The sequence below is a fragment of the Kineosporia sp. NBRC 101677 genome, from assembly GCF_030269265.1.
Taxonomy (GTDB): Bacteria; Actinomycetota; Actinomycetes; order Actinomycetales; family Kineosporiaceae; genus Kineosporia; species Kineosporia rhizophila.
Window position 1 is genome coordinate 1087947 of sequence record NZ_BSTA01000001.1, and the last position, 57157, is coordinate 1145103.

Consider the following 57157-nt stretch of genomic DNA (forward strand, 5'->3'; position numbering starts at 1 on the left):
ATGAACCTGATCAGTCGGTACGAGCGGGAGTGGGAGGAGAAGGACGCGGAGGAGGCCCGGGAGGCGGCCCAGGCGGCGGCCGAGGCCGAGGCCAAACGCGCGGCGGAGGCCCAGACCCGGCGGGCCGGTCAGAACACCTGACCCGCCGGGACCGAGAAGGGCCTAGCTCCCGGGCACCTCGCGCCGGATCTCCTCCAGCCAGATCCGGGCCGAGGCGTCGGAGGGGGCCCGCCAGTCGCCGCGCGGCGAGAGTGAGCCGCCCGCAGTGACTTTCGGGCCGTTCGGCATAGCCGAGCGCTTGAACTGACTGAACGCGAAGAACCGCTGGGCGAAGACCTCGAGCCAGTGCCGGATCACCGGCAGGTCGAACTCGACCCGGCTCTCCGGCGGGAAGTGCGGCGGCCAGCTGCCCTCGGTGGCGTCGACCCAGGCGTGCAGAGCCAGGAACCCGATCTTCGAGGGCCGGAATCCGTAGCGCAGCGTGTAGAACAGCGAGAAGTCCTGCAGCGAGTACGGGCCGACCTTGGCCTCGGTGCTCTGGGTGATCCCGTCCTCGCCGACCGGGACCAGTTCCGGGCTGATCTCACCGCCGACCACGTCCTGCAGCAGCTTGCCCACCCGCTCCTCGAACTGGCCGGACGAGATGACCCAGCGGATCAGGTGCTGCATCAGCGTTTTGGGCACGCCGCCGTTGACGTTGTAGTGCGACATCTGGTCGCCCACCCCGTAGGTGGACCAGCCCAGCGCCAGCTCGGAGAGGTCGCCGGTGCCCAGCACGATGCCGCCGCGCTGGTTGGCCAGCCGGAACAGGTAGTCGGTGCGCAGGCCGGCCTGGACGTTCTCGAAGGTGATGTCGTACACCGGTTCCCCGCCGGCGAACGGGTGTTTCAGGTCGGTGAGCAGCAGTTCGGCGGCCGGCTTCATGTCCAGCTCCTCGAACGTCACGCCGAGCGCCTCGGCCAGGCCGATCGCCTGGTTCTTGGTGCGGTCGCTGGTGGCGAAGCCGGGCAGGGTGAAGGCGAGAATGTCGGTGCGGGGCCGCTTCTCCTCGTCCATCGCCTTGGCCGCCACGATCAGGGCGTGGGTGGAGTCGAGGCCGCCGGAGACCCCGATCACGATCTTCGGCTGCCCGATCGCCCGCAGCCGCTGCCGCAGCCCCGCCACCTGGATGTTGTAGGCCTCGTAGCAGTCCAGCTCGAGCCGGGACTCGTCGGCCGGCACGAACGGGAAGCGCTCCACCTCGCGGCGCAGGCCGATGTCACCGGCCGGGGGCTTGAGCTCGAACTCGATGTGCTGGAACTCGTGCTCGCGGGCCTGCCGGTTGTCGTCGAACGAGCCCATCCGCAGGCGTTCCGAGCGGAGCAGGTCCAGGTCGACGTCGGCCACGGTGCGCCGGTCGCCGTTCGGGAACCGCTCCCCCTCGGCCAGCAGAACGCCGTTCTCGTAGACCATCGTCTGCCCGTCCCAGGACAGGTCGGTGGTGGACTCGCCCTCGCCCGCCGCGGCGTAGACGTACGCGGCCAGGCAGCGGGAGGAGGCCGAGCGGCACAGCAGCTTGCGGTCCTCGGCGCGGCCGATGGTGATCGGGCTGCCGGACAGGTTGACCAGCACGGTCGCCCCCTCGAGGGCGGCCCGGGCGCTGGGCGGAACCGGCACCCACATGTCCTCGCAGATCTCCACGTGCAGCACGAAGCCGGGCACGTCGAGCGCGCTGAACAGCAGGTCGTTGCCGAACGGCACCCGCTGACCGGCGACGGTGATGCTCTGGCCGCCGTCGATGTCGCGGCCGGCCGCCATCTGCCGGGCCTCGTAGAACTCGCGGTAGTTCGGCAGGTACGACTTGGGCGCCACCCCGAGCAGACGCCCGTCGTGGATCACCGCCGCACAGTTGTACAGGCGGTGCCGGTGGCGCAGGGGAAGCCCGACCACCAGCACCGGGGTGAGGCCGGCGGAGCCCTCGACCACCTTCAGCAGGGCCGCCTCGGCCTGGTCGAGCACGGTCTCGTTGAGCAGCAGGTCCTCGATCGAGTACCCGGTGAGGGTCAGCTCGGGAAAGACTGCCAGCCCGACCCCCTCGTCGTGGTTGTCCCGCGCGATCCGCAGCACCGACTCGGCGTTGGTGTCGGGATCGGCGATCGCCGTGCGCATGGTGCACGCGGCGACGCGCAGGAAGCCCTGGTGATAGGCGGAGTAGAAGTGCTGGCTCACGGGGCACAGTCTCTCAAACCAACGGACGTCCGCCTCTGCGGACGTCCGTAAGTCGAGTTTTTGGTGCCCAGACAACAAAGCCAACTTATGGACGTTCGTGGGCACGGACGTCCATAAGTTTCAGTCTCGGGTTGCTCCGGTGATCTCCTCGACCAGACGCAGCGACTCGCTGAGCGACTCCAGGTAGGCGTGAGACACGTCGTAGGGGGCCAGGCCGCTGGCCCGTACCCCCTCGTCGTCGTCCTGCTCGTGCGCCAGCACCGCGTGCAGCGCCGTGCCGGCGCCGCCCAGCCCGCTGACCAACGCGTCGCGCACTTCCTGGGTGACTCCGGCGGCCTCCGCAACGGTGTGCGGCGCAGCCCCCAGCAGTTCGGCCGCCCCGGAGAGCAGCCCGGCCGTGAAGGCCACGTCGGCGGCCGACTGGGGCGCCAGCGACCGGCAGGCGTGCGCCCGGGCCAGCACCTTCCACAGCCGGTCGGCGGGCGAGGTGGTGGACGGGCCCTCCAGCAGGATCAGCACCAGCCACGAGCGCAGGCGGCGCGGACCGATGATCACCAGCGCCTGCCGCAGCGACGAGATCTGACGGCTGGTTCCGGCGGCCGCCGAGTTCGCCGTGCGCAGCAACCGCAGGGCCAGGCCCGGGTCGCTGCCGATCGCCGGTTCGAGCCGGACGATGTCCAGGTCGGGATCCGCGAGCTGGCCCAGCAGGCGCACACAGACCAGCTGGGTCGGGCTGAGGGTGCGCCGTTGCAGCACCGTCGGCTTCTCCAGGTACGGCCCCTGCAGAAGGCCGAACCCGAGCCCGGCAACCCTTTTCAGGGTGTCCTCGTCCTCGATGCCGGCGCCGATCATCGCCCGGCCGTGCCCGGTCACCCGGGCGGCCAGCTCGGCCAACTCCAGGCCGGTGTGCGCGGGGACGTCGATGCGCACGTAGTCGACCAGGTCGAGCAGGGCCGAGCACTCCGGCTGCCCCCGGTAGTCGCACAGCGCGAGCCGGTAGCCGTCGGAACGCAACTGGTCGACCCCGGCCAGCAGTTCCGCGTCCACCATCATGGTCGCCGAGATCTCCACCACCACCCCGGCCGGCTCCACCGGGATCGGGATGATCCCGGTGAGGAAGGCCCGGGTGAAACCGATGAAGACCGGTCGCGCGCCGGCGATCCGGTCGACCCCGAACGTGCCGAAGGTGGAGGCGATCACCTGGGAGGTGGCGCGGTCACCGACCTCGGCCCCCGACTCACCCGAACTGCTCGAGTGGAAGAGCACTTCGTAGGCCACCAGCGACCGGCGAACGTCGTAGAGCCCCTGCCGGCCGACCTTGACATCGCGAACCGCATCGGCCGGGGCACGCGTCTGCGCCGGCACCCGCGCACCTGGCGCGGGTACCGGCGCACCGACTGTGACCTCGGACGAATCACCGGGATGGGCACCGGATTCCGACATCGCCACTCTCGAGCTCGCCCCTGTTTACTTGATGACGATCGAAAGGGTTCCGTCCCCGTACCCGGCGATCTTCAGCTTGACGTCCATCCGGTTGCCCACCGTGGCGGCCAGGGCCGCGACGTCCGCCGGGATCACCGAGTTCGGCGCGTACATCTCGTACAGCCGCACGTGCGGGTGGTTCGGCAGGTTGAAGATCGAGGCCATCACGTTGAGCACCTCGTAGCACATCTCCTCGAGGTCCTGCGGCAGCGTGCGGGTCTTGATCGCCTCGTCCACCACACCCTTCGGGATCATGCCCAGGGCCCCGCCGATCCGGGCCGCGCACTCCAGGTCCACCACCGCCAGGGCCGACGTCTTCAGCTGGTCGGTGACGTACACAGCAACCACGTTGGTCGACTTGGCCGGCGGGGCGACCCCGTCCGACAGGTCCACGTCGCGGCCGATCAGGCCCTCGATCGTGTTGCGCACCGAGTGCCGGCTCGGCATCGGCGACTGCTGCTCGGTCTGAACGCTCATCAGGAAACCACCGTTCCGAGTGTGTCTGAGAAGATTTCCGCGGTGAAGGGCTTGACGATCACTCCGATGGCGCCGGCCGAGTCGGCCATCTCACGCATCTCGTCCGAGCCCTCCGAGGTCACGAAGCAGAAGGGCGTGGTGCTGCCGCTGGCGCGCAGCGCCTTGAGGAACTCGATGCCGGTCATCTCCGGCATGTTCCAGTCCGAGAGGATCAGGTCGGGCTTCTCCGCCTGGGCCATCTCCAGGCCCATCCGCCCGTTCTCGGCCTCGATGATCTCGTGCTTTCCGAGGCCGGCCTGGCGTATGGTGCGGACGACGATCTTCCGCATGACGCTGCTGTCGTCGGTGACAAGGATCTTCATGGGGTCGGCTCCAGGGTTGCGTCGGAATTGTCCGGAGGCCAGAGCAGGTCTGCCACCGGGGCTTGGGGGTGGATGGCGAGCTGGACGACGTGGCCGAGCACGATGGCCCGGACGTAGGTGCTGCCGTCAGCCGGCTCGGCCTCGGCGAACTGCTCGTCCTCGACGATCTGCGCGGCCGGCAGCGAGAGCCGGGCGTGGGTGCACAGGAGCGTCTTGACGTTGCCGCCCGCGATGTTGCTGATCTCGGCGATCGAGTCGCTGAGGTCGTTCGGGCCCGGAGAGCTGACCGACATCATCCGGGCCGCCATGACCCTGGCCAGGCTCGCCCCGACGCGCACCTCGATCACCGCGAACTCACCTGCGGTGGTGTCGGTCTCGTCGGTGACGTCGGACCGGTCGTGGATGGCCAGCCGTGACATCACGGTCGGGCCGACCGGCAGCTGGTTGTTGGTGACGATCGCTTCTTCCTTGAGCACGGAGGAGAACACGTCGGTGAGGATCACCCCGAGTTCCTCCCGCACATCGTCGTCCAGGTCGGTGAAGACGCTCATGTCCCTCCTCCGTTTCGAAAGATCACTACCTTCTCGGTCTCCACCCGGGCGAAGTTCCCGTCCAGGCTGAGCGTGCTCTCGGCCCCGCCCAGCACCAGGAACCCCCCGGGCTTGAGGGCTTTGCGGACATTCGCCAGAACCTGGCGCTTGGTCGGCAGATCGAAGTAGATGAGCACGTTGCGCAGGAACACGATGTCGATCGGCGGCAGACCCACCGGCGGCATCGCCAGATTGCCCTGCCGGAAGCTGGTCAGGGCCCGTACCTCCGGCTTGACGATCCAGTCCCTGCCCACCTGATCGAAGTACTTGACCAGGTACTTGACCGGCATTCCGCGATTGATCTCGAGCTGACTGAACTTTCCGGCCGTGGCCCGGGCGACCATGGTCGGCGAGATGTCGGTCCCGTGGATCCGCGCGGTCTTCCCTGGGTTCATCGGCAGCCAGTCCAGCAGCAGAAGGGCCAGTGAGTAGGCTTCCTGCCCGCTGGAGGACGCCGCCGACCAGACGTTCACGGTCGGGCCGCCGTTGCGCTTGAGCTCGGGCAGCATCAGGTTGCTGAACGCGTCGAACGGGTGCTGGTCACGGAAGAACGAGGTCTCGTTGGTGGTCAGCGCGTCCACCACCGCGTCGCAGGCCTCGCGGTCGTTGCGGCGCAGCCGGTGCACGAGCGCGGTCAGGTCCTTGTCGCCGAACTTCCGCGCGACCGGGGCCAGCCGGGACTCCACCAGGTACTCCTTGCCCGGCTGCAGGTCGATCGAACTGCGCTGCCGGACCATTCCGGTGACGAAGGTGAAGTCGGTGTCGGCAAGCGTCATGCCCTCACTCCGCCCGGAACCGGGCCGTTGGCCTGACGCGTGGACCCGCCCTGACCGGCGCCCTGGTTGGCGCTGAGCGCCGAGGTCACCGTGCCGGCCATCTGCTCCAGCGGCAGGACCCGGTCGGCCTGCCCGGCCATCACCGTGGCCCCCGGCATGCCCCAGACCACACTGGTGGCCTCGTCCTGGGCGAACACCTCACCACCGGCCGCCCGGATCACCCCGGCGCCCAGGGCGCCGTCCTTACCCATGCCGGTCAGCACCACCGCGAGCACCCGGTTGCGGTACACCGCGGCCACCGAGCGGAACATCACGTCCACCGCGGGGCGGCAGAAGTTCTCCGGCGGCGCGTCGCTCAGGTGCACGAAAACCCCCGTACCCCGGGTCTTCAGCTCCATGTGCAGACCGCCGGGAGCGATCAGCACCTTGCCGCGCTCCACCGAATCACCCTCGGCCGCCTCGCTGATGCTCAGCTTGCAGGTCGAGTTCAGGCGCTGTGCCAGCATCTTGGTGAACACCGGCGGCATGTGCTGGGTGATCACCACCGGCACCGGGAGCTCTCCCGGCAGCGCACTGAGCACGGTGGCCAGGGCGTCCGGGCCCCCGGTCGAGCTACCGATCGCGAGCAGGCCGAAAGGCTGCGTACGACGAGTGGTTCCGGAGGCGCGCGACTGCCCGGCCGGAGGCTGCGGCGGCGGCATCGGGGCGCGAGCGACCCCGACCACCTTCCGGGCCCCGGTGAGCGCCACCAGCTTCGGCACCAGCTGCTCGGAGATGTTCTTGCGGCTCTCCATCACGCTGCCGACGTTGGCCGGCTTCGTGACGTAGTCGCTGGCCCCGGCCGCGAGCGCGTCCATGGTGGCCGAGGCGCCGCGCTCGGTCAGGGTGGAGAACATCACGATCGGCAGGCGTGGGTGGGTCTTCCGCAGGGCCCGGACCGCGTCGACCCCGTTCATCACGGGCATCTCGATGTCCATGGTCACGGCGTCCGGCTTCAGTTCCTCGACCTTGCCGATCGCGACCTGCCCGTTGTGGGCGACCCCGACCACCTCGATCCGGGGGTCGGCGTCCAGGATCTCCTTGATCAACCGGCGGATGACCACCGAGTCGTCGACGATCAGGACGCGGATGAGTGACCCGCTCATACCCCCACCAATCCCAGGAGCGCCAGCTTGTCGGCGATCACCTCTTCGGTGAACGGTTTGATCACGTACTCGTGCGCGCCGGCGGCCAGAGCCCGGACGATGTTGGCCTGTTCGCTCTCGGTGGTGACCATCATCAGCGTCACGTCCCGGAACTCCTCCCTGATACGGACCGCCTTGATGAAGCTGAGTCCGTCCATCCGTGGCATGTTCCAGTCGACCAGGGCCACGTCGGGTACGTAGCCCTGGTCGAGCAGGTCCATCGCGTCGCGGCCGTCGAAGGCCTGCGCGACGTCGAAGCCGAGTGCGCCGAGTTGCTTGGTCAGGATCGCCCGCATGGCCCGCGAGTCGTCGATCACCAGTGCCTGCATCGAGTCGGTCCCCCTCCGTCCTCCGGCCGGCGCCCTCAGGCGGCGGTCGAGCGGCTCTCGTCCATGGCCAGCAGGGCCCGGGCGTCCAGCGCCAGCAGGAGCTTCTCGGGCATCGTGTAGGCGCCGAGCAGCAGCGAGCCGACCTGGGCGTTCACCGTGGAGGGGGTGGTCTCGAAGGGGACCTGCGAAACCTCCACCACCCCGCCGATCTCGTCGACCAGCAGGCTCACCGGCTCGTCGTCGACCCGGACCACCACGTTCACCTGCGGCTTGTCCTCACCGCTGGGCGGCAGGCCCAGCCGGGCCCGCACGTCGATCGCGGTCAGCACCTCACCGCGCAGGTTGATCAGGCCGGCCACCTCGGGCTGGGAGAGCGGCACCGGCGTGAACTGGTTCATCCGGACCACCTCCTGCACCAGGGCGACCTCCACCCCGAACAGGTAGGAACCGACGTGGAAAGTGGACAGCTGGGTCACAGCGCCTCCTCGTACATGTCGCCGAGCTGCTGCATCGTCGTGGCTCCGGCGTCGTCCTGGTAGAAGGCAGGGTCGGCGGCGAGCACCGCGGCCTGCACGTCGAGCAGCTCGACCACCCGGTCACCGACGACGATCGAGCCCAGCAGGGCGTGGTCGTCGATGTCGGACCGGGAGCCGGCGCGCTCGGTGGCGATGTCCATGATCCGCTCGACCGCGAACCCGACGCTGCGCTCGCCGCGGGTGTAGACCACCAGCTGCAGGCGCTCGGAGTCGCTCTCGTCGCCGTAGGCGCCGAGCAGACTGGCCAGCCGGACCAGCGGCATGATGTGGCCCCGGTACTGGACCACCTCGCGTCCGCCGACCCGCTCGATGGTGTTGGTCGGGATCTCTTCCAGCCGGGTGACCATGTCCAGCGGGATGGCGGTGCGCCGGCCCCCGGACAGCTCGACCACCAGCACCGGGTCGATCGCCGTGGTCTCCTCGGTGACCGCCGAGCTGGCCGCCCCGGCCGGGTTCGACAGCACGTCGGCCTGCCGGGCGATCGCCGTGGCGTCGAGGATGAGCACCACGCTGCCGTCACCGTGGATCGTGGCGCCCTGGTACATCGGCAGCGCCTTGAGGTGCCGGCCGAGCGGCTTGACCACGATCTCCTGGGTGTCCAGGACGTCGTCGACGACCAGGCCGAAGCGGTGCTGCTCGGCCTGCAGGACGACGATGAAGCCGCCGCGGCCGTCACCGTTCTTGCCGCCGCCGCTGGAGGTGCCGAAGGGCACCAGGCCGAGCTGCTCGTCCAGCTGCACCAGGGGCAGCAGCGCGCCGCGCAGCCGGTAGACCGGGGCCCCGGAGATGTGCTCGATCCCGCCCCGGGCGTGCTCGCCGGACAGGCGCACCAGCTCCAGCACGCTGACCTGCGGCACCGCGTACCGGTGACCGGAGCAGCCGATGGTCAGGGCCGGGATGATCGCCAGGGTCAGCGGGATGCTGAGCCGGAAGGTGGACCCGGCGCCCTTGTTCGAGACGACGTCGACGGAACCGCCGATCGCCTCGATCCGGGTCTTCACCACGTCCATGCCGACCCCGCGGCCGGAGACGTTGGTGACCTTGGCCGCGGTGGAGAAGCCGGGCAGGAAGATCGACTGGGTGATCTCCCGCGGCGTCATCTTCTCCAGCGCGGCCTGAGTGACCAGACCCCGCTCGACGGCCTTGGCGCCGACGATGGTGTGGTCGATCCCCGCACCGTCGTCGATGATCTCGAGGTGGACCAGGCCGGCCTCGTGGTAGGCGCGCAGGGTGAGCGTGCCCTCCGGGTTCTTGCCCTTGGCGATCCGTACGTCCGGCGGCTCGATGCCGTGGTCGATGGCATTACGGACGAGGTGCGTCATCGGGTCCTTGATGGCCTCGAGAACGCTCCGGTCCAGTTCAGTGTCACGACCCTCCATCTCGAGCTTCACGTTGCGCTCGAGCTGGCGGGAGAGGTCACGGACGACTCGGGGCAGTTTCGACCAGACCGTGTCGACCGGCTGCATGCGGGTCTTCATGACCTGCTCCTGCAGCTCGCTGGTGATCAGCGAGAGCCGCTGCGCGGACCGGGCCAGGGCGCTGTCGTTCTGCTCGTCGAGCTCGGAGACCAGGGCGTTACGGGAGAGCACGAGCTCGCCCACCATCGACATCAGGGTGTCCAGCAGCCCGATGTCCACCCGCACCGAGGACTCGACCACCGAGCGCTTCTGCTCGCCGCCCTCCCCGGGTTCCGGGGCCGGCTTGGCCTTCTCGGCCGCCGGGGCGGGTGCGGGGGCCGGTGTGGGAGCGGGTGTGGGAGCCGGGGCCGCTGCGGCGGGCGCCGGCGTCTCCGGCACGTTGGTGATCGAGACCTCGGCCGTGACCACCTGCGCCCCGGTCGGGATCTCCTCGGGGTGGCCCTTGGCCGCCTCGGCCAGTTCGTGCGCGGCCTCGATGGCCCGGTCGGCGGCGGCCTGGGCCGCTGCCTGGACGACCTCCTCGGTCGAGGCCCCGGCCGGGTCGCCCGCCTGCTCGGTGGCCTGGGCCACGACCTGCTCGGTGGCGCCCTCGGGGCTGCTGCTCTGGGCCGGGATCAGCGGCGCCGGGGCCGACGCCCCGTCTTCCAGCAGCGTGCCCAGCCGGGCGACCAGCTCGGTGTGGTCGTCGTCGCCCTCGCCCCCGCTGGCCTCGATGTTGGACAGGAGGCCGCGGACGGCGTCGACCATGGCCAGCAGCGCGCTGGCCCGCTCCTCGTTGAGGATGATCTTGCCGTCGCGCATCCGGCTGAGCAGGTTCTCACCGACGTGGGTGAGCTTCTCGAGCTTGTTGAACGCCAGGAAACCGCTGGTGCCCTTGATCGTGTGGATGGTGCGGAAGATGCTGCCCAGCAGATCACGCGAGGTGGGGTCCTGCTCGAGAGCGAGCAGGTCGGTGTCGAGCTGGTCGAGGTTCTCGTGCGACTCGACCAGGAACTCGGCAACGATCTCGTCGATCGCCTCCATCAACTCTCCTTCAAGAACAACCGCATGGTCCGGACGTTGGTTTTTTCATCGGCATCCGCGGGTCACTCTTGAGCAGGCACCGAGGGCACCGGCGGTGACCACGCGGGCCGGTCGGTTCGGGTGGGTCGGAGGGGTGTCGGAGGGCTTACGCAGGTCAGCTCAGGTCGCTGATGCTGACGTTGGCCGGTACCTCGATGCAGCCGGCCTTCTTCCCCACCCGGGCCAGGCCGGCCAGGTCCCCCTTGGCGAAGCCGCTGGGCGAGGAGGCGGTCAGCGTCGGGTACATCTGCTGCCGGCGGCTGCTCACGTGGTCCAACCCGGTGGCGTGCCCGAGCTCGTGCAGGATCACGTTGCTCTGCCGCAGGCCCCGGCCGAAACCGGTCTTCAGCTTCTGGATCGCCGCGGCCTCGAGCACCACGTAGCCGCGCATCACCGCAGCGCCCTCCCCCTGGCTGCCGTACCAGGTCGACCACAGCACCCCGCCGTAGCCGAGGCTGCGCGCGGTCATCGGGAAGTCGGTGCGCTTCTTGGACACCGCGGCGACCACGATCTCGGCCGGCTGCTTGGTCAGGTTGTCCTGCCGGGGAACGAAGCTGGTGGTGCCCTTGTACCGGTAGGTCATCCCGGTCGCGGCGGACAGCCGCTTGAACGAGGCCTTGACGGTCTTCAGCATCGCCGCCCGCTTGGCCTTGGGCAGGCCGCTGAGGTTGACCCGGTAGGTGATCGCGGTCTGGCACGGGTTCCAGCGCGCATCGATCGTCTTACCGCTGTTCAGGCGCGCCTGCATGATCGAGTACGACGAGGTCTGCGCCGCCGTCTTCTGCAACCCACCGCTCAACTGGCCGCCGACCGCGTCGGTGCTGGCGAGCGTCCGCAAGCTCTGGCTGTTGCCGTTCGGGCCCGCCCCGGCGAACTGCGGTGCGAACAGGGCGACGACCACGACGAGAGCGGCCAGGGCGAGCCCGGACCAGGCGGGACGGGTTCGCTGCCGTTGTGCGCCGGTGACCAAGTCGTCCTCGTTCCCTCAAGCCGTCCGCAAGGCAGGCAGTGATCGCGGCGGTAGGTCACCGCCTGTGACTTGAGGTTGACCGCCGATCCGTGATCGTGGGATCTGCCGGCCGGGTGAAGGTGACTGATAGGGCGGCACTCTCGATGACGGAGAGTCGATTCTTGTACTTCACAAAGCCGATACCAGACCGGGGCTCACTGGGCGTTCCGGGCACAGTGCCTACGCCGGGTGCATGAAGGTTTAAACAGGCGCCTCAACATGGGCGGATCTTGAGGGTGGCACCCGTTCGGAGCAGGCGAATGTGCGGGGTCACAAGCTGTTATGGCTTCGCTTGGCGATGCACTGGGCCATGCCGACGGGTGGCCGCTACTGCCAGCGCTACCAATGGCTCCGCCACCAACGGCCTGCCACCGATGCCGCCATCACTGCCAGCGCCAACAACGGCCCGCCACCTTCGATCCGGAAGGTCCAAGTTTGTCGGTGGTGGCAGTTATGCTCTCTTGGTAGGTGGAAATCCACCAAACCTGTTGGGGGACGGGGGTACTGCGGTGAGTTCTTTATCCGAAGGGCGCCTGGCGGGGCGTGCGCCGAAGGAACTGATGGCGCTGGCAAGGTGGCTTCTGGACGAAATGGATCCCGCATTCATGGAGGGTCTATGCACTGCTCCACCCGCCGTCCCAGCCAACAATCCAGCCACCAACTACCCCGCAGACTCAGCCACCGAGTGGCCCGCAAACTCAGCCACCACGCGGCCCGCCGACCCAGCCACCGAGTGGCCCGCCGATCTACCCACCGATTCGCCCACCGACGTACCGACGGATCTACCCGACCGCGGCTGCGCCGATTCGTCGCCTGACTCGTCAGCTGCCTCGTCGGCGGCCATCTCCCACCAACTGCTCGAGCTGGCCGTCCAGCAGGAGTGGCTGATCCGGTCCATACAGGCCAAGCGGATCGCGACCCTGGCGCAGGCGGTGAAGGCAATGCCACCGGCCCGTCGCCGCCGCGCAACCAAGCGCCGCAACAACCCGATCAACCGCGAAGCAGGCACCAGCCAGGACAAGGCAGACCACGGCCAAGATGCAGACACCGACGCTGCAGCCGATACCGGGGCGCGGATCTCTTCAGTACGCCTCACTTCAGCCCGGATAGCGCCGGAAATGACCCTTCATCCCCGCACCGCCACCACGCTGCTGGAACATGCTCAGGGCCTGGTCGACGATCTCCCCACGATCATGGCCCTCTTCGCACAGGCCCGACTGGATCAGGCCCGGGCGATCGTCGTCACCCGCAGGCTGCACCAGGCTGCCGAGGAGATCGAGAACTTCGAACCCGGCTGCGACCGCTGGCGAATGACCGAGGCCATGATCGCCAGCCAGGCCCCCGGCCTGACCTGCCGCGATCTGGAACGGCTGATCGATCGGCTCCTGCTTCAGCTCCAGCCCGACGCCGGCACGCAGGCCCATGAAGAAGCCCGGCGCAGTCGGCACGTGCGGTTCGAGGCCCTGGCCGACGGAATGGCTCTGATCACCGCCATGGTCCCGGCCGACATCGCACAACTGCTGCACGGATTCCTCGACGCCGCTGCGGACGCCGCTCGCGACCGCGCCCAAGAGGAAGGCGCCCCTGATCCTCGCACCCATGACCAGCGGTGCGCCGATGCACTGGCGGCTCTCGTGCAGGCAGTCACGAACGGCATGCCCATTCCGCTTGCCGACGATGCAGACGCAGAGGCCGCCGACACCGACACAGCCGCCACCCAGACCGCCGCCACCGGCGAGGTCACCGCCACTACCACCTACGATGTCCCCGCCTCTACTTCCGCCACCTCCACACGGTCACAAGCCGAATCAGCGGAACCCGCTGACGCCGAGTCTGTTTCGCGCCCCACTTCAGTACACGCCTCCATAGCCAAGGCCTGGCAACAGATTCTCGCCCTGAACGGTGGCAACAGCCGCAAGACCCTGCTGAACGTCACGATCACCGACGCCAGTCTTCTCGGCCTGGACAACACTCCCGGCCTCCTGCACGGCCATGGCCCCATCGCCGCAAGCCTGGCCCGCCGCCTCGGCATCAAGCCTGCACAGGTCAACTTCATCATCCTGCCTGGAGCCTGCGCGCATCCCGACGCGCACAACAGCCATCAGCCGGGCTCGGGCGAGGGAGTTACCTCAGAAGAGCTCTGCCCGGCCGGGCTTGATCACAGCTTGCCCGGCATCCGTCGGTACCGACCTGGTCAGGCCCTGACCAACGCCCTCACGTCGCTCTACCCGACCTGCGTGTTCCCCGGCTGCACAACCCCTGCAACGCGCTGTGACCTGGACCATCTCAAGCCTTTTGGGCTGGGCGGGATGAGCTGCATCTGCAACATGCGGCCCGCTTGCCGTCCGCATCATCGTCTGAAGACCTTCGGAGGCTGGACCGCCCGAGCCTCACGGCCGGACGAGCCGTTTCCCTTCGGGTCGACGGTCTGGACCACCCCCGACGGCACCCAGCATCACACGCCCCCACCGTGCTTACCTGGCATGCCCGGGTGGTCCTTCCCGACCACAGTCTCCGAGCCTGAACCGGAAACCTTGATCAGAGTGGATCTCATGCCCTCCGAAGAACGCACCGCCCGCCGCACTCGCCGATGGAAGAGCAGCCTGGACTGGTGGAAGAACCACATGCAGAAGGCGCGGCGGGAAGCTCAACGCCGCGCCCGCCAGAATCCCCCACCGCTACGCAGACCACCCCATGCACCCTGGGGCGAAAGTCAGGGAAGGGTAGCTGGTCTCGATGATCCGCCTTTCTGACGGACGCATGCGCCTGGCCGGGCTATGGCAGTCCTGGCCAATCAGGTTGCCCCGCCGAGCCCATCCAAAACGCGGAAGGGCCGGCAACCCTTTCGGATTGCCGGCCCTTCGCCGGTTTCAGATCGTCAGTGGGTCAGCGCCCACGATTCACTTGACCTTGATCTTGAGCACCTTGCTCTTGCCCATGCTGGTGCCGGGGGCCTTGAAGGTCACGTACACCGAGCGCGTGCCCTTCGCCAGCTTCACCGTGGTCTTGCCCGCACCGGATGTGCTGGACGTGACCTTCTTCAGCAGCTTGTCCTTGCCGGCGACGTCCTGGTAGAAGTTCAGCGTCGCCTTGGTGTTCGGGTCACCGTTGGCCGAGAGCTGAACCCGTCCCTTACCCAGCGCCTTTCCGCTCAGGCTGACCTTCGACCAGACCTCGGTCAGCGACGAGGCGCTGCTCATGCCGTCGGCCTTGACGATGAAGTACGTCGACCGGGTCACCCTGGTGGACAGACCGAACTCGCCCTCGGCGTCCGTCATCGCGGAGTCCATCAGGCTGTACGAGCGCTCGCCGGACTCCTTCGACCAGATGTCGACCGACACGTTCGGGCGGAAGGTACCGGACAGCTTGGCCGTTCCGCCCTGGCCACCCGCGGTGACGTTGGCCGTCGAGCTCAGGGTGAGCTTCGTGGCCGCGACCGTGATGGTTCCGGTGCCGCTCTCCTTGCCCTCCGGCAGGGTGACGCCGGCCGTCTTGTAGGCGGCATTCGGCGTCAGCACGGCCGGGGTGACGAGCTTGGCGGTCAGTTCGAGCTCGCCACTCTGATTGGTACCACCGATGAAGGTTGTGCTGAACACACCGGCGGCGTTCGTGGTGACGTAGGTCGATCCGATTGCACCGATCGTGGAGGTCCCCGTGGACAGAGTCACGTCGGCATCCGGAACCGCGTTCCCGAAGATGTCCGTAACCTTGCCAGTCACAATCATCGTGGCCCCGGGCGCACCGGAGTTGTCGTCGACCGTGACGTTGTAGCCCTGGGTGCTGGCCGGAGCCTTGACCGTGACCGTCGAGGAGGCTGTGGCCGAACCCGAGGTCGCGGTGATCTTGTGCTCACCGGACTTCGTGAAGAAAACGTATGCACCGGAGAGCACACCCGAGGCGTTGGAGACGACGTCCATCGACTCCATCAGCGGGTGATCGGCGTCCGGGGTGGCAGCGCTGGAGAACCAGACACCGTTGCCGCCGGTGAGCTTCACACTCTGGTAGGCCAGAGGCGCGTTGTCAGCCCCTAGTACCGTTCCGGCGATCTGACCCGTTGTGTTGCCGAAAGCCGCGACCTGTGTGGCATCCGGGGCGGTGTTGTCCTGGATCGTCAGATCCTTGGCTCCGTCGGCCGGGGCAGTCAAGGTGACCTTCGAAGCAGTGGCAGAACTGGCCCACTGAATCGTTGCGGTGGCGGTCTTGCCCCCGTAGGTGAAGGTCAGCGAGTTCGTGGTGCCCGCAGCGGGAGGCGTGGTCGGGGTGTAGGTGTAGCTGAACGTCCCGTTGCTCAATACGGCGTTACCGGTCGCGTCGCCGCTGACGGCCACCTGCTGGTTCTCACTCGCCGGCGGCTGGAAGTCCTTGCCGAACTGGTCGACCAGCTTACCCTTCACCGTCACGGAAGTAGTCCCGACCTTGGGAGTCAGTTCCGTGGAGGTGCTGGTGATCTTCACCGCGTCGACCGCTGCGGCCTGGTAGGCGACCGACAGCGCCGGGGTGGCGTTCGCGGCACCGCTGGAGGCGTTCACGGTGTACGCATTGGCGTCTGCCGTCTTGGCACTGCGTACAGTCAGCTTTGCCATGCCGTCCGCGCCCGTGGTGACCGTTACTTCACCACTGGCCGGAACAGCCGCACCGTTCGCGGTCAGGTCCGTCAGAGCGATCCCTGCTCCGGCGGTCAGAGTGAAGGTCACCGTCGCGTTCGCGACCGGCGCCGGCGTACCGGCGTTGTCCATCGCCTTGGCGGTGAACATCACATCTGAGGTGCCCGGGCGCACCTTCACCGTGCCACCGGTCACCTTGACGTTGTCCGACTGACCAGTGTCTACGGCGGTCGTCAAGGTCGCGACGCCGTTGCTGGTGATCTCAGTCGTCCGGGCCGTGCCGACGGTGGCGCCGGCAGCGCTACCCAGCTTCAATTGCGTCGTCAACGTGTGCGGGGTCCCGGCGTCGCGCCCGAGGGCGTCGGCACCGTCAGTGCCGGTCGACATGTACCGGAAGATACCGTCCGCAGCTGTGTACTGGCCTACACCGTCAACATTTTCACCAGTGACACCACCGCCGGCGTCTGCGAAGTCGAAGTAGAGCTCCTTGGCGATCGCATCGCCCAAGGCGCTCGGCGATCCACCGCGAATGTCCTCGGTCGTCAGCGTGGTGGTCACCTTGGCCTTGGCAGCCTTGGTACCAGCCTGCACAGTTGCGGGCGCGGCGAGCGTGAAGGCATCGGCGGCAGCACGCGCGTTCAGTGTGAAGGTGGGCGTGGTGCTGTCAAAGTTGGCCTGGTAGATCCCGTCACCGTTGGTGTCTTGGAACACCCGGAACGTGTAGGTACCTGCATCTTCTGCACCGAAGTACAAAATATCCGAGGCTAGCGGGGTCGTGGCCAGTGAAACCGGCGCCGTCGTCGTCCCGGTCGCCCCGAAGGTGTTGGTTGGCGCACCGTTGCTCGCTACGCGCTGACCGTAGACCTCACCACCGGCAGGTGCCGTGAGCACGTCGAGGTAGAGCGTGTCGGTACCGGTCGTCCCAGACACCTTCGTTCCATAAGTGAGCGCAGCGGAGTCTGCATCCACCTGCGGATCGGCAGCCAGGATCGACGCATTGGTCATACCTCCCACGAAGGTGAGGCTTTGGCCAACCGCCTGGGCCGGTGAGGCGAAGATCCCCAGACCTGCACTGCAGAGGGCGGTCACGCCCAGCGCGGCGATCGGGATCCGCGCCTTTTTGCTGTTGAGGTTCATGAAGCGAGTTCCTTCCTCTGCGATCCCACCCCAAGGCGGCGACCGCTTCCTTGACCCGTGACCGTGAAAGTTCCCGTCCCCCAACCGCGCCACGTCAACGCGGAGGGTTCGGCGGGGTCCGGGCTGTCACTGAGATCAGACACGGATCGACGATTGCGACCCGAGACAGAATGTAGGGGAAGGACTACCGAGAGACACGCCTCTGGGCCTGTCCCGACCTGTCGCCCGCATCAGCAGACGTCGGGCGCATCACGAATAACACTAGAGAATCGGGCTATTCACGCTCAGTGTGCGCAAGAGGCTTCGGGCGGCCTCCGGGTCACGCATTGGGGCCTCTCACCTGCACTGTTACCGGGTCGCCGGCGCTACCGCCGGGGGAAGTTCAAGGTCAACCGGTGAATTGGATCAAGACCGGGGGACAGAGTCTGCCTGGCAGAAGGCTCGTGAACGGGGACGTGAGGTCACCCGATTGGGCGCGCCCCGGGCCACCGGTTCGGATCAGTCAGGCCGATTGGACCCGAACACCTGAGGTGATCAAGGGGCCGTAGGGCATTCAAATCTCCCCAGAACGTACTACGCCGGCTGGGGTACTCCATCGGAGCTACGCGGCCGTAACCAAAACCGAACAGGGGACGTCCGTGGTGACCACGGGCGTCCCCTGTTCGAGGGTTGTTGATGGTTGCCTCTAGAAAGGCTGAAGGGTGAGGGTCACGTTCTTGGGTGCGTTGTCCTGGATGTACGAAGCCTGCTCGCAGACGTCGTCGTAGGCGAAGCCGTAGGCCTTGCCGTCGACCGTGTTCTGGTGCAGGACGCGGGAGTAGTGGTTCGTGGTGGTGCCCGGGTAGAACTGCGCGGGGTCGGTGATCGGCTGGTTGGGCTTCAGCAGCACGCCGCGGTTCAGGCCGGCCGCCAGGATGGCGCCGATCGGGCCGCTCACCCCGTCGTTCGGGGAGACCAGGGCGCCGTTGCAGAAGAAGACGTCGCGGGTGGTGGGCTTGGCGAACGTGGCCTTGACCGCGCCGTTCTGCCGGAAGACGAAGTTCGAGCCCTCGACCTTGCCGGTGTACTCCTGGTTGTTGGCCACCATGCGCATCGTCTGCGAGCTGTACTGCGACCAGCGGGCGTTGATGTTCGCATCCAGGTACGACCCGGAGAACAGACCCGCATCGATGCCGTGACCGGGTGCAATCACCCGCAGGTCGCCCTGCACCAGCTTGGCGAAACCGGCCTGCTTGCGCAGTGCCTCGAAGACCTTGGCCCGGGCGCCGTCCTTCCACTGCGCGATCGACTGGGTCTTGCTGCCCTGGAGCGTGATGTACATGGGCAGACCGAACATGTCGACCATGGTGGTGTTGCAGTACATCCCGGAGTCGTTGTTGGTGAACTCCATGAAGTCGTGCACGATGTTGAAGTTCGGGTCGCTGCTGACCCAGCCGGCCGGGTACTGCAGGCCCAGGCCGTTGCCGGCGCCGACCACCTTGAACTTCAGCTGCTGACCGACCGAGATGTACACCCGGCCCGAAAGCGTGGCCAACGGCAGGGAGTTCAGCTCGCTGAGCCGGATACCGTAGTTGGTGTAACCGTTGTTCGTATTGTCGGACAGCGCGATCTCGGCGAAGTTGCCGTCTTTCCGGATGTGCCCCATCTTGCCCGTGGACAGGTGGGTGCCGACCGCGTGGACCCAGATCTGGTCGCTGCTCTTGCCGCTGTTGTTGACGATCTTCAGCGGCAGACCGTTCGCGGCGTGCACCAGCTGGGGCAGCCCGAAGAGACCGGCCGCCCCGAGAACACCGCCACCGATGGCGCCACGGATCAGGGTACGACGGCTCAGATTTGGCATAGCAACAGTCCTAAAACTCAGAGGGTTAAACGGGACTCAACGCGCGAAGGTGAACGAGTCAAGGTCGACGAACTCGGCGGGCGAACCCGACTTGAAGGTCAGGTACACATCGTGCGTACCGGTCGTGGGCCGCATTTCGCCCGGGATGTCGCGGAACTTGTTCCAGCCGCCGGTACTGGCCACCGAAAAGGTCGCGGCCGGTTCGGCGGTGGCGCTGTCCAGCCGCACCTCGACGAGGCCGCTCACGCCCGGGTCGGCGCCGGAGGCCACCTTGGCCACGAAGGTGCGGGCCGGCCGGTCGCCGAACCGGACGCCCTTGAACACGGCCGAGTCGCCGTTCGCGATCGAGCCCAGAGCGCTGCCGCCGTTCACGGTCTTGATGCCGCTCTGGCTGTCGAAGCTCTCGGCCTCGATGGCGCCGAACGCATCCCGGCCGCCGCCGGTGCCGGGCTCCACACTCTCCCCCGGCTCAACCGGCTCCGTCGGCGTACCCGGCTCGGTCGAAACCGGCTCCGTCGAAACCGGCTCCGTCGTCGCAACCGGCTCGCTCGGCTGGGTGCCCTCGCCGGCGTCCCCACCCTTCTGCGAGACCGACACATAGTCGACGATCATCGGCTTGCCCGAGGCTGTGGAAGCCGTCGGCATCCCCGGCCACCCGCCCCCCACGGCCACGTTCAGGATCAGGAAGAAACCGTGGTCGGTGGCCTTGGCCCAGGTTTCCGCAGAGACCTGGTCGGACTTGACCGTGTGATAGTTCTGCCCGTCCACGTACCAGCGCAGCTGCTCGGGCGAGGTGCTGCGGTCCAGCTCCACCGAGTAGGTGTGGAAGTCGGCCTGCAGGCTCGGGCTGAACCCGCTGCGGCTGTTGCCGAGCCCGGTGTTCTCGTTGCACTCCCCGCCCGGGGCCGTGCCGCAGTGAATGGTGCCGTGCACAGTGTTCTCGCCGTTGACGTTCTCCATCACGTCGATCTCACCGGTACCGGGCCAGTTGGTGTACACGCCGCGGAACGGCTCACCCAACGACCAGAACGCGGGCCAGATGCCCTGCGCAGCAGCACCGCTCACGTCGGGAAGTTTGATCCGGCTCTCGAAGCGGACCACTCCGCCCTCGGGAGCGGCGAAGTCACTGCGCTGGGTCTCGATCCGGGCGGAGGTCCAGTTGCCCGAACCGTCCCGCAGCGGGGTGATGTTCAGATTGCCGTTGCCGTCCAGGCTGACGTTCTCCGGCCGGTCGGTGTGGGCGGCGATCTCACCGGTGCCCCAGTTGGCCGCTCCACCCGGGTAGCTGTGGCCGATGTCGAAAAGCCAGTTGTCACCGGAAGGTGAGGCACCCGCGGCGCCGTCGAAGTCGTCCTGCCAGACGGTGGTGAAGCCCTCCGGGGCAGGCGCCGAGTTGCCCGGCGAGGCGACCGCGACGGCCGTGGCGACGGCCAGGGCCACCGCGCCGGACGCGACGACCGCCGTTCTGCGGGCGCGCGAAAGACGTTGCTGTGACATGCAGGTGATCCTGTTCAGGGGAGGTTCACGAGGAAGGGCCGGCGCCCGGCCCTATCAGGGCAGGCCGGGCGCCGGGTCTAGGGGGCGGGCCGGTCAGGAAAGACCGTCGGCCACAGCCTTGGTCAGCTCGGCGTCGCTGGTGTCACCGGAAAGGTCCCAGGAGAAGGCGCCGCCCAGCTTCTGCTGCTTGGCGTAGGCCATCTTCCCGGCGATGGTCTCCGGCGTGTCGTAGCTCCACCACTCGCTGCCGCACTTGGCGTACGCGGTGCCGGCCACCTTGCCCGTGGCCGGGCAGGTCTTCTTGAGCACCTTGTAGTCCTCGATGCCGGCCTCGTAGGTGCCCTTGGCCGCGCCGGTGGCCGAACCGCCCGGCTCGCCCTGGGTCACCCCGGTCCAGCCGCGGCCGTAGAAGCCGATCCCGAGCAGGAGCTTCTCGGCCGGGATGTCCAGGCTCTTCAGCTTGGCGATGGCCGTCTCGGAGTCGAAGCCGGGGTTCGGCGCGCCCTTGAAGTCGGTCAGGGGCGAGTGCGGGGCGGTCGGGCCCTGCGCGCTGAAGGCGCCGTAGAAGTCGTACGTCATGGGCAGGTACCAGTCGACGTACTTGGCCGCACCGGCGTAGTCGGCCGCCTCGATCTTGCCGCCTTCGGTGCCGTCCGCGGTGATCGCCGAGGTGACCAGGTCGTCGCCGAACTCGGTGCGCAGCGCGGCCATGACCTCGCGGTAGGCGTCGAAGCCGCTGGTGTCGGTGCTGGCCCCGGTGGCGTTCGGGTACTCCCAGTCGATGTCGATGCCGTCGAACACGTCGGCCCAGCGCTCGTCCTCGACCAGGTCGTGGCAGGACTGGGCGAACGCCTTCGGGTTCTTGGCCGCCTCGCCGAAGCCGCCCGACCAGGTCCAGCCGCCGAACGACCAGATCACCTTCAGGTCAGGGTGCTTGGCCTTGAGCTGGCGCAACTGGTTGAAGTTGCCGGCCACGGCCTGGTCGGTGGAGTCCGCCTGACCGCTGACCGATCGGTCGGCCGGGAACTTCTTCTCGTAGTCGGCGTAGGAGTCGCCGATCACGCACTTGCCGCCGGTGACGTTGCCGAAGGCGTAGTTGATGTGGGTGAGCCGGTCCGCGGCGCCGCTGGTGTCAAGGTCTTTCACCTGGAAGTCGCGGTCGTACGTGCCCCACTGGGTGTAGTAACCGATGACCTTCGTGTCACCCGAGGGGACCGAAGTAGGGACGTCGGTGGGCTCGTCCGTCGGTTCATCGGTCGGCTCTTCGCCGGGATCCGTAGGGTCGGTGCTCGACCCGTCTGTAGGCTCCTGGGTCGCCGTAGGTTCAGAACTAGGGACGTCGGTGGGCTCGTCCGTCGGTTCGTTCGTCGGTTCTTCGGTCGGGTTCTCGGTCGGGGTGCCGGAGCACGCACCGCCGTCCGTCCACACGTCGGCGCCACCCTTCGCCCCCGGAACGTCGCTGTACGACCACCATTTCGCGGTGTACGAGTACCCCTCGTAGGTGACGACGTCGCCGCCGTTGTAGGCGAGGGTCTTGTTCCAGGCAGCTCCGGTGCACTTGGTGGCGGCGGCCGCTGCGGTCTCAGGGTTGACCGCGTTGGCGCCCATGGGCGTGAGTGTCGCAACCAGCGCGACTGCCGCCGCGGTGGCCGTCAGCCCCGCAGCAGCGATTCGAGCTCGCTTCATGGTGATCCCCTTCAGGGCGGGAGTCATGATTTATGAGGGCTCTTCAATTAAGTGCCGATACGTGAACGTAGCAGCGCAAACGAGCCCTGAGACCCACCCTGAAGGCGTTTAGGAATCATTTAGGTACGGCCAAAGAGGCTCATACCCAAGACATCGCCGATGCAGTGCCGCGACTGGCGCCCAGCGCTCAGAGCGTGTAGCGGTCGACCCCGAAGTTGTCCTCGTCCAGCACGATTCCACCGGCCGCCTCGACCAGCGCCCGCGTGGTCCGCGCGATCAACGGCGCCACCCGGGCCCGGCTGGTGCGGTACCCCTCCGGCGGGTAACGCATTTCCCGGGCCGCCGGATCGGGCGCCTGCCAGCGCACCTCGTAGGTGACCAGTTCCTCGTTGGCCCACGGCTGGCCGGCCACGGTCGGATCGTCGGCGTCGGTCAGGTGCACGAGCACCTCGACCACCCCGTCCGCCCCGAAGTCCTTCACGATCGCGAAGCCGTCGATCACGTCGTCCTCGGCCAGCATCTTGCGGTCCCGCTCGTCGGCCGCCGCATGCAACCGCTGCAGGTCGCCCGGGCTCAGCGCACTGCGCCCCACGTCCTTGACCAGCAGCTCGCCGGTGTAGGCGGCGGCCGGTGGCCCCGCCCAGTCTTCCCCCTCGACCGCCAGCACCGCGCCGGGCATCTCCCGGGCCACGATGCCCAGCAGCACGTCGGGCTCCAGCCAGGTCTTGGAGTGCACCACGTAGTCGACCGCGCGCTCCGGATCCGGCTGGATCAGCTGCAGCGTGCCCGCCACCCGCACCGCCCCGCCGATCCGCCGGGCCAGGCTGACCAGCAGCTGCAGCGCCCGCCCCTCTTCCCGCCAGGGCAGGCCCTCGGGGAAGGCGTAGGCGAAACCGTCCCGGTCGTCCACCCCCGGCAGCGGCGGATCTTCCCGCTCGACCGGAGCCTCCAAGCAGTAACAGACGGTCCAGGGCATCGGGACGCCCGCATCGACCGCGTCTTCCATCGACAGCTGGTAGGGCCCGGTGATCCGGCTGTGCCGCCCCAGCTGCACCTCGCCGGTGTCGTACAGGTCGCTGTGCGGGACCCGGTCCCGGACCAGCGTGTCGACCACCTCGAGGTCGACCGTGGTCGGGCAGAGCAGGAGGTGGCGAGCCGCCAGGTCCTGGACCGACATGCCCTCTTCGACCTCGGCGGCCGGCTCGGCGGCCTGCTTGTCACGTCCCCAAAGCCCCGCCACGAACGCGCCTCCCGTCGAGATCCCTCAGCCTGCTAAAGGTAGCAACCGCACACACGCGGAGAGGGGATGACCACAGGCCGCCCGGTCTTTGATAGTGTGTCCTCGCCCGGTCCAAGAGGTCCGAGACGGGGCATGCGGGCGTAGTTCAATGGTAGAACATCAGCTTCCCAAGCTGACAGTGCGAGTTCGATTCTCGTCGCCCGCTCCAGCACGAAGGCCCAGGTCAGAGACTATTTCCCCGACCTGGGCCTTCATCGTTTGCTGGCTCGTAGTGGCCCGCGTGCCCCTGGCGTGCCCCTACTGGCGGTCAGCTGCGGTATCTGGGGTGTCGTCGCCGGTCGGCTTGGGCGTGCCGAGCATCGTCTCCAGAGCGTCAGCGATGCGACGGTCACCGCGCGTGGAGCGGTGCTGATAGATGAGGGCGGCCTGCATGCTGTCGTGTCCCATACGGGCCATCAGGTCACGCAGGGACGCCCCCGACTCGGCGGCGAAGGTGTTGCCGGTGTGGCGTAGGTCGTGGAAGTGCAGGCCGTTGGCTCCGATGACCGCCACGGTCTTAGTCCACCGGGTGACCTTGTTGAAGTTGCTTCGCCGCAGCGCGCCGCCCTTGACGCCGGTGAAGACGTAGGCGTCCGGGCCGGGCTTGGTATAGACGTCCATGTGCTCGGTCAGGGCTGCCATGATCGGGCGAGGCAGAGCGACGACCCGGCGACCGGCCCGGGACTTGGGTGGCCCCTCGACCAAGGCGCCCGATGACAGCTCGACCAGTCCCCGCTCGATTCGGATCGCGCCAGCCTCCACCTGGACATCCCGGCGCCGCAGAGCGATGGCTTCACTCCAGCGCAGACTGCCGAACGCTGCGACCAGGACCAACGCTTTGTACCGGTCCGGCATCCGGTCCGCCAGCTTCGTGACCTGAGTCACAGTGAGCACCGGACGTTCCGGGGTCGGTTCGGTCCCGGCCCCGGCGATCCGGCAAGGGTTGCGCGAGAGCAGCCCGTCATCTACTGCGGTCATCAGAATGGCCCGCAGCAGTCGGTAAGCCTTCGCGACCATCGTGGCCGACACACCGTCATTGAGCAGATCAGCCCGCCACCGTCGCACGCGAGGACTGTCGAGCTCCCCCAAACTCACCTTGCCGAGCTGCGGTTCGATGTGTGTCCGGAACGTCCATTGGTACATGTCGCGTGTGCGCTGTCGCAGGCCCGACCGTTCAGCGATCCAACGATTGCCGAAGTCTCGCAGTAACTCTGCCACGTCATCCGGATTGGACCACTGACCACGCACGAGTTCAGTCTCAGTCCCGCTGAGCCACTGATCCGCCTCCCTCTTGGTGCGGAACGTCTCAGGAGCCGGACGGCGGATGCCCTCAGGATCGAGGTAAGACGCCTGATAGCGACCAGACGGCAGCTTACGAACCTTGCCGAAACGACGACGCCCGGCCATCAGGCAGCCCTCCCCCGACGAGGACGACCAGCTCTCGGTTCAACAGTTCCGGCCGAAATGAACTCCACCAGAGCGGATTCCGGGATCCGGACGAACCTTCCAACATGGACGTAGCGAATTCGTCGCTCGGCCACCAGCCGACGCGGGAAGCGAACGCCGGTACCGAACAGCTCCCCGGCCTCTTCCAGACTGAACAGTCTCTCCAGACTCATGCCGCCGTTTCCTCTCTGTCGTTGCCAGTTGCCGAAAGATTTGTGTCTGCGGGTGGGGGTTGACCGTTCTTGGCCGCATCCAGTGCAGCGCGCCACTTTTGGCGTTCTGCTACGGCGAGGAGTAGCCGGTGGCTGAGTGGCGCGATGGGGTCGCGCTTGTCTGCCACACGCCAGGAGAAGCGGTCACGAGTCATGTCCTGTGACGGGTCAGATCGGCCGGCACTCTGGCCGCTGCCAGTGGTGGGGTCGTTGACGCCGAGGGTGGCCATGACCCAGGCGCGGCGGTCGTGCTTGTGGTCGGCCAGGGTCTTGCCCGACCACTTGCGCGAGACGAGGATGCGGCGCCCGGCGTAGCCGAGGTGTTCGCGGCGGTGTGCCTTGGAGCGGCAGGAGCCCGGACGCTGACCCTCGTGGGCGTTCTTGGGGGCGATGCCGTAGCGCAGCCAGTTGGCGCAGGTGGGCGAGCAGGGTTCGACGGCGAGGGCCTGGACCAGGCGGTCAAGGTGGGCGCTCTGGGCGCCGTCCTCGGGCTCGTGGGCCTCGGTCATGGACTTGGTCAGGTACTTGGCCAGGTAGCCCACCCGGCGGTCAGCCTCCGGAGTGCCGGACAGCAGGCCCTGGACGTCGACCTGAGCACCCAGGCGGGCGACGTGGAACGGCTCGGCGTCCGGGTCGGCGTCGATGGCGTCCAGGGCTTCATCCCAGCCGGTGAGCTGTTCCCCGGTGGTCGGGTCGACGAAGATGCCCGCGTACTTGTCGCCGATCTCGGCGTCCGGGATGTACTGCCAGACAGGGGCATTGAACTCATCGAATACCGGTTCGCCGACCTTGGGCCACCACACCTGGTGGTAGGTCGCGGCGACGACGCGGCGGAACAGTGCCCGGGGGATGGTGCCCCGGATGGCGAAGTGGGCGTGTGCGGCCAGGCGGCGCTGTGGCTCGACAGCGGCGAAGTACTGCACGTCATACCCGGCGACCCGGCGCAGGTTCTGGACCAGGCGGTCAATGAGCCGGGAGAAGGCGATGGCGTCTCGGGCGGCGGCGCGGTAGTCGTAGGTCGAGGGGTCGACCGGGGTGCCATCGGCCCGCACGTGCCCGTAGGAGGGCAGGGTGACGGTGGCGAACATGGAGGGGCGGAAGACGGTGCCGTCGTGGCCGGTGAAGGCCCGCCCGAGGGTGGTGTCGGTCATCTCGTTCTTGGGCAGGTCCGGGGCATCCTGTCGGCGGCGGGTGGAGCGGACCCGGCGAGGCTTCTTCGGCGGGTCGATGTCCCCGCGGACTCCGGCTTTGCGCAGATCGGTATCGACGCTCTGTGCGGCTTTGGTGCAGGCCAGGACCGCGCCCTGATTGTCGGCTGCTTTCATCTCATCGCGGGCGGCGGTGATGTCGGCGCGGGCGGTGGCCAGCTCCCGCTGTTCGGTGTTCGGGGTGTCGGGGGTCAGGTCCGGTTCGGTGACCAGGTGCCATCCCTCGCGGCACTGGTGCACACGCAGGCGCCGGGCACGTTCGGCGCACGAAGGGCACTTGGAGGCCAGGGTGGCGCCGCAGGGCACGTCGACGTGACGCACGTGCCCGGTGTGTTCGTCGGTGACCTTCATCGGCACGGGGCGGATGCACACCCCGTGGGAGACCGCGACGGCCTCGACAACGTCTTTGGCCAGCGGCATCCGGGCACGTTGCAGCCGCGATCCAGGGCGGGGAGCATCGGCCAGCGATTCGGCTGGCACTTCGGCCGGGGTGGCGTCGTCGAGGACCGTCACGGTTACAGCACCTCCCAGTGTTCGTGCGATGCGTGCGAGAACGCCTGCCGGTCGGCGGATTCTGGGTTCGATGTGGTGCAGGTCCACAGGCAGCCGGGGATCATGCAGTCAGCGGCGAACATCCCGGCGGAGCCGACCAGCAGCCAGGGCTGGGCGGGCCGGTCGGCAGTGCGGCGGCTCATCGGGTCCGCTCCTGGCGCAGTGCAGCGGTCATCGTGGTCAGGTCGATGCCGAGGTGCGTGCAGTGGTCGACGACCTGTTCGGCGTCGCTGAGGAAGGCCCAGACATGGGATGGTTCACTTTCCTGGCAGTCCCAGCACAGGCCCATGCACGCGACCCCTACCGCCGATCTTGCTGTGACCGTGACGACCTCGCCCAGGTGTCCACAGACCTGGCACTCTTCACGGCGAGGGCAATTGCGGGTGTCCTCCAGGTTGATGCTCACTGCTCAGGCCCCCTTCTGCAGGTGGGCCAGGTAGATGCCGCGCATCCTCTGGCGGGTGATCCCGAGGTGTTCGCAGTGCCGGGCGATGCAGTCCTCGACCCGGTCGGCGCCGAGGTCTTCGGCGGGCTGGCCGGTGTGGGAGTCGCAGACCCGCAGGCAGGCCACCAACGCGGACGAGCCGATCACAGCCGTAGCCGAATGAGCATCGGCGGTGCCGCAGAAGTCGCAGCCGCCGAACCGGTCACAGTCGGCACTGCTGTGCAGATCGACAACGGGACGGTGGGGCGACTGCTTGGCGGCGAAACGTCCACCGTGGCAGTACAGATCACGGTGAACCTGACGATCCTGATAAGGACCGCCGCACGTGGTGCAGATCTTCCGCAGCGTCATCCCCGCACCGCCCGCCAGATCAGGGCGACGATGGCGACCTGGAGCACGAGAACAGCCGCCAGGCACCACGGCCCGCCGAGGATGAAGGCGGCCAGGGGGAAGACCAGCGCCCAGAAGGCGATGGCGCGCAGGATGCGGGTGATCCACTGAACGTTCGTCGTGATGTGCAGCTGTGCCATGTCAGCCCACCGCCCTGAGTGAGCCCGTCGGCTCGTCCTCGTCGTTGTCGTTGGTTGGGGTGTCGTGGAAGGTGGCGCGGAAGCCGGTGCCGGAGGTGACGAACCGCACCAGTTCGTCAATCTCGGCGTCATCGACGTACGCCGCGCGCACCCGGGCCGGGACGCGGGAGGCCCGGATCTTGAAGCCGATACCGGCCGTGGACGGGTCGTTGGGGATCTCGTCGGCAGCAGCACCACGCAGCCGGGCACCGTCGCCCAGGACCATGTCCGGGTGAGCGGCCGAGGTGACCCGCAGGCAGATCCGCACGGTGAACAGCTCCCGCACCGGAACCACGTCCTTGGACGGCTCCTGCACCTCAGCCAGCATCCCGTGACCAGTCGCCCGGCCCTGAGTCCCAATTTCTTCCAGAAGCTTTCGGGTCTCACGGGCGTTCGGGCCGAACGAAAGCAGCGCGGCCATCTCGTCCAGGACCAGGAGGTTGAACGGCGTTTCTCGGGACAGCTCGAACTTCGCGCGGCGGTCGGCAGCGTGACGACGCTGAGCGACCCGGCAGTCCTCGGTGAAGTCCTGGATCAGCTCCAGAACCTCATCCGGTTCAGCCGCGTACCTGTAGGCCACCCCCTGACCACGCGACAGCTCCATGCGCTTGGGGTCAACCATCCAGACCCGGACCAGGCCGTCACGGATCAGCGGGGCGATCGACCGCAGCGGAGACCAGATCAGCGACGCCTTACCTGAGCCGGTCGCACCAGCGACGAACCAGTGCTGACCGATCAGGGACTCCAGCCAGTCCGCGCCGTACTCGTCTTCGCCCAGGTAGACCGCGCCCAGGTCGACCATGCTCGAATCGGCCGGCATTACCGGGGCGTCCAGCACTTCGGTGAACGGCTCGGAGCGTTCGATGACCAGTCCCACGACCTGCGGGCGGGTGCGTTCGACGGCGACCCGGACCGCGCCCAGGGCATCGGCGATCTGCTCGGCCCGCTCTTCCCAGGTTTTGATCGACTGCCCCGGAGCCATCCGGACCATGACCGTGTCGATCGTGGGCGAGTACGAGTAGACCCGCAGCACCCGGGGAATCTGCGTGACCCCGGTACGGCGCTTGACCGGCGCCAAGTCGACCGCCATGCACACATCGGCCCAGCGACGACCCACGTAGACGCCCCAGCGACGAGCGAACGCCCGAAGTCGCGGAGCCATCACCCGGTCGTAAGAGTCCGGGTGGCCCCGGTACCAGGCCGTCAAGCCAGCAGCAGCACCACCAGCGATCCCCGCCATACCGGTCGGGCCGACCTCAACCAGACCAGCACCCAGAGCCGCGGGAGCCAGCGAGAGAGCGGGGTGACGGCAGGCCCAGGCCGCCGCACGCCACTCCCAGCCGGGCTCACGTGAGGACTGCCGATCCGGAGCCGGAACCACCGACTTGCGCGGCGCAGAAGACGTGAAAACGCCCATGCGGAAACCTCAATCCTTGAACGAGGGCAGGACCGAACCCCGGCCCAGCTCCCACACGTCCGCAACGCAGCGCAGACGCAGAAGGGGAAAGCCAGGCCGGGACGATCCCTGCCGAAAGAAGCGCCCAGAAGTTCCGGGCCGAAACGCTTTGCCTACCGGCCGGAGTCCTCGGACATGGTCCGGCTGACGTCGTCGAGCACCAGGACCAGCACGGCCACGTCACGGGTCAGCCGGTCATGAGCGCCCTTGAGCTTGGCTGACTCCGGAGCGCTCTTGGCGACCGGGCGCAGCATGGTCATGGCGTTGCTCAGGTCGTCCATGCAGTCTTCGAGATCCACGCGCGCCATGTCAGAACCTCCACTCCTGGGCCATCAGATCGGCCTGCCCACGACGCACACGACCCTGCAGGACCTCCAACGAGGATTCAGCCCGCTTGACCAGGGACATCAGCTCTTCCACCGTCACGACACCTACCGGTCCTGACTCCAGACCCTGTACCTGCCCGACCACCCGCCGGGCGTCCTCCAGCACTATCCGAACGTGCTCGATCATCGAGACCAGCCGGTCGTACTTGCGACGGCTACGGGCGTTGACCACCAGACCTACGGGCGTCGTCATCGCAGACCCCCACCCGAAAAGGCAGAGACGGCCGGGGTAGTGGAGAAGAAGCGGCCCCGGTCATCGCGCAGCGGCAGAGGCGGCTGAGCCGTGCAGGCGCCGCACTTTCCCTGATCGAGGCTGGAGGCCGGGACCAGCGCGCGGCACTGCGAACAGCGCTGCCTGGCACGACCGGCGTGCATAATCATCTGTTGCATCGCGGTGTACTCCCATTCATTCGCCGATGTACGCCCCCGGGCCGGTGGCCGCCGACCCGGGGGCACCTGATGCGACCTTGTGAAGCTGTCAGGCCGCCTTGCCACCCTCAGCGGACGCCGACCGGGAAGCACGGCCCGTCGTGGGAGCCGAACCACCCGGGGCCTGCCCCTGCGGATGAACACCCGTGGCGCGAAACGACAGCGCCATACGCGCCCGGCCGTTCCCACGCCCCTCCTGGATGTACGGGGTCACCGTCAGACCGGAAAACTCCACAGCCCGCAGACCCGTCCCAGGCAGAACCTCCTCCGGCAGCATCGGCACGTGAGGAGCCGTGACCTTGACCTTGACCTCCTTCTCCCGAGCCTCGGGGTCACGGTCGATGCAGGTCACCGTCCAGACCAGCTCACCGGTCTGCTTGTCCTTCGAGGGAGACTGCCGCCCCGTCTTCTGGTCGTAGTCCATCGCCTGCTGCACGCCCATCGCGTACAGACCATGCGGAAACGCGTCCGCCATCGGCACCGTGAACCGGTAGCCACCCATCAGCGCCATGCGCTCTCCCCTCGCAGCTCCATGAGCCGCTTTCGTATAGGGGGCTAAACCGTGAGCCCCAGTAAAAGCCCCGCTGATTTAGGGGCCTAAACCCACGGTACGGACCCGGGGGAGTAGCGTCAAGGGGCCTAAACTCGAAGAGTGGAAACCGACGAGTTCGAAGCCGTACGGGGCGAGGCGGACGCCCTGACCAGGGCTCGTCGCGCAACGTCACTGATCGCTACCTATCAGCAGCGTTCGACCGAGCTGGCCAGGCTTCGCCGACTGGCGATCGAGCAGGCAGCCCGGGAGCGAGGCATGACCCTCGCCGCAGTGGCAGCAGAGATCGGCCTGTCGAAGGGGCGCATTACCCAGATCCGGCAGTCTGCCCCTCCCCCAGAGCGCGGCCTGTTCGGCGTTGGCCCCATCACGGTTGCCGTGCCGACCAGGGCCATGCCCGGGCGAGGCTTGCCGGTGATCTCGGCCGAGGACTCAATCGCAGCCGAACGCATGACCCAGGTCTTGACCGACTACGGGTTCACGGTCGAGCAGTACCGCATCCCGATCGGCGGGGAGTGGACACCGATGGGCGACGTGGTGGCCATCTGCGGGCCGAAGTCTTCGCACGTGACGGCCGATGCGATGGAAAGCGACCCCTACCTCAGTTTCTCACCCAATGAATCCGGCAAGTGGGTTCTCCAAGAACGCTCCACTGGAAGGGTTTTCACATCTGGGATGGACGCCGACCTTGCCACTGCATCGGACGTGGCCTACATCGGCAAGCTTAACTACCGTGGCACTGACCTGTTCGTCATCGCTGGCGTTCATGCCATCGGATCCGTAGGTGCAGTGCACTATTTCGCGGGTCACGCAGCGGAGCTTTACGCCCAGGTCGGCGACCACCGTTGGTCGGCGATCGTCGCCAGCAGCCATGACGGCGAAACCATCACCAGTAGTGAGTTGGTATGCCCACCACGAATCCACGAATGATCGTCAGCACCGCCACTCTTCGCGGTGACGGCCGTAAGAACCAAGACGCGATCGTCGTCTCCGACCGAGCCGCAGCCGTTCTTGACGGCGCCTCAGCCTGGTATCCGCAGGAACCTGGACGCGATGGCGGCTGGTACTCCGAGAACCTTGCAGCGCGGCTGATGACCACGCTCGACGACGACCGGGCATTGGCCGACATCGTGCACGACGCCATCGCGGACATGTGCAGCACGTTCGACCTCAAGCCAGGTGCTGCCCCAGAGAGCACACTCACGATCGCGCGCTGGGACGACCGGAACGTCGAGGTCTTTGCTCTCTGCGACAGTCCGGCCGTCATCTATGGCACCGCGGGCAATCCGACGATCGTCTTGGATGACCGCCTGCAAAGCGCCGGCACTGAGGCCCGAGCCACCTACCGGGCGCATCTTCGAGCCGGTCATGGCTACGGTCCCGAACTGAGGCCGCTTTTGGCGAAGCTCCAGGAGGACGAGTTCAAGCACCAGAACCGAGAAGGCGGCTACTGGGTAGCCGAGGCATCCCCGGAAGCCGCGCACCACGCCTACACGGCGCGCTTCGAGCTCGACCAAGTCGAAGCCATCCTCCTGCTCTCCGACGGAGCAGCAGCCGGAGTCGACGACTACGGACAGCCGTCCACGTGGCGCGAAGCAGGTTCTTTCGCCGTCTCCGACCCGGCAGGGTTCATCGCCCATGTTCACCACACTGAGGACACCGACCCAAATGGTCAGCGCTGGCCCCGGGCCAAGTGCCACGACGACAAGGCCATTGCGGTAGTCCGGCCGGTTTCCGCGTTACTGCCGAATTGACCTTTTGGTAGTCAAGGCGGCCCGCAAGCGGGCCGCAGCGCCGGGCTCTCCCGGGCGGCATGCGGCCTGGCGGCCGGTCCACCCGGGAGCCCGGCGCGCGTCGTTTGGGCGCGAGGACCAGGCCCTCAGAATCGGCCGGCACTCGGGTGGCAGCGTCTCCTTGGTCGGTGGCTGGGGTCCGTCAGGCATGGAGGAGGGGGCGGCGTCCGCGCTGCGTGCGTCGGTCCGCCCAGAGACGCTCATCTCCCTCGGGTCTTACCCCAGCATGGCCGTCCCAGCCTGGCTGAGTGCCGCTCACGCGTCGTCGCCTTCCTGAGGTGGCGGGTGATGCCGGGCAGACTTGCCGCTGCGCCGTGCCCCCCGCGTGCCCCAAGCGAGGCGACCTCGGGGTCATCTACGGTCAATGAGGGAGAGCGCCGACAGCTCCGAACCCGCAGGTCAAGGGTGATCAACGGGTTTTCCCAAGCTGACAGTGCGAGTTCGATTCTCGTCGCCCGCTCCAGCATGAAGGCCCAGGTCAGGGTATTGCCCCGATCTGGGCCTTCAGCGTTTGCCAGTCCGTGGGGACCCGCGTGCTCGTCACCGGGCGGCCAGGCCAAGCCTGAGCAAGAACACCCTTCGCCGCCGAGTTGGGCCCTGGGACCCACAGGAGCCGAACGAACGGGTTCTAGCGTCGAAACATGATCCGTCCGTATCGCGCCTGTCGTGGTCGGGATCGGGGTCAGGCCACCACCGAATACGTGGGTCTGCTGTCGATCGTGGCCGTAACCGTGGCCTCGATCGTCGCCGTGCTACTGGCCTTCGGCTCCGGCGCCCTGACTCACCGGGTCCGGAGCGCGGCCTGCGCCGTCCTCGCTCTGAACTGCGTCCAGGACAGTGCCACGAATACCCCGGCGTCTTCGGCGACGAGCCCGCCGACCGGCACCGGCGACCCGGCCACCGCCCACGGGACCGGCACGAACGGGGCGACCGCAGACGGGGCCACCGTCGAGATCGTCGAGGACGATTCCTGTCACGGTTGGCGTGCCTGCGCCTGGAGCGGCATCAAGCAGGTCGGCAGCGGCGGCTACAACATCGGAAAGGGCGCCGTTGACGACGTCACGGGCGTCTACGACCTGGTTCGGCACCCCTCCGGCGTGGTGGACGCCGGCAAGTACATCGTCGAGCACCCCGGCGACGCCGCCGCAGAACTTGTCTGGGACACCGAGTCCTCCCAGATGTGGGACGGCGGCGACTACGGCGGCTCGGTCGGGCGCACCGCCTGGAACGTGGGGTCCTGGTTCATCCCGTACTACGACATTGGTAAGGGCGTCTCGAAGGTCGGGAAGATCGGAAAGATCGGGAAGACCGCTGAGGAGGCCGAGAAGGCCGCCAAGTCGTCGAAGGCGGCCGAGGCCGCAGAGGGCACTGGTTCGGCGGCCCGGAAGGAGGACGGCTCCGATCTCGACGAAACGGTCAGGGCCTGCGCCAACAGCTTCGCCGCAGGAACCGGGGTGCTGCTTGCCGACGGGGCTGTGCGACGGATCGACCAGATCGCTGTCGGCGAAACCGTCTTGGCGACCGATCCTTCGACCGGCCGATCCAGCGCCCGCACCGTCACCGCCGTCCTGGTTCACGACGACGTCGACCTCACCGACCTCACCGTTCGCGACATCAACGGCACGACCAGCATCATCCGGACGACCCCCGGGCACCCGTTCTTCAACGGTTCCTGGACCGCTGCCGGAGATCTGTCGCCCGGCGACCGGCTCGCCTCGGTCGCAGGTCACACGGCCGAGGTGCTCAGCGTCCACTCCTTCAGGGGCCCGGCCACCCGGTACAACCTGACCGTTGCGGGTGTTCACACGTTCTATGTGCAGGCCGGGCAGACACCCGTTCTCGTCCACAACGACAACGGCACCGGCGAGCCGGTGGTGGACAGCCAGCGCCTGCGAAACACCGTCTCCCGCCTCTTCAAGGGGGTCGGGAACACCCCCCAGATCGGTGACGGGACCACTATGGCGGCAGCCAACTCCGAGATCCAGGGCGGGCAGCTCGTCGAGGACAAGGACCACGTGAGCAAGGCCCAGAACGCCCGCAGCGCGTTGAGCAACTTCCTGAAGGACGACGTCACCAAGGTGAAGGGCGGTAAGAAGGTTCCTAATGTGAAGACCGAACGAGACATTCAGGTTGCCGAGAGTCTCATCGCGGCCCTGGATGACGCCATGGCCGGGAAATATGTTGGCCTGGAACACTACAACGGCCTCAAGGGATGCTGATGGGCGACGACGTGAAACTCCTGGAGGACCTGGTCCGACATGTCCCTGGCCTCCAGGAGGTGTACGAGATCCACGTCTTCAACGAGGGCGGTGTCCTGCCGCACCTGCTCATGGCCGACGTCTTCGACGAGGTGCTCAACGCATTCCAGGGCACAGACGACGCGGACCCCGGCCTGGACTGGCGCGCCGTCCTGGCCTACCTGGAGGACCGGTTCGCGAGCGGCAACCTGGAGATGGCCAAGGTGATCGTGACGTCCTTCCTCGACTACGTGCCCCGTCCGGGTCGGCCGGGCCACGAACTGGCCGGCGAACTCGGCCCGGTCATGGCCCAGCGCCTGGCGGCGCTCCAGGCCGGCGACCCCCGGCCGCCGACGAACCCGCTGTCACCGGGCTGACGACACCCACCCGGGCAGCCTGGGAAGTTGGAGCAGTTGGTCCAAGGGCGAGATCGGCGTGGTCCCTCTAGAGTTCGGGAGGTGACTGTTCCGACCCCGCTGCACATAAGTGCTCGCATCGAGAACGTGCTGATGGGCCGCATTGCGAGTGTGTTGCGCCGTTACTCCTGGCGGCCGCTGGCGGTGCCCTACACCGGCTACGGGTCCGCCCCGGCCGAGGGTGAGGGCTGGGCCCGGGTGCTGGTGCGGGTTCGGCTGAGTCCCCTCAACACCGCCACCGAGGACTTCGACGGGGAGGGCGGTCGCTGGTGGCGGAAGTTCTTCACCGTCGGGCTGGCCGACGTGCCGGTGTCGGTGCAGTTGGGTAGCCACGTGCACGAGGTTCGCAGCGGTCGTGGTGGCTATGTGGACGTGGTGCTTCCGAGCGACCTGGGGCCGGGGTGGCACGACGTGCCGATGCTGGTGGCCGGGCGGCCGACGGCGACGGCGCATCTGCGGGTGGTCGGGCCGGACGAGCGGTTCGGCATGGTCAGCGACATCGACGACACGGTGATGATCACGGCCCTGCCCCGGCCGCTGCTGGCCTTCTGGAACACCTTCGTGGTGAAGGAGACCAGCCGGCGGCCGGTGCCGGGGATGGCCGTGCTGTACGAACGGCTCCGCCGGGAAGAGCCGGACGCTTTGGTGGTCTACCTGTCCACCGGGGCCTGGAACGTGGCCCGGGCGATCTCGCGGTTCCTGGAACTGCACGCCTATCCGCGCGGTCCGCTGGTGATGACCGACTGGGGGCCGACGGCCGACAGCTGGTTCCGTTCCGGCCGGGCCCACAAGCACCGCGAGCTGCGTCGGCTGGTCAAGGAGTTCCCGCAGCTGCGCTGGGTGCTGATCGGCGACGACGGGCAGCACGACCCGCAGTTGTACGAGGAGCTCGCCGACGAGGTGCCGGAGGCGCTGCGGATGGTGCTGATCCGGCAGCTGTCCACCGTGGAGCAGGTGCTGACCCACGGTTCCCCGATACCGCCTGAGCAGCAGGCACTCCATGCTCCGAGCCCGGTCCCGTGGCTGCGTGGGCCCAACGGCTCGACACTGGCCGCCCAGCTTCCGGGCATCAACGAAAGTTCGTGACCAACAACGTCTTCAATGAAATCCGAGGGCCCCTAGGAGACCGCCCATGTGTGCGTACCGGCTTCCCCCGGCTCGGGTACGTCACCACGGGCGGCCTCCGGCTCCGGCAGAGCCTCAGGCCTTGACCACGGGCTCCTGGAGCTCGGTGACCCAGGTCGCCGGATCACCCGTGCCGTACTCCAGGTAGAGCTCCCGGTTGAGCCCGGTCGAGCGGTAGCCGCTCGCCTCGATCCAGTGGGCGAGCCGCTGGATCGAGGCGAGGACGTCGTCCATCGGGCCGTGGTGCAGGATCGTCGCCGCCTGCTCCAGGCCGGGCAGGTCGACCACCTCGAAGTCGTACGCCGGGTCCGGCTCCAGATCGACCGGGCAACCGGCGTGCACGATCACCCCCTCGCCACCGGGCCGTTGCTCGTACCAGGCCACTCCCGGGCCGGTCGAGGTGACCCCGGCCTTCTCCATACGCTCGTGCAACTGCTGGTAGAGCGGGCCGATCACCGGGCCGACGGCGTCCGGTTCGAAGCTCTCGGCCTCGCCCGACAACTGCGCCAGCCGGACCTGGGGAACCGGCTTGACCTGCACGTCCTGGGTAGGCATGGCGCCCTCCCTCTCGATGACGGACAACCTCGCCTCGACCTGGGTGAGCCGGGCCGTGTCGAGCCGCACCTGCTCCTCGAGCTCGGCCCGGCGCAACCGCAGCATGCCGCGCAGCTCTCCGGCGTCGACCTCCTCGTCGAGGATGGACCTCACCCGTTCGAGGGTGAACCCGAGGTCCTTCAGGGCGACGATGCGGTTGAGCCGGGACAGCTGGGCCGCCTCGTACGAGCGGTACCCGGTGGCCGGGTCGACGGCGGCCGGGCGCAGCAGCCCGAGCCGGTCGTAGTGGCGCAGCATCCGCACCGATACCCGGCCGTGTCTGGCGAAGTCTCCGATGGTGAACATGACTCCCCAGGTCTACGGGCTGACACGGTGTCAGGGTCAAGAGTGGTGCCCAGGGAGCCCAGCGCCCACGACCAAGAACGAACAATGGACGTACGAAGGCCCGTCCCAGAGGTATCGGGACGGGCCTTCGTACGACTTTGGTATCAGTCGGCCGTCTTCACCAACGTCTTCTCGGAGGCCGGCTCGACCTCGACCTTGACCTCGGCCTTCACCGCTGCCGCCCGCCGGGCGGCCCGGTGAGCCTGCCAACGGGCCATCAGCCGCGGGGTGACCCAGCAGGCGAAGCCGGCCACGGCCAGACCGGTGACGACGTCGATCACGTAGTGGTTGCCGGTGATGACCACCGTGACCGCGACACCGAAGGGGTAGAGCCAGCCGTAGCGCTGGGCGAACCGGCCCCCGCTGCGCCGCCAGGCCCAGGCGCACCACATCGCCCAGCCCACGTGCAGGCTCGGGACCGCCGCGTACTGGTTGGTCAGGTGCTCGAAGCCCCGCGGGGCGCTGGCCCCGGCCCCCCACCAGCCGTAGTCCGACCAGACCCGGAGCATGTCCATCCAGGCGAAGCCGGGCAGCAGGCGGGGCGGGGCCACCGGCATGCTGACGAAGATGACCAGGCCGATCGCCGACATTACGATGAGCGAGAAGAGCGCGGACTGGTAGGCGGAGGGGTGGCGGCGCCAGAGCCAGACCAGCACCAGCGGGGTGACCAGGTAGTGCAGGCTCGCGTAGCCCATCGACAGCGGCACGGCGAGCAGCCCGTGCTGCAGTGCCCAGGCGTTGAGGTCGATGACCCAGCCGAACCCGAGCGCGTCGTCCAGCCGCAGGATGGCCTGCCCGCGCTCGACCGCGGCCTGCACGTCCTCCCCGGAGAAGGACCGGGCCAGCGAGTAGAGGAGCCAGGCCCCGACGACCAGGAACAACTGCCCGATGACGCCGCCGCGCGGGCGACCCCGGCCCGGCTCACGATCCAGCCCGTCGGGCCCGGCCTCCAACGGGTCGGGGACGACCACCGGGTCGTGCGTAACCACCTGGGGGGCGGGCGAACTACGCTCGTAACGGGCCGCGGTATCGGTCTCGACCCGCGGGGGGACCCAGCCCGCAGGGCAGACGGCCATTAGCCGACCCTGACGTCGGCCGGGCGGAAGCCGTTGACGGCCAACGCCTTTCCTAGCCCCGCCTGCGCACCTACCCGCATCAGCATGCTCCCGTCCTCGACGATCCGCGCGCCCTCGGCCTGAGGGCAGAAAACCTACGTAATGGTTTATCGCCGCTCAAGCGATTTGGCATCCTCCTGGAGTTGTACAACCAGAGCAGTACGCCGGGTGCAAAAGATGCTTGAGGTAGCAACTTTTCCGGACAGGCAGAATCGGCGCAGAGCGCACCGTTGAGCGCCACTGCGGACCCGACACCACCTACGAACTTTTCCGAGGGGCCTAACGATCACCCGGGCCAGGGCATTCCGCCATTTCAGGCGCCGTTGCCCATTCGTGATCCTTGGCCCCCGACGCCGTGCTCAGGCCACATCGGCACCAGGTCATGTCAGACAGAGCCGCGAATCACACAGATCCGGACACATCCCGCCCGGCGATCTGCCTCCGGCCGGAAGTCAGCCCCTAAGTGCGGAGAAGATGATCTGCGGCACCTTGTCCCACGAGGGCTTCCCGGCGTAGGCGGTGAGCGCGGCCCCGGTGAGGTGCGCTGTCTTGTTCGTCACGAACCAGGGCGGGCGGGGCGGCGCGGCCGCGAGCTCTCCGGCGAACAGCGATCGCGGGGCCGGGCGGAACGGGCCTCGGATCACTGCCCGTTCGGGCGCACGCAGGAACAGCGCGTTGTGCACCGTGCCGATTCCGCTGCCGACGGCCGTCAGCTCATTGCCCGGGAACGCCCCCCAGGGCACCGCCGGGAGCTGGAAACCCAGACCGATCCAGACGTTTACGCCGATGCAGCCGTAACGCAGCCGGGCCAGCTCGGTCTCGAACCCCTCGCCGAGTTCGCGCAGTGTGGCCGGGTGCGCGATCAGGCCGGCGCCGAGCGTGCCGCTGATCGAGTCGTTGGCCAGGGTGACGGCGCTCTCGAGAAACTCCCGGCCCTCTCCCGGAAGCGTGATCACGGCCAGAGCGGGTGCGAAAGTCTCTGCTTTCAGCACATATTCGAGTTCGGCGGACGCGACGGACGCATCCAGCGGGCCGACCAGCAACCGGTCGTCACCGGCGCGCTCGGCGGTCGGGCAGGCGCCCTGCACATCCTGCATGCGCCGGCTGCTGCCCGGGTAGTAGGCGGCCCGGGCGGGAGCCTGGCCGAGGACCCGGCGCAGCTCGGCCAGGAACTGGTGCTTCTGCGCCCAGTCGGAACTGATCACCACGACCTGGGTGGCCACACAGTTGTAGCCGTTGTTGATCAGCCGCTGGCTCACCACGTTCTCCGCCTGGTACCGCAGATCGGCCCGCGACCAGGGGCCGGGCAGCACGATCGCCGGGGACACCCCGCCCAGTTCGCTGCTGATCGGCTTGGTCAGCAGCGGGGTGCCGGCCTGCTTGCGGGCCTGCCCCTGCGGGCCGGGACCGAACACGATCGCGTCGTGGGTCTGGGCGCTGCCGGTGATGTGGACGTGCCCGACCTGGGGGTGGTTCACCAGGTAGGCCCCGACCTCGGCGTCGCCGGTGACGATCCGCAGCACGCCATGCTCGATCAGCGGCCGCAGCACGGCCTGGAACACGCCCAGCAGGGGGTCGGTGACCGGGTTGAGCTTCAGCAGCACCACGCGGTCGGCCGCGAGCAGCTCGTGCAGGGCGTCGAGCACCGGGATCGACGTGACGTTGCCCGCCCCCAGCACCGCGCCGATGCCGACCTCGCGGCCGGACTCCCGCTGGTCCTGCCCGGCCTCGGCCTGCACCTGGGCGGCGGTGACCCCCGGCGGCATCCAGACGTCGGCGGAGTACCCGCTCAGGATCAGCCGGTCGACCGGGCCGTGCGGCAGCACCCGCACCGTGGTGCGCCCGCCCGGGGCCCGGCCGAAGCGGTAGCCCTCGACCGGGCTCCGGCCGCGCTGCAGCGCCCGCAGGCTGTCGATCAGCGCGGACAGGTTGGTGAGCATGGTGTAGGGCCCGGCCAGCCACTCCTCGCCGACCAGCGGCGACTGTTCGGGCAACTGCTTGACCTCGACCGCGGCCTGCACCCAGTCGTGGGCGTACATCGAGGTGAGGGCGTGGACCCGGGAGAGCAGGAGCCGCCGGGCGGGCAGCGACGTGCGGGCCCAGACCTCCACCCCCCGCTCCAGATCGGTCAGGGCGGAGTCGACTGCGCTGAACCTCCGGTGCGGGGGCGCCTGGGTGGTCATCGACCCATCATCACCCGGCACCGCCTTTCGCCGCGATACCCCGACAGCGACAAAACCGAGCGATCCCCGAAGAGCTGTTTGAAGACGTCCGGCGCGACGGCGCCTGAGCCCTCAGGATTTCGTCGGGTCGGCTGAGAATCCCTTACGGGCAAAGCAATTCGACCAGTTCGTCGGGCCGCGAGGTGCTGAGTACCAGTTCGTTCGCCAATGCGTGACGCCACACGGTGAGCCGGACCCGGGCCGGACCGCGCAGGGTGACCCGGACGAACGAGGCCGGCCCGCCCCGGGTGGCGGTGGCCCGCCCGGACCCGAAGGGCACGTCGATGCCCAGCCCGATCGGGTTGAGCGTGGTGGCCGGGTCGTAGCGCTCGGCCCGGCTGATCAGCGCGCGCGGCACCGCGGTACCGCCGAGCAGGCCGAAATGCACTGTCAGACCGGCCGGATCGACCACGATGCGACCGGTCAGGGCACTGGCCAGGACCACCAGCAGACCCCCGGTGGGGATCAGGAACAGCACCGCGACGACGGCCGCGGGCCCGGCCGGCAGCAGGGCGAACGACAGCGCCGCGACCCCCACCACCTCCATGAAGCCGATCAGGGCGACGCCCAGCGTCAGGCACGCCCAGGCCAGGCGGGGCCCCAGGTCGAAGACCGCGCCGCGAGCACTTTGCCCCGTTTGCTCCATTGCCCGAATTATTGCCAGGACGCCGGTCGAACGTCACTCCAGTCCGGGCTTGACGTCTCAAATTGCATCCCGCGCCAAGTGGATCAATCTGGATCCAGCACCGGGCAGAGGAGCTGCCTGGTCGTCCACGAGGAGTGTCCACAATGGAAATCGGCGGCATCATCTCCGCGATCGTCATCGGACTTGTCATCGGTGCCCTGGGGCGGCTCGTCGTTCCCGGCAAGCAGAACGTCCCGATCTGGCTGACCATCGGCATCGGTATCGTCGCGGCACTCATCGGCACGGCCATCGTCGGCCCGCTGCGTGACACGAACGGCATCGACTGGGTCGAGATCCTGGCCCAGGTCGTCCTGGCCGCCGTCGGTGTGGCCCTGGCCTCCAGCCTGCGTTCCGGCCGGAGCAGCCGCGGCATCCGCTGACCCGCCCGAGGAGTCCGCTCCTCGTCCGAAGCCTGAACAGCACCAGCCGATTGGCCGGTCGCCCCTCGTGGGTGGCCGGCCAATCGGTTTTTGCGCTGTCCGGTCCCTGGCCGGGACGGGAATCGTCCTCTAAAATTATATTACTAAGCAGTAACTTAGTAGGCGCACCGGCCGAGGGGACACAACGATGAGTCACTACCGCCACAACCTGCGAGACGTCGAGTTCAACCTGTTCGAGGTCTTCGGCCGGGACCAGGTACTGGGGAGCGCTCCCTTCGAGGAGATCGACGGCGAGACCGCGCGGGAGATGCTGCGCGAGATGGCCCGACTGGCCACCGACGACCTGGCCCCGTCCGCGATCGAGAGCGACCGGAACCCTCCGGTCTTCCATCCCGAGACGCACTCCGTCACGCTGCCGGAGTCGTTCAAGCAGGCCTACCGCGCCTACCTGGAGTCGGGCTTCTGGCAGATGGGCCTGCCCGAAGAGGTCGGTGGCGTCTCGGCCCCGAGCTCCCTGCGCTGGGGCATGCTGGAGTTCCTGCTCGGGGCCAACCCGGCCGTGCTGATGTACGCGATGGGCATGACCTTCTCCACCACGCTGCACCACTTCGGCACCCCGCAGCAGCAGCGCCTGGCCCAGCTGATGGTCGAGAAGCGCTGGGGCGCCACGATGGTGCTGACCGAGCCGGACGCCGGTTCGGACGTCGGCGCCGGCCGCACCAAGGCGGTGGCCCAGCCGGACGGCACCTGGCACATCAGCGGGGTCAAGCGCTTCATCACCGCAGGCGAGCACGACCTCGCCGACAACATCGTGCACTTCGTGCTGGCCCGGCCCGAGGGCGCCGGCCCCGGTACCAAGGGCCTGTCGCTGTTCATGGTGCCGAAGTTCCACGTCGACCTCGAGACCGGTGAGCTGGGCGAGCGCAACGGCGCCTTCATCACCAACGTCGAGCACAAGATGGGCCTCAAGGTCTCCACCACCTGCGAACTGCGCTTCGGCGAGGTGGACGGCGTACCGGCGGTGGGCACGCTGCTGGGCGACGTGCACCACGGCATCGCGCAGATGTTCGACATCATCGAGGGCGCCCGGATGATGGTCGGCACCAAGGCCATCGCCACCCTCTCCACCGGCTACCTGAACGCGCTGGAGTACGCCAAGGAGCGGGTGCAGGGCGCCGACCTGACGCAGATGCAGGACAAGGCCGCGCCCCGGGTCACGATCACCCACCACCCGGACGTGCGGCGTTCGCTGATGACCCAGAAGGCGTACGCCGAGGGGCTGCGCGCCCTGGTGCACCTGACCTCGGTGCAGCAGGACGCGGTGAAGGTCGCCGAGGCGCGGGGCGAGCGGGACGAGGACGCCGAGCGGCTGAACGACTTCCTGCTGCCCATCGTGAAGGGGGTGGGCTCCGAACGGGCCTTCACGCTGCTGGGTTCGGAGAGCCTGCAGACCTTCGGCGGGTCCGGCTTCCTGCAGGACTACCCGCTGGAGCAGTACGTCCGGGACTCCAAGATCGACACCCTGTACGAGGGCACCACGGCGATCCAGGGCACCGACTTCTTCTTCCGCAAGATCGTGCGGGACAAGGGCCGGGCGCTGTCGCTGATCACCGAGCAGATCACCGAGTTCGCCAAGGCCGACCCGGGTGACGGGCGGCTCGCGACCCAGCGGGAGGCGCTCGGCCATGCCTGCGAGAACTTCCAGGGCATGGTGGCCCACCTGCTGAAGGTGGTGCGCTCGGCCGACACCCGCGCCGAGGGCGCCGACGTCACCAACATCTACAAGGTCGGCCAGAACACCACCCGCCTGCTGATGGCGGCCGGCGACCTGCTGGTCGGCTGGCTGCTGCTGCGCCAGGCCGACGTGGCGCTGACCGCCCTGGAAGGCTCCGCGAAGGCTGCCGACCGGGCCTTCTACCAGGGCAAAGTGGCTGCGGCGACGTACTTCGCGGCTCAGGTGCTGCCGCACCTGGCGGTGGAACGGGCGATCCTCGAGAGCACCGACAACGCACTGATGGACCTGCCCGAAGAAGCGTTCTGACCTGACTCCGGGCGCCTCCCGACGATCGGGAGGCGCCCGGAAACAGGTGCTGTACGGCCGTTCTCAGCCAGATACCGACCGGGTCTCAGTCGAGCGCGGTGAGCTTCTCCACCTCGATCGTGGCCAGCGAGTCGGCCAGTTCCGCGGCGGTCTCCTCGTCGCTGCCGGCCACCTGCACCCCGGCGACCAGCTCGTTCACCCGCACCAGCATCCGTACCACCGCGCGCCCGTCGGCGGTGCTGCTGCCGGCCCAGGTCTGCTCGGAACCGGTGACCTCGTGCGGCAGCACCTCGACCGGCTGGTTCCACGAACAACCCCCGATGCCGGTGGTCAGCCCGGTGAGCGCGTCGGCCGCGGCGTCGGTACTGGGCCAGCGGGTGACCGTGAGGGAGACCTCGGTGTCACCGCTCCAGCGCCACTCGCGCTGCTGGGCGTTGTCGGTGACCCCGGGCTGGGCCGTACCGGTGGGCCCGGCGCAGCTCAGCCCGTCGACCAGTTCGGGATCGACCGATCCGGAACTGGCCCCGGCCGCCGCCCCGGTGAGGCTGACCCCAGGGGGCAGCTCGGAGGCGGAGAAGCCGAGCGACTCAGGCACCTCGGCCGCCGCGCGCTGCTCGTGTTTCGGCAGGAGAACGGCGCTCACACTGTCGGTGCTCTGCTCGGCGGTGGCCAGTTGCCAGCCCACCGGCACGGCGACCAGCACGGCCAGGGCACCGACCGCGGCACCCAGCCGTTGCGAGCGCACTCTTCGCGAGCGCCGCCGGCTGCCGGCCGCCAGGGCGGCGACATCCACGGACGACTCACTCAGCCGCTCGTGCAGAGCGACGTCGAGCCGTGCCGCGAGCTCGGCGTCCGCTCCTTGCTCCGTCATCGCGCGCCTTTCCTCACTTCTCAGGTCCCGTGCGCCGGCATCCCGTCGGCGTCCTCCCGCGGGGCAGACGCTGCCGAGGAAGTGAACGTTGCACGGTCAACCGAAAGTTTCATCCACAAGTGCCCCGGCGCACCATCGGCCGGACCAGGGCACCGCGGCCCGCCCGTTCGGCGGCCGGGAGCCGCCGGTTGTTCAGCGCAGCAGGTCGGGAGTCTGCCAGGGTTCCCCTTGAACGGTCTGGGCGAGGAACGCGAAAACCGTCTCGTACCAGACGCACAGGTTCTGCGGCCGGAGCACCCAGTGGTTCTCGTCCGGGAAGACCAGCAGCCGGTGCGGCATGGTGCCGTCCTCACCCACGTTCAGCTCGCCCAGCCGGGCGAACAGGGCCAGCCCTTCGCTGATCGGCGTGCGGTAGTCCTTCTCGCCGTGGATCACCAGCATCGGGGTGGTGATCGACTCGGCGAACCGGGCCGGGGAGTGCTCGGCCCGGGCCTGGGCGGTCATGATCTGGCGCCAGTAGAAGCCCGCGTCGGTGGTGCCTCGGAAGGTGTCGAGGTCCCAGATGCTGGCGTGCGCGACGATGCCCCGGAACCGGTCGGTGTGACCGGCGATCCAGTTGGCCATGTAGCCGCCGTACGAGGCGCCCATGGCGGCCGTGCGCCCGGCGTCGATGTCCTCGCGCTCCACCGTCACGTCGGTGATCCGCATCAGGTCGGTGTAGGGGGCACCGCCCCAGGCTCCCCAGCCGCGGCGGACGAAGTCGAGCCCGTAGCCGGTGGAGAGGGCCGGGTCGGGCAGCAGGACGGCGTAGCCCTGGGCGGCCGCCAGCCACGGGTTCCAGCGCCAGTGCCAGCCGTTCCACGAGCCCAGCGGTCCTCCGTGCACCCACAGCAGCAGCGGCGCCGGGCGATCCGCCGAGGCCTGCTCCGGAAGGACCAGCCAGCCCCGCAGCGGGGTTCCGTCCTCGGCCGTGGTGGTCACCTCGGTGAGGGTGCCCGGCAGGGGCAGCTCCTCGGCCGGGCCGCGCAGGGCCGTGACCTCGCCGGTCCGCGGGTCGATGCGGACCGGGGCGGGCGGGGAGTCGACGCTCGAGCGTAGGGCGTACAGCCCGCTGCCGTCCCGGGTGATGGTCAGGTCGGTGAAGGCACCGCGGTCGGTGAGCTTGCGTACCGTGCGCCGGTCCAGATCGATCCGGAACACCGGCGCGTGCCCCTGGTCGTCGGCGGTGACCAGCAGCGCCTCGCCGTCCGGCGTCCAGACCGGCGTGCCGGTGGGCCAGCGGTCCCAGCCCGGCGCGGCCTCGTGCACCTGCCCGGCGCGGTCGCCGGTCAGGTGCAGCACCATCAGCCGCTGGTGCTCGGGGGTGTCGGGGCTGGGCACCGCCTCGGACACGAACGCGACCTTCGAGCCGTCGGCCGAGAACGCCGGGCTGCGGAACTCGGCCACGTCCTCGGTGAGCAGGGTGCGGCGGGCTCCGGTGGGCACGTCGATCGAGATCAGGTGGGGCCGCAGCACACCGCCGGACCGGACCTCGGTCCAGCTGCAGATCACCGTGCTCCCGTCCGGGCTCACCGCGTAGTCCGGTTCGGGGCGCAGAGCCGGGCCGGTGGGACCGGTGAGGTCGCGCGCCGTGCCCTCGTCGTCCAGCACGAACAGCCGGTCGGCCGCCGGCCCCCAGAACTCGTCCCACCAGCGCACCGGGATGCTCTCGTGCAGGGTGGCCGACACCTTCAGCTCGCGCCGGGCCTTGCGTCGCCGCTCGTCCTCGCCGGGACTGGTCGAGCTGGGCAGGGTGGGTGAGGTCAGCACCACCGTGCCGGCCTCGGCGGCGACCACCACACTGCTGATCCCGCCCGGCCGGGTGGCGTACGGCCGGGCCTCACCGCGGTCCGGCATCAGCCAGAGCGAGGCCGGGCGCTCCTCCTCGTCGTCGTCCGGATCGGGCCGCGCCGAGGTGAACAGCAACGAGCCGTCCGGCCGGAACACCGGCCGGGACTCGCCGGTGCCGCCCCAGGTGAGCCGGCGCGGGGCCGGGCCCTGCGGATCGACCGGGACCTCCCACAGCGAACTGGTGAAGCCCGTGCGCTTGGGGTCGAGCACGGAGACCGTGACGACCAGGCGGTCGCCGTCGGGCGAGACGCTCAGCCCGGACAGGCGCGGGAGCTCGAGGAAGTGATCCAGGTTCACCCGATTTGTCCTATCACGAAGCCGGCGGCTTCTCCTCCTGCGTGGCCTCTTCGGGCGCCGTCGACGTGGTCACCGTGGCGGTCTTCCGGCCCGACATCTTGGCCAGCATCTGGTTGTAGGCCTCCAGCTCGGCGTCGCCGTCGCGATCGGCCTTACGGTCGTAACGGCGCTGCTCGCGGTCGTCGGAGCGGGCCCACTGCACCATCAGGACCAGCGCGATCAGCAGGGTCGGGAACTCGCCGATGCCCCAGCCGATGCCGCCGCCGTACTGCTGGTCGCTGAGCAGCCCGCCGCCCCAGGTGCGGCCGAGGTTGCCGAAGAACTCCGACTGCAGCACGGTCTCGCCGTTCATCATGGCCAGGAAGAAGAACGCGTGGAAGGCCATGGTGGCCAGGAGCACGATCAGCCGCAGCGGGTAGCCGAAGCGCTTGGGTCCCGGGTCGACGCCGATCATCGTCCAGGCGAACAGGTAGCCGCTGAGCAGGAAGTGCACGTCCATCAGCTCGTGCCCGGTGTGCGTGGTCAGCGCCATCTCGAACAGGTCGGAGTAGTAGAAGACGACCAGGCTGCCGGCGAAGATCAGGGCGGCCACCGGCGGGAACGAGATCAGCTTCAGGTAGCGCGACTCGGTCACGATCAGCAGCCACTCGCGCGGGCCCCGGCTGCCGTCGCGGCGCGTGGTCAGGGTGCGCAGGGCCAGGGTGATCGGTGCCGAGAGCACCAGCAGCGGCGGCACGATCATCGCCAGCATCATGTGCATGATCATGTGGCCGCTGAACGTCACCCGGCCGTAGACCGCGGGGGCCCCGCAGGTGGCGTAGATCAGCAGGGCGACACCGGACACCAGGGCCACCGACCGGCCGACCGGCCAGGCGTCGCCCCGCCGGCGCAGCCGGACCACACCGGTGAAGTAGGCGAGGAGGACGACCGCGCCGATCACGATCCACATCAGGTCGGGCTGCCAGGAAGTGAGCCAGCGGGCCAGGGTGGGCTCCGGCGGCATCGGGTAGCCGGTGATCGACTCGGCGATGTCGGTGCTGCGGTAGCCGGTGCTCGGCGGTGGGGTGCGCGACAGCGCCGAGGCCAGGCCGAAGGCGATCGCCATGATGCCCAGCTCGACCACGGCGAGCCGGGTGAAGGCGCCGCGGCGGCCGGCCTCCAGGGCGGGCAGGGTGGCCACCCGGTGGCGGTAGCCGAACAGGCCGAGCAGGACCAGGGCCGCGGTCTTGCCCAGCAGCAGCAGGCCGTAGCTGGAGCCCAGGCTGCCCAGGTCGGAGATCCGCAGCGAGGAGTTGACCAGCCCGGACAGGCCGACCGCGACGAAGGACCAGAGGGCGAAGGTGGAGTAGCGCTCGGCCGCCCGGGCCAGCACCGGGCCCTTGATCGTGGGGGCGAGCAGCAGCAGGGCGGCCAGCCCGCCGACCCACACGGCCGCACCGATCAGGTGCAGGCCCATGCTGGTGACCGCGGTCTGGTGGTCACCGCTGCTGCTGGAGTGCCCGTTCAGCGCGGTCGGGACCAGGCAGGCCAGCGAACCGGCGGCGAGCCAGGCGGCCGAGGTGGTCTTGACCGCCCCGGCCGCGAGCAGGCCGACCACCGCGGCGCCGGCCGCGGTCAGCCCGAGGCCCCGGCCCAGGTCGATGTCGCGGGTGTAGGCCACCAGTTGGCTGCCGAAGCCCGGGCTGTCCATCGGCGCGCCGAGCACGTCGGCCAGGTTGAACACCAGCAGCGCGATCGCGGCCAGGGCCCAGACGGTGGCCGAGGCCGCGGCGATCAGGAAGGCCGGGCGGTGGGCCTCGCCCTGACGGCCCACCGGCAGGGCGAGGGCGGTCAGCAGCAGCACGCCGACGGTGACCGCCCCGGCGATGTCGGCGACCACCCGGGCGAGGATCAGGCCCCAGCGCACCATCGGGCCCGGGTCCTGCAGGATGCTCGGCACGGCCGCTCCGGAACCGGCGGCGGCCAGCACCGCGGTGCCGAGGGCCAGCACCACCAGCACGGTGCCGATCGTGGCCGTCCGGCCCACGTCGAGGGGCTGGCGAGTGGTCGTCGGGCTGCTCACTGAGGGGTCATCCACTTCTGCTTCACGTCTGATCCGCGTCTGTTCCGCGTCTGTCCGGGACCTTGTTTCACAGGCGCCGGTCGGCCAGGACCGGGAACGACTCCCGGTACTGCGCGACGGCGGCCGGGTCGATCTCGGCCACCAGGACGGTCTCGTCCTCACCGGCCTCGGCCAGCACCTCACCGGTGGCCGAGACCACCTGGCTGTGCCCGCCCATTCTGGTGCCGGCGTGGGTGCCGGCCGTGTTGCACTGGACCACGACCGCCTGGTTCTCCACCGCGCGGGCCCGGCCCAGCAGCCGCCAGTGCTCCACCCGCGGCGCCGGCCAGGCTGCCGGGATCACGAACATCTGGGCCCCGGCCGCCGTGAGGCCCCGGTACAGCTCCGGGAAGCGCAGGTCGTAGCAGGTGGACAGGCCCGCCACGAGGTGACCGTCGGCCGACTGCAGGCCGGCCGTGACCAGCTCGGTGCCGGCCTCGATCAGGTCCGGCTCACCGGCGGAGAAGCCGAACCGGTGCACCTTGCGGTAGCTGACCATGGGCAGGCCGTCCCGGCCGATCAGCACCGAGGTGTTCCACCGCCCGCGTCTCTGCGGCCCGGGGTCGGCGCCGTCGCGGGCCTGTTCGATGATCGATCCGGCGTGCACGTAGGCGCCGATCTCCTTGGCCGCCCGGCAGATCGCCCCCACCGTGGGCCCGTCCAGCGGCTCGGCCGCCTCGGCCCAGCGCCGGTAGCCGAACCCGGTCGGCGCCCAGAGCTCGGGCAGCACCACCAGGTCGGCGCCGGACTGCGCGGCGACCAGCGCGGCGGCGCGTTCCACCCGCTCGGCTACCGGTTCCTCGTCGCCATAGGCCAGCTGGAGCACGTGTACGCGCATGACGGCCAGCGTACGGGTCCGGCCCGGTCACCCGGCCGCGGGCAACTGCGCAGCTACGCCGGACGGTTGCCTGACACAATCACCGCGGCGGATTTCTTGGCCCCGGAGGCTTACCGGCCGGGCTGCGCCGACCGATGCACCCGACGAGTCAACGCCCATCTGGAGCCTCATGCCCACGCCCACACCACCCGATCCGGACCAGCCGGCCCGCGAGCCGGCCGAGCCGAACCCCGGCCAGGTCATGGCCGACGCCGGCACCACCCCCGAGCCGGGTGCCGGCGCGGCGCTGACCCACCGGCAGATCGTGGTGATCATCAGCGGCCTGATGATGGGCATGCTGCTGGCCGCCCTCGACCTGACCATCGTCTCCACGTCAATCCGGACCATCTCCGACGACCTCGACGGGCTGAGCGTCCAGGCCTGGGTGACCACGGCCTACCTGATCACCTCGACGATCAGCACCCCGCTCTACGGCAAGCTGTCCGACCTGTACGGGCGGCGGCCGTTCTTCCTCACCGCGATCTCGCTGTTCGTGGTCGGCTCGGCGTTGTGCGGCTTCGCCCAGGACATGTACCAGCTGGCCGCCTTCCGGGCGTTCCAGGGCCTGGGCGCGGGCGGGCTGTTCTCGCTCGCCCTGGCGATCGTCGGCGACATCGTGCCGCCCCGGGAACGGGCCCGCTACCAGGGCTACTTCCTGGCCGTGTTCGGTTCCTCGAGCGTGCTCGGGCCGCTGGTGGGCGGGTTCTTCGCAGGTGCTGACACGATCCTGTGGGTCAGCGGCTGGCGCTGGGTGTTCCTGATCAACGTCCCGATCGGGATCATCGCCCTGGTCGTGGTGGCGCGGGTGCTGCACATCCCGCACACCCGCCGGGACCACCGCATCGACGTTCTGGGCGCCGTGTCGCTCACCCTGATGCTGGTACCGCTGCTGACCGTGGCCGAGCAGGGCCGCGAGTGGGGCTGGGGCAGCGCCGGCTCGATCACCTGCTTCGTGGTCGGGGTCACCGGTTTCGTGCTCTTCCTGTGGGCCGAGCGGCGGATCGGCGACGACGCCCTGCTGCCGATCCGGCTGCTCGGCAACAAGACCTTCACGGTCGGCTCCACGCTCAACTTCATCATCGGCATGGGCATGTTCGGCGGTCTCGCCGCGCTGCCGCTGTACCTGCAGATCGTCAAGGGCCACACGCCGACCGAGTCCGGCCTGCTGATGCTGCCGCTGACCGCGGGAATGATGTCCGGCTCGATCGTCTCCGGCCAGTTCATCTCCCGGACCGGCCGCTACCGGATCTTCCCGATCGCCGGCTCGGTCCTGTTCACCACCGGCATGTTCCTGTACTCGACCATGAACGTGGACACCTCGCTGGTGGTGGTCGGCTGCTTCGCCCTGGTCTTCGGTCTGGGGCTGGGCTTCAACATGCAGACGCTGGTGCTGGCCATGCAGAACTCGGTGCCGCCGCGGGACATGGGGGTGGCCACCTCCTCGGCCACGTTCTTCCGCCAGATGGGCGGGACCCTGGGCACCGCGGTGTTCCTGTCGGTGCTGTTCGGCTCGGTGGTAGGCAATATCTCCGACGAGATCGCCCGGTCCGCGGCCGATCCCGGCTCGGCGTTCAGCCGTGCCCTGGCCGACCCGGCGGTGGCCGCCGACCCGGACAACGCGCCGATCGTGAACCTGGTGAAGAACGGCACCGGCGGAGGGATCTCGATCGACGACTCCTCCTTCCTCGGCCGTCTCGACCCGGCGCTGGCCCGGCCGGTCCTGGAGGGCTTCGCCGACTCCATGCATCTGGTCTTCCTGATCGGCGCCGGGGTGCTGGTCCTGGCCTTCCTGATCAGCTGGTTCCTTCCGGAGGAGCAGCTGCGCACGCAGTCGGGTCTGCAGGCCCGGGCCGCGGCGGAGTAAAAACCCAACCACAGCAATGGCAACCGATGGACGTCCGGTGGCACCGGACGTCCATTGGTTCTGCTCGTGTGGTTTTGGGACTTCCCGGGAGTTCACCCGCTCGTGTGACTAGGGCGGGCAGGCATGGCGCAAGCGATCACGGCCCCCTGACGATCAGGGCTCCGATCCGCACCGCCGAAGGGAAGTGGACCAATGAAGGCTCACCTCACCACCCGCGCAGTCACCACCCTGGGGAGCATCGTCCTCCTCGTCACTCTCGCCGGAGCCGGCCACAAGTGGTGGTGACAGCAGCGGGGTCCGTGGCTGCGGCCGCGGACCCCGCGTCTGCCGTCCTGCGGAACGGACCGACCGGTCCCGGGCCTGGACCGACCGGTCCAGCAGCCGGATCGTCCGGTCCGGTCCGGCGACCGACCGGCCGGTCCAGGTGATCCTGACTGTCCTGGCCACCCTGCTCCTGCTGCTGCCGGCGGCGTTCGGCGGCAAGTTGTCCCGCCTCGCCGAGGTGGAGATCGCCGGACGGCACTGGCTGCTGCTGGGCCTGCTGCTCCAGGTGGTGGCCATCGGCCTGGGTTCCCGGGTTCCCCGCGAGGTCGCGGCCGGACTGCACATCAGCAGCTACCTGGTGCTCGGTGCGGTGATCTGGGCGAACCGCGCTCTGCCCGGGGTCCCGCTGATCGGACTGGGCGGGCTGGGTAACGGCCTGACCATCGCGGTCAACGGCGGGACGCTGCCGGCCTCGGCCGAGGCGATGGCGGTGGCCGGTCTCCGGACCGAGGGGGACGGGTTCAGCAATTCGGCGCCGCTGGCCGAACCGCGTCTGTGGTTCCTGGGTGACGTGTTCGCGATTCCCGCCCCCATTCCCCTGGCCAATGTGTTCAGTGTGGGTGACGTGCTGATCCTGGCCGGTGTGGCGCTGGCCTCGGCCCGGATCTGCGGACCGGCCCGCTCCGGTTCCGGCTCCCGATCGTGATGATCGGTACGTCGTGATCATTGGTCACCTCTGGCAGGATTCGGCCGGTGAACATCCTGATCAAGATTGTGGTCAACGCGGTGGCGATCTGGGTCGCCACCGCGCTGGTACCGGGTGTCGAGGTGACCGGGGACGACACCGGCCAGACGGTGCTGACCCTGCTGGTCGTCGGCGCGATCTTCGGTCTGGTGAATGCGGTCGTCAAACCGGTGGTGAAGCTCTTTTCTTTGCCGTTTTACTTCATCACACTGGGCTTGTTCGCCTTCGTGGTGAATGCCCTCATGCTCGAGCTCGTGGCCTGGCTGTCGGGCCGGCTGAACATCTCGTTCACGATCGACGACTTCTTCTGGTCGGCGCTCGGGGCGGCCGTGGTGGTCACTTTCGTGAGCATGGTTCTGAATCTGGTTCTCCCGGACAGTGACTGAAAGTAGCTGTCTTTAGCGCTTCCGGCCGCAGACAGGGACGGTGGGCAGCGCTACCCAGGTGGGCGTGGGAGGATCGAACCGGTCGAGAGCCGCGCGAGCCGTCTGCCGGATTCCAGCCCGGTGGCCGACGGTTCGAGTGGCTGTGGAAGGGGTACGGCAACGTGGACGACGAGCAGGGGCCCTGGTGGACCCGCCCGCCGGAGCCCGGTCCGCGGGTGCACCTGCGCGACGAGGACCGTGACACGAAGACGTCCCTGCAGGACGACGAGACCTCCGATCCGTACGAGACGGAGATCTACCGTCCCGGGTCGCACTCCCCCTCACCGGAGCAGCGCGACGTCCAGCCGCCCTACGCGCCCGACACCGGGTTGCCGTCGCAGGGGGGCTGGCCCGACGCCACCCCGGTGCCCCAGCCGCCCTCGTCGCTGACGAGCCCGCGCTCCGAGGCCGGGCACGACGCCTCCACCATGCCTCTGCCGCTGATCGAGGAGCAGGGCGTCACCTCCGACGCGCCCCCGGCCGACTCGACCCAGCCCAACCCGCTGGCCACCGAGACGCCGGTCGCCCCTGCCCCCGCTCCGGCTCCGAAGCCGAAGAAGCCGCAGGTGCGCCGGGTCGCGGCGCCGGAACCGCCGGCCCGGCCGGTGAAGCAGACCAAGCCCCGGCCGGTGGTCCCGGCCGACCGCAACGCCTACGCGCCCCCGCAGAACGGCGACATCTGGGCCACCTTCAGCGGGCCGATCCCGCTGCCCGACGAGGTGCTCGCGCAGCGCGGCCAGACGCCGCAGAAGAAGGCCGCTGCCCCGCCGCCACCCCCGCCCCGGCCCGAGGCCTCCCCCCGGGGGGACGACGACGCACCGAGCCCGCTGCGGCAGTTCTTCACCGTGCAGCTGCCCGAGGCCCGCTTCGTGCTGATCGCCATCGCCGGTGGCCTGGTGGTGCTCCTGATCGTGCTGGTCGCCCTGCTCAGCGGGGGCGGCGGGGCGGACGAGGCCAAGCCCAAGATCACCCCGACCAGCCTGGCCGTGCCCCAGCTGGGCAAGGTGAAGGCGGTGGACGCGTCCAAGATGCTGCAGCGCGCCGACGCCGAGTCCGGCGGCAAGGTGGTCGAGGCCTACGAGTGGTCCGACCAGAACGGCAAGAACCTGATCGCCGCGATCCGGATCCCGGCCGCCAAGCGCAAGACCACCCTGAAGGTGGTGCACGTGGTCGGGCTCGACGGCGGCGACCCGGACGTGAGGCGCGAGATGACCGACCCGGACCTGCCGGCCTGCGACAACGGCCGGGCCGGCGGGCAGGCGAGCTTCGCCAAGGAGGGGATGCAGGTGGTGAACCTCGACGGCGACGGCTTCGCCGAGGTCATCGTGGGCTGGTCCTCGCGCTGCGGCAAGGCGTCCGAGAGCGTGGCCAAGCTGGCCCTGCTGAGCAACGGCAAGAAGTACATCGTGCGCGGCACCGGCGTGCTCAAGTCCGGCAAGGGTTCCACCGAGCCCGCCGATCCGGAAGTCGGGAAGTGGCCGACCGGCTACTACGACACCGTGCGCGAGAACTACGGCCGGATGTTCTTCCCGGTCAGCGAATAGGCCGGGTGTCCTTCTCGGCCGGTCGCCGTTCGTCCTTAGAGTGAGGCCGGTCGAAAGGCACCGGCCCGCCCGCAGGGAGGACACCCATGCCCCAGTACCTCGCTCTGCTCTACGACATCGAGGACGAGGACTACTCGCAGCCGGAGTACGCCGAGGCCACCGCGGCGCTGCTCAAGGAGTACGAGGAGTTCGACCGGGTCGCGGCCGAGGCCGTGCGCGGGGGTAACGCGCTCTACCCCAGCTCCACCGCCACCACCGTGCGCGTGCGAGGTGGCAAGGGCGGCGAGGTGATCACCACCGACGGGCCGTTCGCCGAGACCAAGGAGGTGCTCGGCGGGTACTACCTGCTCGAGGCTCCCGACCTGGACGCGGCTATCGCCCTGGCCGCTCTCATCCCGGCCGCCTGGACCGGCTGCGTCGAGGTGCGGCCGGTGATGACCTTCGACGGTCGCACCGAGGAGGAAATCACTGGTCAGTGACGTTGCCGGCGCCCTCGAGCAGACCATCCGGCTCGAGGGCGCCCGGGTGGTCGCCGGGCTGGTGCGCGCCCTGAACGACGTCCAGCTGGCCGAGGACGCCTTTCAGGAGGCGTCGGTCCGGGCCCTGCGCTCGTGGCCCGAGGCCGGGGTGCCGGACAACCCGCGGGCCTGGCTGACGGTGACGGCCCGACGCTGCGCGCTGGACGTGGTGCGGCGGGAGAGCCGCCGGGACGAGCGGGAGGCCGAGGCGATGCGGCTGCAGAGGCTGTTCCAGGCCGAACCGGCCGACCAGGAGATCCCGGACGACCTGCTGCGTCTGGTCTTCACCTGCTGTCATCCGGCGCTGTCGGTCCCCGCACAGGTGGCGCTGAGCCTGCGCACGCTCTGCGGGCTGAGCACGGCCGAGGTGGGCCGGGCGCTCCTGGTACCAGAGGCGACTGCGGCGAAGCGGCTGACCCGGGCCCGGCAGAAGATCGCCCGGGCCGGTATCCCGTTCCGCATACCCGCCACGCACGAACTGCCGGCCCGGGTCGAGGGGGTCGCGGCCTGTGTGTACCTGCTCTTCAACGAGGGGTACTCGGCCACCGCGGGCGAGGATCCGATCCGGCCGGCCCTGGCGGACGAGGCGATCCGGCTGGGGCGACTGTTGCACCGGCTGCTGCCCGACGAACCGGCTCTGACCGGGCTGCTGTCGCTGATGCTGCTGCAGGACTCGCGCCGCCCGGCCCGGATGCGCGACGGCGAACTGGTGCTGCTACCCGATCAGGACCGTTCCCGCTGGCGCGCAGACCTGATCCGCGAAGGGGTGGCGTTGCTGGGACGCGGTCTGGCCCAGACCCCGAACCGTCCTGAACCGTACGTGGTGCAGGCCGCCATCGCCACCTGCCACGCGATCGCCCCGAGCGCTGAGCAGACCGACTGGGCTGCGATCGTCTCCTGGTACGACGTGCTCCTGACGGTTTGCGACACGCCGGTGGTGCGGCTGAACCGATCGGTCGGCGTTGCTGAACTGAACGGTCCAGCCAGCGCATTGGCCGAGATCGACGAGCTCACCGGGCTGAGCGACTACGCGCTCTGGCACGGGACGCGGGCGTTGCTGCTGGACCGGCTGGGGCGGCCGGTCGAGGCCGAGGCCGCCCGGGCCCGCGCCCTGGAGCTGGATGTGAACGCGGCGATCAGAAGACGGCTGCAGAGGAGCTAGGGCGTGTGGTCGCCGTCGAACTCGTCCGAGGGCTCGTCGTCGGGCAGGACTTCGTAGGCCCGCAGGAAGGTCTCGACGCCCAGGCTCACTGCGGCCTCGAACTCCTCGGCGCTGATGCGCTGGGTGCCGAGCACGGTCAGCTCGGGCAGTTCGGCGTTGATCAGCACCTGGAACTGGCGACCGGCCCGGACCGGGTCGTCGATGTCCAGGTAGCCGGCGTTGCCCAGCATGGCCAGCCGCCCGGCCAGGGCCTCCTGCACCGGGCGCACCGCGCGCTCCTGCACCACCTCGTAGATGGCCGGGTCGCGGCCGATCTCGGCGGCGATCATCCGGTCGAGGTAGACCGAGCACGGGCTGAGGGAGCAGTCGGCCAGGGCCAGGCCGAGCTGGAAGAGGCTCTCGCGCCAGCCCTCCGGGGTGAGGTCGAGTTCGCGGACGGCGGCGAGGGAGGCCTCGTTCTGCTGCCGGGCCGAGTCGGCCACCGACTCGCGGAACAGCTGCTCCTTGCCACCGAAGTGGCTGTACACGGTGGGCTTGGACACGCCGGCCCGGCCGGCGATCGCGTCGATGCTGGCGCGCTCGTACCCCTCGTCGCCGAAGATCGGCGCCGCTGCCTCCAGAATCTCGCGCCTGCGATCCCTCAGTGCCACGAGCTTGATTGTAGGTCCAGTTTCCTCTGACTCAAGAGGCACTTCTTCCGCACTTACCAGTTGGTTGAATCAAACCAGCGAGTTTAGTTTGACGAGCATGACAGTCAAGGAGATGCGGTGGCCGGCCCTGACCGCCGTCGCCGGGGCGGCCCTGCTGGCGGTGCTCGACGGCACGGTCGTGGCCGTCGCCCTGGAGTCGCTGGCCGACTCCTTCGACGCCCGGATCGACCAGGTGGTGTGGGCGACGATCGCCTACCTGCTGGCGGT

Annotated in this window: 52 protein-coding genes and 1 tRNA gene (2 of these 53 only partly in view); 17 read left to right on the top strand and 36 right to left on the bottom strand. The window is 68.8% G+C overall.

What is annotated here, in order from left to right:
- Positions 1-141, top strand: partial view of a hypothetical protein gene (locus tag QSK18_RS04950; RefSeq protein ID WP_285616729.1) — the final stretch only. The gene continues 153 nt to the left of window position 1, outside the view; only the last 141 of its 294 coding nucleotides appear in the window; its start codon lies off the left edge, out of view; its stop codon occupies positions 139-141.
- A 21-nt stretch (positions 142-162) separates the two neighbouring features.
- On the opposite strand, the gene QSK18_RS04955 is transcribed toward QSK18_RS04950, so the two are convergent.
- The 11 genes from QSK18_RS04955 to QSK18_RS05005 form a co-directional block, all read right to left on the bottom strand.
- Positions 163-2208, bottom strand: coding sequence for an NAD(+) synthase (locus QSK18_RS04955; RefSeq protein ID WP_232808744.1), 2046 nt, complete (start codon positions 2206-2208; stop codon positions 163-165).
- A gap of 120 nt (positions 2209-2328) precedes the next feature.
- Entirely contained in the window at positions 2329-3573 is a 1245-nt protein-coding gene (locus tag QSK18_RS04960) for an EAL and HDOD domain-containing protein (RefSeq protein WP_285616732.1), read from the bottom strand.
- Positions 3574-3675: 102 nt separating this feature from the next.
- Positions 3676-4167 carry a hypothetical protein gene (locus QSK18_RS04965; protein WP_232808746.1) on the bottom strand — a complete coding sequence of 164 codons (492 nt, stop codon included), beginning with the start codon at positions 4165-4167 and terminating at the stop codon, positions 3676-3678.
- Entirely contained in the window at positions 4167-4529 is a 363-nt protein-coding gene (locus QSK18_RS04970) for a response regulator (RefSeq protein ID WP_232808747.1), read from the bottom strand. Before QSK18_RS04970 ends, QSK18_RS04965 begins: the two co-directional genes overlap by 1 nt.
- Positions 4526-5080 (bottom strand): chemotaxis protein CheX, encoded by a 555-nt coding sequence (locus tag QSK18_RS04975; RefSeq protein WP_232808748.1) that lies wholly within the window; start codon positions 5078-5080, stop codon positions 4526-4528. The genes QSK18_RS04970 and QSK18_RS04975 overlap by 4 nt, the downstream gene beginning before the upstream one ends.
- Positions 5077-5895, bottom strand: coding sequence for a CheR family methyltransferase (locus tag QSK18_RS04980; RefSeq protein WP_232808749.1), 819 nt, complete (start codon positions 5893-5895; stop codon positions 5077-5079). The genes QSK18_RS04975 and QSK18_RS04980 overlap by 4 nt, the downstream gene beginning before the upstream one ends.
- Positions 5892-7040, bottom strand: a complete 1149-nt coding sequence (locus tag QSK18_RS04985; RefSeq protein WP_285616743.1) for a protein-glutamate methylesterase/protein-glutamine glutaminase — start codon at positions 7038-7040, stop codon at positions 5892-5894. The genes QSK18_RS04980 and QSK18_RS04985 overlap by 4 nt, the downstream gene beginning before the upstream one ends.
- Positions 7037-7408, bottom strand: a complete 372-nt coding sequence (locus tag QSK18_RS04990; RefSeq protein WP_285616745.1) for a response regulator — start codon at positions 7406-7408, stop codon at positions 7037-7039. The genes QSK18_RS04985 and QSK18_RS04990 overlap by 4 nt, the downstream gene beginning before the upstream one ends.
- A 35-nt stretch (positions 7409-7443) precedes the next feature.
- On the bottom strand, positions 7444-7884 hold the full coding sequence (locus tag QSK18_RS04995; protein WP_232808752.1) for a chemotaxis protein CheW: 441 nt from the start codon (positions 7882-7884) through the stop codon (positions 7444-7446).
- A complete protein-coding gene (locus QSK18_RS05000; RefSeq protein ID WP_285616748.1) occupies positions 7881-10385 on the bottom strand; it encodes a chemotaxis protein CheA in 2505 nt (834 codons plus the stop codon). Before QSK18_RS05000 ends, QSK18_RS04995 begins: the two co-directional genes overlap by 4 nt.
- A gap of 154 nt (positions 10386-10539) precedes the next feature.
- Positions 10540-11394 (bottom strand): matrixin family metalloprotease, encoded by an 855-nt coding sequence (locus QSK18_RS05005; protein WP_232808754.1) that lies wholly within the window; start codon positions 11392-11394, stop codon positions 10540-10542.
- Between the two features lie 548 nt (positions 11395-11942).
- On the opposite strand from QSK18_RS05005, the gene QSK18_RS05010 reads away from it, so the two are divergent.
- Complete coding sequence (locus QSK18_RS05010; protein ID WP_285616751.1) at positions 11943-14186, top strand: HNH endonuclease signature motif containing protein; 2244 nt, start codon at positions 11943-11945, stop codon at positions 14184-14186.
- Positions 14187-14333: 147 nt separating this feature from the next.
- Here the strand turns inward: QSK18_RS05010 and QSK18_RS05015 are convergent, their stop codons facing one another.
- The 5 genes from QSK18_RS05015 to QSK18_RS05035 all read right to left on the bottom strand — a co-directional run bounded on the left by QSK18_RS05015 (position 14334) and on the right by QSK18_RS05035 (position 23437).
- The gene (locus QSK18_RS05015; RefSeq protein ID WP_232808756.1) at positions 14334-17174 is read right to left on the bottom strand and encodes a hypothetical protein; all 2841 of its coding nucleotides are present in this window, start codon (positions 17172-17174) and stop codon (positions 14334-14336) included.
- A gap of 685 nt (positions 17175-17859) precedes the next feature.
- The gene (locus QSK18_RS05020) at positions 17860-19014 is read right to left on the bottom strand and encodes a beta-1,3-glucanase family protein (protein ID WP_232808757.1); all 1155 of its coding nucleotides are present in this window, start codon (positions 19012-19014) and stop codon (positions 17860-17862) included.
- 36 nt (positions 19015-19050) lie between these two features.
- Entirely contained in the window at positions 19051-20511 is a 1461-nt protein-coding gene (locus QSK18_RS05025) for a carbohydrate-binding protein (RefSeq protein WP_285616753.1), read from the bottom strand.
- Between the two features lie 93 nt (positions 20512-20604).
- Positions 20605-22197 carry a glycosyl hydrolase family 18 protein gene (locus QSK18_RS05030; protein WP_285616755.1) on the bottom strand — a complete coding sequence of 531 codons (1593 nt, stop codon included), beginning with the start codon at positions 22195-22197 and terminating at the stop codon, positions 20605-20607.
- A 187-nt stretch (positions 22198-22384) separates the two neighbouring features.
- On the bottom strand, positions 22385-23437 hold the full coding sequence (locus QSK18_RS05035) for a hypothetical protein (protein WP_232808760.1): 1053 nt from the start codon (positions 23435-23437) through the stop codon (positions 22385-22387).
- A gap of 134 nt (positions 23438-23571) precedes the next feature.
- Here QSK18_RS05035 and QSK18_RS05040 point away from each other — a divergent pair.
- Positions 23572-23645 (top strand) — tRNA-Gly (locus tag QSK18_RS05040).
- An 89-nt stretch (positions 23646-23734) separates the two neighbouring features.
- Here QSK18_RS05040 and QSK18_RS05045 read toward each other — a convergent pair.
- The 11 genes from QSK18_RS05045 to QSK18_RS05090 form a co-directional block, all read right to left on the bottom strand.
- On the bottom strand, positions 23735-24883 hold the full coding sequence (locus QSK18_RS05045) for a tyrosine-type recombinase/integrase (RefSeq protein ID WP_232808761.1): 1149 nt from the start codon (positions 24881-24883) through the stop codon (positions 23735-23737).
- A complete protein-coding gene (locus QSK18_RS35845) occupies positions 24883-25095 on the bottom strand; it encodes an excisionase family DNA-binding protein (protein ID WP_352396436.1) in 213 nt (70 codons plus the stop codon). Before QSK18_RS35845 ends, QSK18_RS05045 begins: the two co-directional genes overlap by 1 nt.
- Positions 25092-26762 (bottom strand): replication initiator, encoded by a 1671-nt coding sequence (locus tag QSK18_RS05050; protein ID WP_502894172.1) that lies wholly within the window; start codon positions 26760-26762, stop codon positions 25092-25094. Before QSK18_RS05050 ends, QSK18_RS35845 begins: the two co-directional genes overlap by 4 nt.
- Before the next feature lie 95 nt (positions 26763-26857).
- Entirely contained in the window at positions 26858-27037 is a 180-nt protein-coding gene (locus QSK18_RS05055) for a hypothetical protein (RefSeq protein ID WP_232808763.1), read from the bottom strand.
- On the bottom strand, positions 27034-27300 hold the full coding sequence (locus QSK18_RS05060) for a hypothetical protein (RefSeq protein ID WP_285616763.1): 267 nt from the start codon (positions 27298-27300) through the stop codon (positions 27034-27036). The genes QSK18_RS05055 and QSK18_RS05060 overlap by 4 nt, the downstream gene beginning before the upstream one ends.
- A 3-nt stretch (positions 27301-27303) precedes the next feature.
- The gene (locus QSK18_RS05065) at positions 27304-27690 is read right to left on the bottom strand and encodes a hypothetical protein (protein ID WP_232808765.1); all 387 of its coding nucleotides are present in this window, start codon (positions 27688-27690) and stop codon (positions 27304-27306) included.
- Entirely contained in the window at positions 27687-27869 is a 183-nt protein-coding gene (locus QSK18_RS05070; RefSeq protein WP_232808766.1) for a hypothetical protein, read from the bottom strand. The genes QSK18_RS05065 and QSK18_RS05070 overlap by 4 nt, the downstream gene beginning before the upstream one ends.
- Position 27870: 1 nt before the next feature.
- The gene (locus tag QSK18_RS05075; protein ID WP_232808767.1) at positions 27871-29070 is read right to left on the bottom strand and encodes an FtsK/SpoIIIE domain-containing protein; all 1200 of its coding nucleotides are present in this window, start codon (positions 29068-29070) and stop codon (positions 27871-27873) included.
- 407 nt (positions 29071-29477) lie between these two features.
- Positions 29478-29672: a hypothetical protein gene (locus QSK18_RS05080; RefSeq protein ID WP_232808768.1), complete on the bottom strand. Its 195-nt coding sequence runs from the start codon at positions 29670-29672 to the stop codon at positions 29478-29480.
- A 1-nt stretch (position 29673) separates the two neighbouring features.
- Positions 29674-29943: a hypothetical protein gene (locus QSK18_RS05085; RefSeq protein ID WP_232808769.1), complete on the bottom strand. Its 270-nt coding sequence runs from the start codon at positions 29941-29943 to the stop codon at positions 29674-29676.
- Positions 29944-30228: 285 nt separating this feature from the next.
- Positions 30229-30690: a hypothetical protein gene (locus tag QSK18_RS05090; RefSeq protein WP_232808770.1), complete on the bottom strand. Its 462-nt coding sequence runs from the start codon at positions 30688-30690 to the stop codon at positions 30229-30231.
- A gap of 141 nt (positions 30691-30831) precedes the next feature.
- Here QSK18_RS05090 and QSK18_RS05095 point away from each other — a divergent pair, with 141 nt between their 5' ends.
- From QSK18_RS05095 to QSK18_RS05115, 5 genes are all read left to right on the top strand, one after another.
- Positions 30832-31659, top strand: coding sequence for a hypothetical protein (locus QSK18_RS05095; protein ID WP_285616765.1), 828 nt, complete (start codon positions 30832-30834; stop codon positions 31657-31659).
- Positions 31656-32483, top strand: coding sequence for a protein phosphatase 2C domain-containing protein (locus tag QSK18_RS05100; protein ID WP_232808772.1), 828 nt, complete (start codon positions 31656-31658; stop codon positions 32481-32483). The genes QSK18_RS05095 and QSK18_RS05100 overlap by 4 nt, the downstream gene beginning before the upstream one ends.
- Positions 32484-33163: 680 nt before the next feature.
- A complete protein-coding gene (locus QSK18_RS05105) occupies positions 33164-34741 on the top strand; it encodes a polymorphic toxin-type HINT domain-containing protein (RefSeq protein WP_232808773.1) in 1578 nt (525 codons plus the stop codon).
- Positions 34741-35136 carry a hypothetical protein gene (locus QSK18_RS05110; RefSeq protein WP_232808774.1) on the top strand — a complete coding sequence of 132 codons (396 nt, stop codon included), beginning with the start codon at positions 34741-34743 and terminating at the stop codon, positions 35134-35136. Before QSK18_RS05105 ends, QSK18_RS05110 begins: the two co-directional genes overlap by 1 nt.
- An 81-nt stretch (positions 35137-35217) precedes the next feature.
- A complete protein-coding gene (locus QSK18_RS05115; protein WP_232808775.1) occupies positions 35218-36261 on the top strand; it encodes an App1 family protein phosphatidate phosphatase in 1044 nt (347 codons plus the stop codon).
- Between the two features lie 114 nt (positions 36262-36375).
- Here the strand turns inward: QSK18_RS05115 and QSK18_RS05120 are convergent, their stop codons facing one another.
- From QSK18_RS05120 to QSK18_RS05135, 4 genes are all read right to left on the bottom strand, one after another.
- The gene (locus QSK18_RS05120; protein WP_232808776.1) at positions 36376-37200 is read right to left on the bottom strand and encodes a MerR family transcriptional regulator; all 825 of its coding nucleotides are present in this window, start codon (positions 37198-37200) and stop codon (positions 36376-36378) included.
- A 143-nt stretch (positions 37201-37343) separates the two neighbouring features.
- A complete protein-coding gene (locus QSK18_RS05125; protein WP_232808777.1) occupies positions 37344-38315 on the bottom strand; it encodes a phosphatase PAP2 family protein in 972 nt (323 codons plus the stop codon).
- Between the two features lie 491 nt (positions 38316-38806).
- On the bottom strand, positions 38807-40537 hold the full coding sequence (locus QSK18_RS05130) for an aldehyde dehydrogenase family protein (protein WP_285616771.1): 1731 nt from the start codon (positions 40535-40537) through the stop codon (positions 38807-38809).
- 142 nt (positions 40538-40679) lie between these two features.
- A complete protein-coding gene (locus QSK18_RS05135) occupies positions 40680-41222 on the bottom strand; it encodes a PH domain-containing protein (protein ID WP_285616772.1) in 543 nt (180 codons plus the stop codon).
- 143 nt (positions 41223-41365) lie between these two features.
- Between QSK18_RS05135 and QSK18_RS05140 the strand changes: the two genes are divergently transcribed.
- Complete coding sequence (locus QSK18_RS05140; protein ID WP_285616773.1) at positions 41366-41641, top strand: GlsB/YeaQ/YmgE family stress response membrane protein; 276 nt, start codon at positions 41366-41368, stop codon at positions 41639-41641.
- 187 nt (positions 41642-41828) lie between these two features.
- The gene (locus tag QSK18_RS05145; RefSeq protein WP_285616775.1) at positions 41829-43682 is read left to right on the top strand and encodes an acyl-CoA dehydrogenase; all 1854 of its coding nucleotides are present in this window, start codon (positions 41829-41831) and stop codon (positions 43680-43682) included.
- Between the two features lie 85 nt (positions 43683-43767).
- Here the strand turns inward: QSK18_RS05145 and QSK18_RS05150 are convergent, their stop codons facing one another.
- The 4 genes from QSK18_RS05150 to QSK18_RS05165 form a co-directional block, all read right to left on the bottom strand.
- The gene (locus QSK18_RS05150) at positions 43768-44553 is read right to left on the bottom strand and encodes a hypothetical protein (protein ID WP_232808782.1); all 786 of its coding nucleotides are present in this window, start codon (positions 44551-44553) and stop codon (positions 43768-43770) included.
- A 192-nt stretch (positions 44554-44745) separates the two neighbouring features.
- Positions 44746-46740: a S9 family peptidase gene (locus QSK18_RS05155; RefSeq protein WP_285616777.1), complete on the bottom strand. Its 1995-nt coding sequence runs from the start codon at positions 46738-46740 to the stop codon at positions 44746-44748.
- Positions 46741-46753: 13 nt separating this feature from the next.
- Positions 46754-48802, bottom strand: a complete 2049-nt coding sequence (locus QSK18_RS05160; protein WP_285616779.1) for a bifunctional copper resistance protein CopD/cytochrome c oxidase assembly protein — start codon at positions 48800-48802, stop codon at positions 46754-46756.
- A gap of 67 nt (positions 48803-48869) precedes the next feature.
- Positions 48870-49679, bottom strand: a complete 810-nt coding sequence (locus QSK18_RS05165; RefSeq protein ID WP_285616781.1) for a carbon-nitrogen family hydrolase — start codon at positions 49677-49679, stop codon at positions 48870-48872.
- A gap of 241 nt (positions 49680-49920) precedes the next feature.
- Here QSK18_RS05165 and QSK18_RS05170 point away from each other — a divergent pair, with 241 nt between their 5' ends.
- The 6 genes from QSK18_RS05170 to QSK18_RS05195 all read left to right on the top strand — a co-directional run bounded on the left by QSK18_RS05170 (position 49921) and on the right by QSK18_RS05195 (position 56240).
- Positions 49921-51582, top strand: a complete 1662-nt coding sequence (locus QSK18_RS05170) for an MDR family MFS transporter (protein WP_352396466.1) — start codon at positions 49921-49923, stop codon at positions 51580-51582.
- Positions 51583-52006: 424 nt separating this feature from the next.
- Positions 52007-52552 (top strand): DUF5317 family protein, encoded by a 546-nt coding sequence (locus QSK18_RS05175; RefSeq protein ID WP_285616788.1) that lies wholly within the window; start codon positions 52007-52009, stop codon positions 52550-52552.
- Between the two features lie 47 nt (positions 52553-52599).
- The gene (locus tag QSK18_RS05180) at positions 52600-52977 is read left to right on the top strand and encodes a phage holin family protein (protein WP_232808788.1); all 378 of its coding nucleotides are present in this window, start codon (positions 52600-52602) and stop codon (positions 52975-52977) included.
- Positions 52978-53138: 161 nt separating this feature from the next.
- Positions 53139-54560, top strand: a complete 1422-nt coding sequence (locus QSK18_RS05185) for a M949_RS01915 family surface polysaccharide biosynthesis protein (protein ID WP_285616790.1) — start codon at positions 53139-53141, stop codon at positions 54558-54560.
- Positions 54561-54646: 86 nt separating this feature from the next.
- Entirely contained in the window at positions 54647-55039 is a 393-nt protein-coding gene (locus QSK18_RS05190; protein WP_285616792.1) for a YciI family protein, read from the top strand.
- 46 nt (positions 55040-55085) lie between these two features.
- Positions 55086-56240: an RNA polymerase sigma factor gene (locus QSK18_RS05195; RefSeq protein WP_285616794.1), complete on the top strand. Its 1155-nt coding sequence runs from the start codon at positions 55086-55088 to the stop codon at positions 56238-56240.
- Here QSK18_RS05195 and QSK18_RS05200 read toward each other — a convergent pair.
- A complete protein-coding gene (locus tag QSK18_RS05200; protein ID WP_232808791.1) occupies positions 56237-56890 on the bottom strand; it encodes a TetR/AcrR family transcriptional regulator in 654 nt (217 codons plus the stop codon). The two genes, QSK18_RS05195 and QSK18_RS05200, sit on opposite strands and share 4 nt — an antisense overlap.
- Positions 56891-56987: 97 nt before the next feature.
- Between QSK18_RS05200 and QSK18_RS05205 the strand changes: the two genes are divergently transcribed.
- Positions 56988-57157: the 5' end (the start) of an MFS transporter gene (locus QSK18_RS05205; protein ID WP_285616796.1), read on the top strand. It continues 1249 nt past the right edge of the window; only the first 170 of its 1419 coding nucleotides appear in the window; it begins with the start codon at positions 56988-56990; the stop codon falls past the right edge of the window.

Bases quoted from the DNA above. Each gene is read 5' to 3' on its own strand.
- QSK18_RS04965 (WP_232808746.1), bottom strand. From the start codon at position 4,167: ATGAGCGTTCAGACCGAGCAGCAGTCGCCGATGCCGAGCCGGCACTCG.
- QSK18_RS04970 (WP_232808747.1), bottom strand. From the start codon at position 4,529: ATGAAGATCCTTGTCACCGACGACAGCAGCGTCATGCGGAAGATCGTC.
- QSK18_RS04975 (WP_232808748.1), bottom strand. From the start codon at position 5,080: ATGAGCGTCTTCACCGACCTGGACGACGATGTGCGGGAGGAACTCGGG.
- QSK18_RS04980 (WP_232808749.1), bottom strand. From the start codon at position 5,895: ATGACGCTTGCCGACACCGACTTCACCTTCGTCACCGGAATGGTCCGG.
- QSK18_RS04985 (WP_285616743.1), bottom strand. From the start codon at position 7,040: ATGAGCGGGTCACTCATCCGCGTCCTGATCGTCGACGACTCGGTGGTC.
- QSK18_RS04990 (WP_285616745.1), bottom strand. From the start codon at position 7,408: ATGCAGGCACTGGTGATCGACGACTCGCGGGCCATGCGGGCGATCCTG.
- QSK18_RS05000 (WP_285616748.1), bottom strand. From the start codon at position 10,385: ATGGAGGCGATCGACGAGATCGTTGCCGAGTTCCTGGTCGAGTCGCAC.
- QSK18_RS05015 (WP_232808756.1), bottom strand. From the start codon at position 17,174: ATGAACCTCAACAGCAAAAAGGCGCGGATCCCGATCGCCGCGCTGGGC.
- QSK18_RS05020 (WP_232808757.1), bottom strand. From the start codon at position 19,014: ATGCCAAATCTGAGCCGTCGTACCCTGATCCGTGGCGCCATCGGTGGC.
- QSK18_RS05025 (WP_285616753.1), bottom strand. From the start codon at position 20,511: ATGTCACAGCAACGTCTTTCGCGCGCCCGCAGAACGGCGGTCGTCGCG.
- QSK18_RS05030 (WP_285616755.1), bottom strand. From the start codon at position 22,197: ATGAAGCGAGCTCGAATCGCTGCTGCGGGGCTGACGGCCACCGCGGCG.
- QSK18_RS05045 (WP_232808761.1), bottom strand. From the start codon at position 24,883: ATGGCCGGGCGTCGTCGTTTCGGCAAGGTTCGTAAGCTGCCGTCTGGT.
- QSK18_RS35845 (WP_352396436.1), bottom strand. From the start codon at position 25,095: ATGAGTCTGGAGAGACTGTTCAGTCTGGAAGAGGCCGGGGAGCTGTTC.
- QSK18_RS05050 (WP_502894172.1), bottom strand. From the start codon at position 26,762: ATGCCGCTGGCCAAAGACGTTGTCGAGGCCGTCGCGGTCTCCCACGGG.
- QSK18_RS05055 (WP_232808763.1), bottom strand. From the start codon at position 27,037: ATGAGCCGCCGCACTGCCGACCGGCCCGCCCAGCCCTGGCTGCTGGTC.
- QSK18_RS05065 (WP_232808765.1), bottom strand. From the start codon at position 27,690: ATGACGCTGCGGAAGATCTGCACCACGTGCGGCGGTCCTTATCAGGAT.
- QSK18_RS05070 (WP_232808766.1), bottom strand. From the start codon at position 27,869: ATGGCACAGCTGCACATCACGACGAACGTTCAGTGGATCACCCGCATC.
- QSK18_RS05075 (WP_232808767.1), bottom strand. From the start codon at position 29,070: ATGGCTCCGCGACTTCGGGCGTTCGCTCGTCGCTGGGGCGTCTACGTG.
- QSK18_RS05080 (WP_232808768.1), bottom strand. From the start codon at position 29,672: ATGGCGCGCGTGGATCTCGAAGACTGCATGGACGACCTGAGCAACGCC.
- QSK18_RS05085 (WP_232808769.1), bottom strand. From the start codon at position 29,943: ATGACGACGCCCGTAGGTCTGGTGGTCAACGCCCGTAGCCGTCGCAAG.
- QSK18_RS05090 (WP_232808770.1), bottom strand. From the start codon at position 30,690: ATGGCGCTGATGGGTGGCTACCGGTTCACGGTGCCGATGGCGGACGCG.
- QSK18_RS05100 (WP_232808772.1), top strand. From the start codon at position 31,656: ATGATCGTCAGCACCGCCACTCTTCGCGGTGACGGCCGTAAGAACCAA.
- QSK18_RS05105 (WP_232808773.1), top strand. From the start codon at position 33,164: ATGATCCGTCCGTATCGCGCCTGTCGTGGTCGGGATCGGGGTCAGGCC.
- QSK18_RS05110 (WP_232808774.1), top strand. From the start codon at position 34,741: ATGGGCGACGACGTGAAACTCCTGGAGGACCTGGTCCGACATGTCCCT.
- QSK18_RS05120 (WP_232808776.1), bottom strand. From the start codon at position 37,200: ATGTTCACCATCGGAGACTTCGCCAGACACGGCCGGGTATCGGTGCGG.
- QSK18_RS05125 (WP_232808777.1), bottom strand. From the start codon at position 38,315: ATGGCCGTCTGCCCTGCGGGCTGGGTCCCCCCGCGGGTCGAGACCGAT.
- QSK18_RS05130 (WP_285616771.1), bottom strand. From the start codon at position 40,537: ATGACCACCCAGGCGCCCCCGCACCGGAGGTTCAGCGCAGTCGACTCC.
- QSK18_RS05135 (WP_285616772.1), bottom strand. From the start codon at position 41,222: ATGGAGCAAACGGGGCAAAGTGCTCGCGGCGCGGTCTTCGACCTGGGG.
- QSK18_RS05140 (WP_285616773.1), top strand. From the start codon at position 41,366: ATGGAAATCGGCGGCATCATCTCCGCGATCGTCATCGGACTTGTCATC.
- QSK18_RS05145 (WP_285616775.1), top strand. From the start codon at position 41,829: ATGAGTCACTACCGCCACAACCTGCGAGACGTCGAGTTCAACCTGTTC.
- QSK18_RS05150 (WP_232808782.1), bottom strand. From the start codon at position 44,553: ATGACGGAGCAAGGAGCGGACGCCGAGCTCGCGGCACGGCTCGACGTC.
- QSK18_RS05165 (WP_285616781.1), bottom strand. From the start codon at position 49,679: ATGCGCGTACACGTGCTCCAGCTGGCCTATGGCGACGAGGAACCGGTA.
- QSK18_RS05170 (WP_352396466.1), top strand. From the start codon at position 49,921: ATGGCCGACGCCGGCACCACCCCCGAGCCGGGTGCCGGCGCGGCGCTG.
- QSK18_RS05190 (WP_285616792.1), top strand. From the start codon at position 54,647: ATGCCCCAGTACCTCGCTCTGCTCTACGACATCGAGGACGAGGACTAC.